43 protein-coding genes and 1 riboswitch (1 of these 44 only partly in view) are annotated in these 46055 nt (G+C 68.1%); of the genes, 13 read left to right on the top strand and 30 right to left on the bottom strand.

What is annotated here, in order from left to right; translation table 11 throughout:
* Nucleotides 1-308, top strand: the 3' portion of a protein-coding gene (locus tag VK682_RS07020) for a hypothetical protein (protein WP_230795383.1). It extends 112 nt beyond the left edge of the window; 308 of the gene's 420 nt are visible here — the last part of the coding sequence; its start codon lies beyond the left edge, outside the window; the stop codon is at nucleotides 306-308.
* A 47-nt stretch (nucleotides 309-355) separates the two neighbouring features.
* Here VK682_RS07020 and VK682_RS07025 read toward each other — a convergent pair whose 3' ends face one another.
* The gene (locus VK682_RS07025; protein WP_230795384.1) at nucleotides 356-1018 is read right to left on the bottom strand and encodes an outer membrane protein; all 663 of its coding nucleotides are present in this window, start codon (nucleotides 1016-1018) and stop codon (nucleotides 356-358) included.
* 222 nt (nucleotides 1019-1240) lie between these two features.
* Here VK682_RS07025 and petA point away from each other — a divergent pair, with 222 nt between their 5' ends.
* Genes petA through VK682_RS07040 form a run of 3 tightly spaced genes read left to right on the top strand, consistent with a single transcriptional unit; the run spans nucleotide 1241 to nucleotide 3976 of the window.
* Nucleotides 1241-1816, top strand: a complete 576-nt coding sequence (petA, locus tag VK682_RS07030) for a ubiquinol-cytochrome c reductase iron-sulfur subunit (RefSeq protein ID WP_089846097.1) — start codon at nucleotides 1241-1243, stop codon at nucleotides 1814-1816.
* A gap of 12 nt (nucleotides 1817-1828) precedes the next feature.
* Nucleotides 1829-3169: a cytochrome b gene (petB, locus tag VK682_RS07035; protein ID WP_089845735.1), complete on the top strand. Its 1341-nt coding sequence runs from the start codon at nucleotides 1829-1831 to the stop codon at nucleotides 3167-3169.
* An 18-nt stretch (nucleotides 3170-3187) separates the two neighbouring features.
* Nucleotides 3188-3976 carry a cytochrome c1 gene (locus VK682_RS07040; protein WP_230795385.1) on the top strand — a complete coding sequence of 263 codons (789 nt, stop codon included), beginning with the start codon at nucleotides 3188-3190 and terminating at the stop codon, nucleotides 3974-3976.
* A gap of 78 nt (nucleotides 3977-4054) precedes the next feature.
* Here VK682_RS07040 and VK682_RS07045 read toward each other — a convergent pair whose 3' ends face one another.
* From VK682_RS07045 to thiB, 3 genes are read right to left on the bottom strand one after another with little or no spacing between them, the layout of a single operon-like run.
* A complete protein-coding gene (locus VK682_RS07045; protein ID WP_230795386.1) occupies nucleotides 4055-4768 on the bottom strand; it encodes a thiamine ABC transporter ATP-binding protein in 714 nt (237 codons plus the stop codon).
* Nucleotides 4755-6296: an ABC transporter permease family protein gene (locus VK682_RS07050; RefSeq protein ID WP_230795387.1), complete on the bottom strand. Its 1542-nt coding sequence runs from the start codon at nucleotides 6294-6296 to the stop codon at nucleotides 4755-4757. The genes VK682_RS07045 and VK682_RS07050 overlap by 14 nt, the downstream gene beginning before the upstream one ends.
* Nucleotides 6272-7252, bottom strand: coding sequence for a thiamine ABC transporter substrate binding subunit (gene thiB / locus VK682_RS07055; RefSeq protein ID WP_230795388.1), 981 nt, complete (start codon nucleotides 7250-7252; stop codon nucleotides 6272-6274). Before thiB ends, VK682_RS07050 begins: the two co-directional genes overlap by 25 nt.
* A 37-nt stretch (nucleotides 7253-7289) precedes the next feature.
* A riboswitch (TPP riboswitch) is annotated at nucleotides 7290-7393 on the bottom strand.
* 92 nt (nucleotides 7394-7485) lie between these two features.
* Here thiB and aroC point away from each other — a divergent pair.
* Complete coding sequence (gene aroC / locus VK682_RS07060) at nucleotides 7486-8586, top strand: chorismate synthase (protein WP_230795389.1); 1101 nt, start codon at nucleotides 7486-7488, stop codon at nucleotides 8584-8586.
* A 34-nt stretch (nucleotides 8587-8620) separates the two neighbouring features.
* Here the strand turns inward: aroC and VK682_RS07065 are convergent, their stop codons facing one another.
* The 5 genes from VK682_RS07065 to VK682_RS07085 form a co-directional block, all read right to left on the bottom strand.
* Nucleotides 8621-10495: a methyl-accepting chemotaxis protein gene (locus VK682_RS07065; protein WP_324781602.1), complete on the bottom strand. Its 1875-nt coding sequence runs from the start codon at nucleotides 10493-10495 to the stop codon at nucleotides 8621-8623.
* Nucleotides 10496-10663: 168 nt separating this feature from the next.
* Nucleotides 10664-11776: a site-specific DNA-methyltransferase gene (locus VK682_RS07070; protein WP_089845750.1), complete on the bottom strand. Its 1113-nt coding sequence runs from the start codon at nucleotides 11774-11776 to the stop codon at nucleotides 10664-10666.
* Between the two features lie 92 nt (nucleotides 11777-11868).
* Nucleotides 11869-12498 (bottom strand): ribonuclease HII, encoded by a 630-nt coding sequence (locus VK682_RS07075; protein ID WP_230795391.1) that lies wholly within the window; start codon nucleotides 12496-12498, stop codon nucleotides 11869-11871.
* 113 nt (nucleotides 12499-12611) lie between these two features.
* Nucleotides 12612-14255: a chaperonin GroEL gene (groL, locus tag VK682_RS07080; RefSeq protein ID WP_230795392.1), complete on the bottom strand. Its 1644-nt coding sequence runs from the start codon at nucleotides 14253-14255 to the stop codon at nucleotides 12612-12614.
* Between the two features lie 77 nt (nucleotides 14256-14332).
* A complete protein-coding gene (locus tag VK682_RS07085) occupies nucleotides 14333-14626 on the bottom strand; it encodes a co-chaperone GroES (protein ID WP_089845754.1) in 294 nt (97 codons plus the stop codon).
* Between the two features lie 335 nt (nucleotides 14627-14961).
* Between VK682_RS07085 and VK682_RS07090 the strand changes: the two genes are divergently transcribed.
* Nucleotides 14962-15876 (top strand): DMT family transporter, encoded by a 915-nt coding sequence (locus tag VK682_RS07090; RefSeq protein ID WP_230795393.1) that lies wholly within the window; start codon nucleotides 14962-14964, stop codon nucleotides 15874-15876.
* Here VK682_RS07090 and VK682_RS07095 read toward each other — a convergent pair.
* Complete coding sequence (locus VK682_RS07095) at nucleotides 15873-16538, bottom strand: DUF2161 domain-containing phosphodiesterase (RefSeq protein ID WP_230795394.1); 666 nt, start codon at nucleotides 16536-16538, stop codon at nucleotides 15873-15875. The genes VK682_RS07090 and VK682_RS07095 overlap by 4 nt on opposite strands.
* Nucleotides 16539-16606: 68 nt before the next feature.
* Here VK682_RS07095 and VK682_RS07100 point away from each other — a divergent pair, with 68 nt between their 5' ends.
* Nucleotides 16607-17596, top strand: coding sequence for a TraB/GumN family protein (locus tag VK682_RS07100; protein WP_230795395.1), 990 nt, complete (start codon nucleotides 16607-16609; stop codon nucleotides 17594-17596).
* A gap of 8 nt (nucleotides 17597-17604) precedes the next feature.
* On the opposite strand, the gene VK682_RS07105 is transcribed toward VK682_RS07100, so the two are convergent.
* The 8 genes from VK682_RS07105 to VK682_RS07140 all read right to left on the bottom strand — a co-directional run bounded on the left by VK682_RS07105 (nucleotide 17605) and on the right by VK682_RS07140 (nucleotide 25985).
* Complete coding sequence (locus VK682_RS07105) at nucleotides 17605-19626, bottom strand: M3 family metallopeptidase (RefSeq protein WP_324781603.1); 2022 nt, start codon at nucleotides 19624-19626, stop codon at nucleotides 17605-17607.
* A gap of 125 nt (nucleotides 19627-19751) precedes the next feature.
* Nucleotides 19752-20534 carry an amino acid ABC transporter permease gene (locus tag VK682_RS07110; RefSeq protein WP_380715969.1) on the bottom strand — a complete coding sequence of 261 codons (783 nt, stop codon included), beginning with the start codon at nucleotides 20532-20534 and terminating at the stop codon, nucleotides 19752-19754.
* Nucleotides 20535-20544: 10 nt separating this feature from the next.
* Nucleotides 20545-21327: a transporter substrate-binding domain-containing protein gene (locus tag VK682_RS07115; RefSeq protein ID WP_230795396.1), complete on the bottom strand. Its 783-nt coding sequence runs from the start codon at nucleotides 21325-21327 to the stop codon at nucleotides 20545-20547.
* A 45-nt stretch (nucleotides 21328-21372) separates the two neighbouring features.
* Nucleotides 21373-22431 carry a HesA/MoeB/ThiF family protein gene (locus tag VK682_RS07120; protein ID WP_230795397.1) on the bottom strand — a complete coding sequence of 353 codons (1059 nt, stop codon included), beginning with the start codon at nucleotides 22429-22431 and terminating at the stop codon, nucleotides 21373-21375.
* Nucleotides 22431-22886 (bottom strand): dUTP diphosphatase, encoded by a 456-nt coding sequence (gene dut, locus VK682_RS07125; RefSeq protein WP_230795429.1) that lies wholly within the window; start codon nucleotides 22884-22886, stop codon nucleotides 22431-22433. The genes VK682_RS07120 and dut overlap by 1 nt, the downstream gene beginning before the upstream one ends.
* Nucleotides 22887-22900: 14 nt before the next feature.
* Nucleotides 22901-24097: a bifunctional phosphopantothenoylcysteine decarboxylase/phosphopantothenate--cysteine ligase CoaBC gene (gene coaBC / locus VK682_RS07130; protein ID WP_230795398.1), complete on the bottom strand. Its 1197-nt coding sequence runs from the start codon at nucleotides 24095-24097 to the stop codon at nucleotides 22901-22903.
* A gap of 104 nt (nucleotides 24098-24201) precedes the next feature.
* Nucleotides 24202-24945 (bottom strand): ChaN family lipoprotein, encoded by a 744-nt coding sequence (locus VK682_RS07135; protein WP_230795430.1) that lies wholly within the window; start codon nucleotides 24943-24945, stop codon nucleotides 24202-24204.
* 161 nt (nucleotides 24946-25106) lie between these two features.
* Complete coding sequence (locus tag VK682_RS07140; protein ID WP_089845772.1) at nucleotides 25107-25985, bottom strand: RNA polymerase factor sigma-32; 879 nt, start codon at nucleotides 25983-25985, stop codon at nucleotides 25107-25109.
* 321 nt (nucleotides 25986-26306) lie between these two features.
* On the opposite strand from VK682_RS07140, the gene VK682_RS07145 reads away from it, so the two are divergent.
* Entirely contained in the window at nucleotides 26307-27821 is a 1515-nt protein-coding gene (locus tag VK682_RS07145; RefSeq protein WP_230795399.1) for a YifB family Mg chelatase-like AAA ATPase, read from the top strand.
* On the opposite strand, the gene VK682_RS07150 is transcribed toward VK682_RS07145, so the two are convergent.
* The 4 genes from VK682_RS07150 to rsmI all read right to left on the bottom strand — a co-directional run bounded on the left by VK682_RS07150 (nucleotide 27791) and on the right by rsmI (nucleotide 31032).
* Entirely contained in the window at nucleotides 27791-28690 is a 900-nt protein-coding gene (locus tag VK682_RS07150; RefSeq protein ID WP_230795400.1) for an alpha/beta hydrolase fold domain-containing protein, read from the bottom strand. The genes VK682_RS07145 and VK682_RS07150 overlap by 31 nt on opposite strands.
* Nucleotides 28687-29631: a glutathione synthase gene (gene gshB, locus VK682_RS07155; RefSeq protein ID WP_089846105.1), complete on the bottom strand. Its 945-nt coding sequence runs from the start codon at nucleotides 29629-29631 to the stop codon at nucleotides 28687-28689. The genes VK682_RS07150 and gshB overlap by 4 nt, the downstream gene beginning before the upstream one ends.
* 76 nt (nucleotides 29632-29707) lie before the next feature.
* Nucleotides 29708-30157 (bottom strand): YraN family protein, encoded by a 450-nt coding sequence (locus VK682_RS07160; RefSeq protein ID WP_089845777.1) that lies wholly within the window; start codon nucleotides 30155-30157, stop codon nucleotides 29708-29710.
* Complete coding sequence (rsmI, locus tag VK682_RS07165) at nucleotides 30154-31032, bottom strand: 16S rRNA (cytidine(1402)-2'-O)-methyltransferase (protein ID WP_089845779.1); 879 nt, start codon at nucleotides 31030-31032, stop codon at nucleotides 30154-30156. Before rsmI ends, VK682_RS07160 begins: the two co-directional genes overlap by 4 nt.
* A 92-nt stretch (nucleotides 31033-31124) precedes the next feature.
* Here rsmI and VK682_RS07170 point away from each other — a divergent pair, with 92 nt between their 5' ends.
* From VK682_RS07170 to VK682_RS07180, 3 genes are all read left to right on the top strand, one after another.
* Nucleotides 31125-32321 (top strand): penicillin-binding protein activator, encoded by a 1197-nt coding sequence (locus tag VK682_RS07170; RefSeq protein WP_230795401.1) that lies wholly within the window; start codon nucleotides 31125-31127, stop codon nucleotides 32319-32321.
* Entirely contained in the window at nucleotides 32281-35085 is a 2805-nt protein-coding gene (locus tag VK682_RS07175; RefSeq protein WP_230795402.1) for a [protein-PII] uridylyltransferase, read from the top strand. Before VK682_RS07170 ends, VK682_RS07175 begins: the two co-directional genes overlap by 41 nt.
* Before the next feature lie 93 nt (nucleotides 35086-35178).
* Entirely contained in the window at nucleotides 35179-36204 is a 1026-nt protein-coding gene (locus VK682_RS07180; protein WP_230795403.1) for a hypothetical protein, read from the top strand.
* A 21-nt stretch (nucleotides 36205-36225) separates the two neighbouring features.
* On the opposite strand, the gene VK682_RS07185 is transcribed toward VK682_RS07180, so the two are convergent.
* The 8 genes from VK682_RS07185 to mutY form a co-directional block, all read right to left on the bottom strand.
* On the bottom strand, nucleotides 36226-37617 hold the full coding sequence (locus VK682_RS07185; RefSeq protein WP_230795404.1) for an SPOR domain-containing protein: 1392 nt from the start codon (nucleotides 37615-37617) through the stop codon (nucleotides 36226-36228).
* Nucleotides 37618-37685: 68 nt separating this feature from the next.
* Nucleotides 37686-38315, bottom strand: a complete 630-nt coding sequence (upp, locus tag VK682_RS07190) for a uracil phosphoribosyltransferase (RefSeq protein ID WP_089845788.1) — start codon at nucleotides 38313-38315, stop codon at nucleotides 37686-37688.
* Nucleotides 38312-39337 (bottom strand): adenosine deaminase, encoded by a 1026-nt coding sequence (locus VK682_RS07195; RefSeq protein ID WP_230795405.1) that lies wholly within the window; start codon nucleotides 39335-39337, stop codon nucleotides 38312-38314. Before VK682_RS07195 ends, upp begins: the two co-directional genes overlap by 4 nt.
* A complete protein-coding gene (locus VK682_RS07200) occupies nucleotides 39334-40539 on the bottom strand; it encodes a phosphopentomutase (protein WP_380715982.1) in 1206 nt (401 codons plus the stop codon). Before VK682_RS07200 ends, VK682_RS07195 begins: the two co-directional genes overlap by 4 nt.
* Nucleotides 40539-41828: a thymidine phosphorylase gene (locus VK682_RS07205; RefSeq protein WP_324781604.1), complete on the bottom strand. Its 1290-nt coding sequence runs from the start codon at nucleotides 41826-41828 to the stop codon at nucleotides 40539-40541. The genes VK682_RS07200 and VK682_RS07205 overlap by 1 nt, the downstream gene beginning before the upstream one ends.
* Nucleotides 41828-42220, bottom strand: coding sequence for a cytidine deaminase (locus VK682_RS07210; RefSeq protein WP_324781605.1), 393 nt, complete (start codon nucleotides 42218-42220; stop codon nucleotides 41828-41830). The genes VK682_RS07205 and VK682_RS07210 overlap by 1 nt, the downstream gene beginning before the upstream one ends.
* Before the next feature lie 150 nt (nucleotides 42221-42370).
* On the bottom strand, nucleotides 42371-43516 hold the full coding sequence (locus VK682_RS07215; protein WP_324781606.1) for an alkane 1-monooxygenase: 1146 nt from the start codon (nucleotides 43514-43516) through the stop codon (nucleotides 42371-42373).
* A gap of 142 nt (nucleotides 43517-43658) precedes the next feature.
* Complete coding sequence (gene mutY / locus VK682_RS07220) at nucleotides 43659-44714, bottom strand: A/G-specific adenine glycosylase (protein ID WP_269061936.1); 1056 nt, start codon at nucleotides 44712-44714, stop codon at nucleotides 43659-43661.
* An 86-nt stretch (nucleotides 44715-44800) separates the two neighbouring features.
* On the opposite strand from mutY, the gene VK682_RS07225 reads away from it, so the two are divergent.
* Together VK682_RS07225 and VK682_RS07230 are read left to right on the top strand one after the other, a co-directional pair.
* Nucleotides 44801-45307 (top strand): DUF721 domain-containing protein, encoded by a 507-nt coding sequence (locus VK682_RS07225; protein WP_324781607.1) that lies wholly within the window; start codon nucleotides 44801-44803, stop codon nucleotides 45305-45307.
* A gap of 32 nt (nucleotides 45308-45339) precedes the next feature.
* Nucleotides 45340-46017 (top strand): DsbA family protein, encoded by a 678-nt coding sequence (locus VK682_RS07230; RefSeq protein ID WP_230795409.1) that lies wholly within the window; start codon nucleotides 45340-45342, stop codon nucleotides 46015-46017.
* Nucleotides 46018-46055 lie beyond the last annotated feature (38 nt).

Here is a 46055-nt window from a genome sequence, read left to right on the forward strand (position 1 = left end):
GCAACCCCAACTTCTTTTCCGGCTCCGTGTCGGAGGCAACCATGACCGGCAGCTTCAACCCTGCAGGCTACAGCGCGGCACAGGTGCAGGGCCTCGTCTCGCAGGTCTGCGCCGATGGCGGTCTGGCGGGCTTTGGCACCGCACCGCGCGAGGACGGGCTGACCGGCTTCTCGGCCAGCTGCGCCACGTGGCGCGACAACGCGCGGGCTGTGGAGTTTGAGCGGACAGGTCCGCAAAGCGTGATGATCGAGATCACAGGAAGCAGCAGCGGCAACATGACCTACAGCCGGATCGAGGCGCAGGGCTGAACGGGTCCGGCGCGGGGCAAGGGCTGCGGCCCTGCCCCCTGCCCTGTTCAGAATTTCAGCGTCAGGCCGACATTCAGCGCGTTGGTCTTGATGTCGGTCTTGAGCGTGCCGCCCTCGTCCAGATCGGCCTCGTTCCACGAATAGGTGAACTGATATTCGCCAAAGACCGAGACGCGGTCGGTGATGGGGTAGCTGACGCCCGCCAGCAGGCGCGCGGCGGGGCCGGTCAGCTGATATTCGAAAGTGTCATCGGTGCCGCCGGTGGTCGCCACCTCGACATGGGGGATCGACACGCCCAGACCTGCGCCCGCGTAAGGCGTGGCGCTGCCCCAGAGACCGGGCCAGCGCTGCATCGCATTCAGCGTCAGGATGTTGATGCCGTCGGTGAATTCCAGCGTGTCAAAGCCCGCATCGTCGCGGTCATCCTCGTTGGCATAGACCTTGGCATGGGTGAATTCCAGCGCCACACCAAAGGTGTCAGTGCGCCACCACGTGCCGCGCAGACCGTAATAGGGCGGCATCTCGAAGGACTTGCCCTCCCAGCCGATCAGCTCGTCGAAGCTGGCGCCGGTGCCGGGATAGTCGCCTTCGATGCGGCTGTGCGGCGAGGTCTGCCAGCCGGTATAGACCGACAGGTCATAGTCCTGCGCCGCAGCGGGCGCCGCGATGGCCGCTGCAACCAGAGCGGTCGATAGAATCAGTGCTTTCATGCCCATGCCTCCGGGAGGGAACCGTCCCCCGCGCGGGGACATAACCACCGCCGATGCGGAGTTTCAACCGCGACACATCCGCACTCTTGCCAGTGTGGCGTTCAAGTTTGCTTTACGGCCCTGCGGCATGCCGCTAATAACGCGGTCGGAAATGCCGCGCTTGCCCGCGGCCTATCTGCGTTTGGGCCGACGCGCGGCCCCCGAGGAATGGAGAAGACCCCCGTGTCACAAGCAGAAGATCACGAAGGCACCCGGAGAGATTTCCTCTTCTACGCCACCGGCGGCGCAGGCGCCGTCGCAGCCGGAGCGGCGATCTGGCCGCTGGTCAACCAGATGAACCCCTCTGCCGATGTGCGCGCCCTCAGCACGATCCGCGTCGATGTCTCTGGCGTCGAGACCGGAACGCAGCTGACGGTCAAGTGGCTGGGCAAGCCGGTCTTCATCCGCCGCCGCACCGAAACGGAAATCGAGGACTCGCGCGCCGTGACCGTCGACCAGCTGGTCGACCCGGTGGCGCGGAACGAAAACATTGATGCCGGTGCCGGCGCGCTCGACGAGAACCGCACGCTGGATGAAGCTGGCGAGTGGCTGGTCATGATGGGCGTCTGCACCCATCTGGGCTGCGTGCCGCTTGGCAATGCCGGGGAATATACTGCGGGCGGCGTGGGCGGCTGGTTCTGCCCCTGCCACGGTTCGCATTACGACACTGCCGGCCGCATCCGCAAAGGTCCGGCACCGCAGAATCTTCACGTTCCGGTCGCCTCCTTCGTGGACGACACGACCATCCTGCTGGGTTAAGGAAACGCGCACATGTCCGGTATTCCGCACGACCACTACGAACCGAAGACAGGCGGAGAGCGCTGGGTGCACAAGCGCCTGCCGATCCTTGGTCTGCTTTACGACACCATCATGATCCCCACCCCCAAGAACCTCAACTGGATGTGGATCTGGGGCATCGTCCTGACCTTCTGCCTTGCCCTGCAGATCATCACCGGCATCGTGCTGGTGATGCATTACACGCCGCATGTGGATCTGGCCTTTGCCAGCGTCGAGCACATCATGCGCAACGTGAACGGCGGCTACATGCTGCGCTACCTGCACGCCAACGGCGCCTCGCTGTTCTTCGTGGCGGTGTATCTGCACATCTTCCGCGGGCTCTATTACGGCTCCTACAAGTCCCCGCGTGAAATCACGTGGATCATCGGCATGCTGATCTATCTGGCGATGATGGGCACCGCCTTCATGGGCTACGTGCTGCCGTGGGGCCAGATGTCCTTCTGGGGCGCCACCGTGATCACCGGCCTGTTCGGCGCCATCCCGTTCATCGGCGAGCCGATCCAGACCTGGCTTCTGGGCGGACCGGCCGTGGACAATGCCACGCTGAACCGCTTCTTCTCGCTGCATTACCTGCTGCCCTTCGTCATCGCGGCGCTGGTGGCGGTGCATATCTGGGCCTTCCACACCACCGGCAACAACAACCCCACCGGGGTTGAGGTGCGCCGCACCTCCAAGGCGGATGCCGCCAAGGACACCGTGCCGTTCTGGCCCTATTTCGTCATCAAGGACCTGTTCGCGCTGGCGGTGATCCTTGCGGTCTTCTTCGCCATCGTCGGCTTCATGCCCAACTATCTGGGCCACCCCGACAACTATCTGGAAGCGAACCCGCTTTCGACACCCGCGCATATCGTGCCGGAATGGTATTTCCTGCCCTTCTACGCGATCCTGCGCGCCTTCACCTCCGAAGTCTGGGTGGTGCAGATCGCCTCCTTTGTCACCGGCGGCATCGTCGACGCGAAGTTCTTCGGCGTGCTGGCCATGTTCGGCGCCATCATCGCCATGGCGCTGGCGCCGTGGCTCGACACCTCCTCGGTGCGCTCGGGCCGCTATCGCCCGATGTTCAAGTGGTGGTTCGGCCTGCTGGTCATCGACTTCATCGCGCTGATGTGGCTGGGCGCCATGCCCGCCGAAGAGCCCTATGCCAGCTTCTCGCTGATCGCTTCGGCGTACTGGTTCGGCTATTTCTTCGTGATCCTGCCGCTGCTTGGCGTGATCGAGAAGCCGCTGCCGCAGCCCGCGACCATCGAGGAAGACTTCGATGCCCATTATTCGAAGACCGGCGGCACCAAGACCGCCGTGTCGCCGGCCGAGTAAGTGAAAGGACAAGCCACAATGTTCCGGAAAATTGCCCTTTCCGCCGCCACGGCCCTCAGCCTTGTCACCGGCAGCGCCTTTGCTGCCGGTGAGGGCGGCCATGTGACGGACTATGCCTTCTCCTTCGAAGGGCCCTTCGGCGCCTATGATCAGGCGCAGCTGCAGCGCGGCCTGCAGGTCTTCACCGAGGTCTGCTCCGCCTGTCACGGTCTGAAATACGTGCCGCTGCGCAGCCTCTCCGAAGAGGGCGGGCCCGCCCTGCCCGAGGATCAGGTCCGCGCCTATGCGGCGCAGACCTTCACCGTCTATGACCCCGAGCTGGATGAAGACCGGCCCGCGATCCCGACCGACCACTTCCCGGAGAACAACGGCGTCGGCGCGCCCGACCTGTCGCTGATGGCCAAGGCCCGCGCGGGCTTCCACGGCCCCTATGGCACCGGCCTGTCGCAGCTGTTCAACGGCATGGGCGGGGCGGAATACATCGCCTCGCTGCTCACCCATTACACCGGTGAGGAAAAGGTCGAAGCGGGCACCACCTTCTACGAAAACACCGCCTTCCCCGGCGGCTGGATCGCCATGGCCCCGCCGCTGGTGGGCGAGGACGTGGAATATGCCGATGGCCATTCCAACGAACTGCACCACGAGGCGCAGGACGTCGCGGCCTTCCTGATGTGGACGGCGGAACCGAAGATGATGGCGCGCAAGCAGGCGGGCTTTGTCGGCGTGGTCTTCCTGACCCTGCTGGCCGTGCTGCTATATCTGACCAACAAGCGGATCTGGCGCAACGTCAAGTACAAGAACGACTGACACACCCGCCCCACCGGGCTGAAGGTCAAGGCCCCGCCGCAAGGCGGGGCCTTTTCTTTGCGCGGCGTCGGGCGTGCCTTACGCCGTGCCGGAGCCAGTCCCGAGATAGGCGCGCAGCGCGGGCGGCGGGTCGGCAAACAGCGCCTCCGTCGCCACGGGCGGATGCGCGCGCCCTTCGGCCACCAGCACCGTCGCCTGCGCAAAGCGGCGGGCATCCTCGGGATCATGGCTCACCAGCAGCACCAGCGCGCCCAGATCCTCCGCCACCTCGCGCAGCAGATCGAGCATCTGCGCCTTCAGCGCCGGACCCAGTGCGGCGAAGGGTTCGTCCAGCGCCAGAATGGGCCGGGCCTGCAGCAGCACCCGCGCCAAGGCCGCGCGGCTCTGCTGCCCGCCCGACAGCGCGCCGGGGCGCCGTGCCTCCATCCCCTCCAGCCCGACGCGGGACAGGGCGGCGAGCACCCGCTCGCGCTCCGGTCCCCGCAGCCGCCTGCCATCGGGCCGCAGCGCAAGGCCAAGGTTCCGCATCAGGTCGAGATGCGGGAACAGGTTGTTTTCCTGAAACAGCAGCGCCACCGGGCGCCGGTCGGGCGGGGCGGCGGTGATGTCCTGCCCCTGCCAGAGCACCCGTCCCGCCTGCGGCGTCCGGAACCCGGCGATCAGGTCCAGCAGCGTGGACTTGCCCGCCCCCGATGGCCCCACCACCGCCACCCGCGCGCCGGGATCCAGCGCCAGATCGGCCTGCAAGGTAAAATCGGCTTCGGTGAAGCTCAGCCCCTCAAGCGTCAGCACCCATCCGCCCTCCCCTGTCGAACAGCCAGAATGCGCCGAAACTCAGCACCAAGAGCAGCAGCGCCGCCCCCGCCGCCGCGTCCATCTGGTAGGATCCCATCAGCCGGTAGACCTGCAGCGGCAGCGTCGCGCGGTCTGGATTGGCGAAAAGCGCAATCACCCCCAGATCGCCGATGGACAGCGCGGCGGTCAGCCCGGCGGCAAAGCCCAAGGGACGGCGCAGACGCGGCAGCAGCACCAGCCGCAGCCATGCCAGCGGCGTCAGCCCCAGCGTCTGCGCCAGCCGCCCGTAATCCTGCCGGGCCGCCTGCGCCTGCGGGCGCAGGATGCGCAGCGCAAAGGGCAGCGCCATCAGCGCATTGACCAGCGTGGTGACCGGCAGCGCAAGGCTCAGCGGGTTGACCAGAGGCTGCAGGATCAGGAACAGCCCCGTGCCCAGCACCAGCGGCGAGACGGCGATGCCCGCCAGCCCCACCACCTCGCCCCAGCGGCTGGCCAGCGCCAGCGCCCAGATCAGGCACAGCAGGGTGGAGGCCAGCGCCACGCTCAGCGAATGGCCCGCCGCCTGCCAGATGCCCGCATCCAGCAGCAGCAGGCCGGGCAGCCCGCGCGCGGCCACCAGCGCCAGCGGCAGCAGCAGGAACAGCGCGGCGAGCAGGATCCACAGCGCGTCCAGCGCCCGCGACCAGCCGCCCCGCGCATCCCAGCGCGGCAGCACCCGGTCGAGCCCGGCGCCAAACCCCACCCCTGCCCCCAGCCGCAGCGCCACCAGCCCCGCCGCCAGCGCAAGCCCAAGCTGGACCACCGACAGCAGCGCGGCGCGGCCCAGATCAAAATCGAAGCGCACCGCCTGATAGATCGCCAGTTCCACCGTGGTCGCCCGCGGGCCGCCACCCAGCGTCAGCGCCACGGCAAAGCTCGACAGGCAGATTACAAAGATCACCGCAAAGGCGCCGGGCGCGATGCGCGTCAGCATCGGCGCCTCCAGCGTGCGGAACAGCGCCCAAGGGCTCAGCCCCAGCGAGGCGGCAAGGCGGAACCGCTCTGCCGGGATGGCGTGCCAGCCCTGCAGCAGCAGCCGTGTCGCCAAGGGCAGGTTGAAGAACACATGCGCCAGCACCACGCCATGCAGCCCGTAAATGCTGAGCGTGGGCAGTCCTGCGGCGCGCAGCGCGCCGTTCAGCACGCCGTTCTGGCCGAACACCGCCACCAGCCCCAGCACCGCCACCAGCGTCGGCAGGATGAACGGCGCCCCCAGCAGCGCCACCAGCAGGCCGCGCCCGGCAAACCGCCGCCGCGCCAGCGCCCGCGCCAGCGGAACCGCCAGCACGGTGCTGACGGCCGCCGACAGCAGCGCCTGCCAGAGCGTGAAGCGCAGCGCCTGCCAATCGCCGGGGCCAAGCCGCCCCCAGTCGCCCGCGCGCCACAGCACCGCCGCCACCGGCCCCAGCACCAGCCCTGCCACCGCCAGTGCCGCCACTGCGGCAGGCAGGGCGCGCAGGCTCACTGCGACAGCGCCCGCCGCCACGCCTCGATCGCCTCGTCGCGCAGCGCCGCCGCCTCGTCTTCGGAATAGAACAGCACGGTCTCGGGCAGGTCCAGCTCGCGGAAACCTTCTGGCCAGCGCGCGCGCGGCAGCGCCGCCGGGAAGGACCAGTTGCCGGTCGCGATCATCTCCTGAAACTCGGGCGTCAGCAGAAATTCCATGAACTGCTGCGCAAGCTCCGGCTGGTCGGTGGAGGCGACCTTTGCCGCCAGTTCCACCATCAGGTAGTGACCTTCGGGAAAGATCGCGGCCTTCTTGCTGCGGTCATCCTCGGCGATGATGTGATAGGCGGGGCTGGTGGTGTAGCTCAGCACCATATCCGCCTCGCCCTCGGTGAACAGGCCGTAGCTTTCGGACCAGCCCCGGGTCACGGTCAGGATTTTGGGCGCAAGCTTCGCCCATGCCGCCTCGGCCTCCTCGCCGAACACCGCCTGCACCCAGAGCACCAGCGCCAGACCAGAGATGGAGCTGCGCGGATCCTGAAGGACGATCTTCAGGTCATCCGGCGCGTCCAGCAGCGCCTGAAAGCTCTGCGGCGGTTCCGCCAGCCGGTCACTATTGTAGACAAAGGCGGTGTGGCCGTAATTATAGGGCAGGAACGTGTCGTCCTGCCAGTCGATCGGCAGGGTCAGCGGCGCCAGATCGACGCCATGCGGCGCGAACAGCCCCGATTCCCGCGCCTGTTTCGTCACGTCGGTGTTCAGGCCAAAGACGACATCGGCCTCGGTCCGCGCGCCTTCCAGCAGCAGCCGGGGCAGCAGGTCGCCGGGACGGAACTGCAGGTCGCAGTTGCAGCGCGCCTCGAACATCTCTTCGATCCGGGGGCCGGGCCCCCATTCCGAAACGATGTAATCGCCCGCATAGACGGTCAGAACAGCGTCCTGCGCCAGAGCGGAACTGGCAGCCAGACATCCCGCGGCAAAGGTGATGGCCTTCATGGCATCCTCCATACTTGCGGCGAGAGGGCAAGACGGGCCAAGGGGCCGGAACCTTCCCTCCGCCGGTGTCAACCGGATCAGGTTCAACGGGTTCGCGTCGCGCATCTCAGCCGGTTCGATCCGGCACCCCGAGGTAGCGCCAGACCTAGCCCTGCGCCCCGGCTCTGGCAAGGTGAAATCCCTTGAGCGGCAGGCGGCGCTGCCCTAGGAGGGGCCGCAAAGGAGACCCGCCCATGAGCCTCAACACCTTCGGCCATCTCTTCCGCGTCACCACCTGGGGCGAAAGCCACGGGCCGGCGCTTGGCGCCACCGTGGACGGCTGCCCGCCGGGCATCGCCGTGGACGAGGCGGCGCTGCAGCGCTGGCTGGATCTGCGCAAGCCGGGACAGAACCGCTTTACCACGCAGCGGCGCGAACCCGACGCGGTGCGCATCCTGTCGGGCGTGTTCGACGGGCGGACCACCGGCACCCCGGTGCAGCTGATGATCGAAAACACCGACCAGCGGTCCAAAGATTATTCCGAGATCGCCGAGAAATTCCGCCCCGGCCATGCCGACATCACCTATTTCCAGAAATACGGCCTGCGCGACTATCGCGGCGGTGGCCGGTCCTCGGCGCGGGAAACCGCCGCGCGGGTGGCGGCGGGCGGTCTGGCCCGGGCGGTGCTGGCGCAGCTTATGCCGGGGCTGACGATCCGGGGTGCCATGGTGCAGATGGGGCCGCGCGGCATTGACCGCGCCCGGTATGACGCCGAGGAGATCGCCCGCAACCCGTTCTGGTGCCCCGATGCGCAGGCGGCGGCAGACTGGGCCGAGTATCTGGACGGGCTGCGCAAATCCGGCGAAAGCGTCGGCGCCGTCATCGAGGTGGTGGCAGAGGGCCTGCCTGCCGGTCTGGGTGCGCCGATCTATGGCAAGCTCGACACCGAACTGGCGGCGGCGATGATGTCGATCAACGCGGTCAAGGGCGTGGAGATCGGCGACGGCATGGCCGCCGCCGCGCTGACCGGCACCGAGAATGCCGACGAGATCTTCATGGGCCCCGACGGTCCGGTCTATGGCTCCAACCATGCGGGCGGCATTCTGGGCGGCATCTCCACCGGGCAGGAGGTGGTGGTGCGCTTTGCCGTCAAGCCGACCTCGTCGATCCTGACGCCGCGGCGGACCATCACGCGCGACGGCACCGAGACGGAGATCGTGACCAAAGGCCGCCACGATCCCTGCGTGGGCATCCGCGCCGTGCCGGTGGGCGAAGCGATGATGGCCTGCGTGCTGCTGGATCATCTGCTTCTGCATCGCGGTCAGGTGGGTGATGCGGGCGGGCGGATCGGCTGACCCGCCTCCGCGCCAGCTCCTGAGCCGCAGCGGCTCAGAACTCCTGCCATGAGACGCCGCCCCCCATAGCGGCGCGGATGGGCTGCACCATGACGGGTTGCGACGGCGCTGCCGGGGCAAAGCTGCTTGGCGGGGCGGAGACCGGCACCACATCGGCGAGATCCGCCCCCTCTTCGCCCACGAAGCGGCTCAGCTGCGCGCTCAGCCGCTGCGCCTCGCTGTTAAGCTGCTGGCTGGCGGAACTGGTCTCGCCGACCATGGCGGCGTTCTGCTGGGTCACCTTGTCCAGCTCTGCCACGCCCACGTTGATTTCCTGAAGCCCGGCGGCCTGCTCCCGCGCGGCGGTGGCGATCTCGGCGACCATCTCGGACACTTCGTTCACGCTTTGCACGATATCGGCCAGCGAGGCGCCGGTCTGCTCCACCAGCTGCCCGCCATCGCGCACCTGCTGCGAACTGTTGGAGACCAGCGCCTTGATCTCGCGCGCCGATTCCGAGGCCCGCTGCGCCAGCGACCGCACTTCGGAGGCCACGACGGAAAAACCCTTGCCGCTTTCCCCGGCCCGCGCCGCCTCGACCCCGGCATTCAGCGCCAGAAGGTTGGTCTGGAAGGCGATGTCGTCGATCACGCCGATGATCTGCGTGATCTGCTCGGACGAGCCCGCGATGGAGCTCATGGCGGCCAGCGCCCGCTCCATCACCAGCCCGCCCTCTTCGGCCCTGCGGCGGCCATCGGACACCCGGCGATCCGCCTCTTCGGCGCGCTCCGCCGCCGCCTTGACGCTGGAGGACAGCTCTTCAAGTGCGGCGGCGGATTCTTCCAGCGTGGCCGCCTGCACCTCGGAGCGGCGCGACATTTCGATCGACATGGTGGACAGCTCCTGCGAGTTGCGCTGCACCATCAGCGCCGAGTCCCGCAGCGAGGCGATCAGATCGCCGATCTTGCCGGCCAGAGCGTTGTAATCGTTGCAGAGCGAGACATAGCTTTCGCCAATGTCGCGCCAGTCTTCTGCGGTCATGCGGTGACCAAGCTCGCCCTGCGCCATCGCGCCCATGGCATCCCCCAGCGCCTCGAACAGCGCGATGCGGCGCTCGTTGGTCACCCGCTCCTTCTCGGCCACGGCTTCCGAATGCTGCAGCTTGTCGCGCAGCGCCTCGAGGCTGCGGGCGATGGCCCCGGCCTCGTCGCGGCGCAGCACGCCGTCGATGCGCGCGGAATATTCGCCATCGGCAATCCGCTCCACCGCGCCCGCGACCGAAAGATAGGGCCGTGACAGCACCCGCCCAAAAAACAGCGCGCCAAGCAGCGAGGCAAGCACGGCGCTGCCATTGGTGACCACAAGGATCCAGACACCCGTCTCCGCCGCCCTGACCGAGTCCTGTTCTTCGGCGACCATCAGCACATCCAGCCGGTCGCGGATCCTGCCGATGGCCGCGGTGACATCCTCCAGCGCCGGCAGCACCACGGTGGTCATCTGCAGCTCGCGCTGTTCCACAGAAATGCCGGGGGCGCCGAGCAGATCAAGAGACGGCAGCATCAGCCTTGCCTGCTCTGCCACGGCCTCGAGCTGCGGCAGGAATTCCGGTCGGCTCGATTCAGGGCGTTCGGTATCGGTAAACACCTTCGTGCCCTCGGCCACCAGACCACCGACGCCCTGCAAAACCTCGCGCGCGTCGACCAGCCCTTCGGCATTGCCATGATCAAACTCCAGCAGATGGGTGGCAGCACTGTCCACCGTCATCTGCAACCGCAGCAGATACTGGCTTTGATGGATGACATCACGGCTGAATCCGATGCGGTTGGTCATGCCCGCCTGCACGATCCAGGACGTGACCGCCACGCCCAGAGTGAGGAGCATGAACACCGATCCAAGGATCAGCAATTGGTAGCGGATGGAAAGCCTGCTCATCATCGGTCCCTTGACAGCTCGACCGGCGCTGCTTGCGCCCTGCGCTGTCGGTATCAGGGCCGGGTAAACAAAGGCTTTGAGACTGCCGGAGCATTTGCGGCACCGCAAAGAAAATCCCCGCCCGCCGACCGGCAGACGGGGATGGCGCTGCGGCAGCCTGCGCAGCGATCAGTTCGGGCGGTCGGCCAGTTCGGCGCGGATCTGCTGGCGCAGCACGTCGATCGGCACCGTCTTGCCGTCGCGCTTGAAATGCCAGTAGGTCCAGCCGTTGCAGGAGGGAGCCCCCTCCAGATGGGCGCCGACCTGATGGATCGAACCCTTCACATCCTCGCCGATCAGCGTGCCGTCGGCGCGCACCTTGGCAAGCTTGCCCGTGGCCGAAACCAGCATTTCGCCGGGCCGCAGCATGCCGCGTTCGACCACCTGCCCGAAGGGGATGCGCGGCTCCGCCCGCTTGGAACTGGACACCTCCAGCGCGGCGCGGTCCAGCGGACGGACATCGGCGATGCGCCGCTCCGCCACCTCGATATAGGCGGGTTCGCGTTCGATGCCGATCCAGTCGCGGCCCAGCATCTTGGCCACGGCGCCGGTGGTGCCGGTGCCAAAAAACGGATCCAGCACCACATCGCCGGGATTGGTCGAGCCGACCAGCACCCGGTGCAAGAGCGACATGGGCTTCTGCGTGGGATGGGCCTTGTCGCCCTGCGCGTCCTTCAGCCGCTCGCCGCCATTGCAGATCGGCAGCACCCAGTCCGACCGCATCTGGATGCCCTCGTTCAGCGCCTTCAGCGCCTCGTAATTGAAGGTATATTTCGACCCTTCGGATTTGGACGCCCAGATCATCGTCTCATGCGCGTTGGTGAACCGCTTGCCGCGGAAATTCGGCATCGGGTTCGACTTGCGCCAGACCACGTCGTTAAGGATCCAGTAGCCTTCGTCCTGCAGCGCGGTGCCGACGCGGAAAATATTGTGATAGGATCCGATCACCCAGAGCGCGCCATTGGGTTTCAGCAGCCGCCGCGCGGCCTTCAGCCATGCGCGGGTGAAGGCGTCATAGACCGAAAAGCTGGAAAACTGGTCCCAGTGATCGTCCACCGCATCGACGCGCGAATTGTCGGGGCGGTGCAGATCTCCCTTCAACTGAAGGTTGTAAGGCGGGTCCGCGAAGATCAGATCGACCGACGCTTCCGGCAGCGCATTCATCGCCTCGATGCAGTCGCCGCGCAGGATCGTGTTGAGGGGAAGCGCCGCAGCACCCTTGATCTTGGTCATCGTCGTCATTCTCTGCCTCTGGTCCCGCGGCGCGTCGGCGCGCTCTGTGGCTGGCTGCGAAGATGAGTCAAAGGTGATTCGGGGTCAATTTGTTTTTTGAATCAAACCCTTGAGATTTCGACTTGATACAAGATGTTGTGGATAGGTCGGAAAGATCTTCTATGGTGGGGCGTTATGCCCAGATTTTGCAGGGCCTGCATGTGGATTTTGGACCCATAGCCCGCGTTGGTTTCCCAGCCATAGCCCGGATGGTGTTGCGCCAAATCCCGCATCAGCGCGTCGCGGTGGATCTTGGCCACCACCGAGGCGGCGGCGATGCTGACCGAACGGGCGTCGCCGCCGATCACCGCCGTGCCCGGACAGGGCAGCGGATCGGGCAGCCGGTTGCCATCGACCAGCAGATGACCCGGCGCCACGGGCAGCGCCGCGACCGCCCGGCGCATGGCCAGCAGACTCGCCTGCAGGATGTTCAGCCTGTCGATTTCCTCGACCGTCGCCACGCCCAGCCCGACCCCCGCCACCGCGCGGATCATCGGCTCCAGCGCCTCGCGGCGCTTCTGGCTCAGCTTCTTTGAATCGTTCAGCCCCTCGGGGATGCGGGCCATGTCCAGCACCACGGCGGCGGCCACCACGGGCCCTGCCAGCGGGCCACGGCCCACCTCGTCCACCCCGGCGACAAGGGTGCCCTGCGCCCAGTGCGGCGCCTCGAATGTCGAATCCGGTCCGGTCATGCGCCGTTTCAACCGCAGCGCGGCGGCCATGGCAAGAGCCCGGAACACAACACGGGGGGCCAGTGGCCCCCCGTGCGTCTTAGCCTTGCGGCAGACAGTCCCGAAGGGCTGTCTTACATCATGCCGCCCATGCCGCCCATGTCGGGCATGCCGCCGCCAGCGTTGCCGCCGTCTTTCTGGGGCTTGTCGGCCACCATCGCTTCGGTGGTCACCAGCAGGCCAGCGATCGAGGCTGCGTCTTCCAGCGCGGTGCGCACGACCTTTGCGGGGTCGATCACGCCGAACTTGAACATGTCGCCATATTCGTCGGTCTGGGCGTTGTAGCCGAAGCGCAGATCGGTCGACTCGCGGACCTTGCCTGCCACGACGGAACCGTCGACACCGGCGTTTTCGGCGATCTGACGAAGCGGAGCTTCCAGAGCCTTGCGCACGATGGCGATCCCGGCGTTCTGGTCGCTGTTGGCGCCAGTGAGGCCTTCAAGCGCCTTGGCACCCTGCACCAGAGCGACGCCGCCGCCGACCACGATGCCTTCCTGAACGGCAGCGCGGGTCGCGTTCAGCGCGTCGTCGACGCGGTCCTTACGCTCTTTCACTTCCACTTCGGTCATGCCGCCGACGCGGATGACAGCCACACCGCCAGCCAGCTTGGCCACGCGTTCCTGCAGCTTCTCGCGGTCGTAATCGCTGGTGGTCTCTTCGATCTGGGTGCGGATCTGGGACACACGCGCTTCGATTTCGGCCTTCTCGCCGGCACCGTCCACGATGGTGGTGTTGTCCTTGGTGATCGACACTTTCTTGGCACGGCCCAGCATGTCGATGGTGACATTCTCAAGCTTCATGCCCAGATCTTCGGAGATCACCTGACCGCCGGTCAGGATCGCGATGTCCTGCAGCATCGCCTTGCGACGGTCACCGAAGCCCGGTGCCTTCACGGCGGCGATCTTCAGGCCGCCACGCAGCTTGTTGACCACGAGGGTCGCCAGCGCTTCGCCTTCGACGTCTTCGGCAATGATCAGCAGCGGCTTCTGCGACTGGATCACCGACTCGAGCAGCGGCACCATCGGCTGCAGCGACGAGAGCTTCTTCTCGTGCAGCAGGATCATGCAGTCATCCAGCTCGGCGATCATCTTGTCGGCGTTGGTCACGAAGTACGGCGACAGGTAGCCGCGGTCGAACTGCATGCCTTCGACGACATCGGTCTCGGTCTCGAGGCCTTTGTTCTCTTCGACGGTGATGACACCCTCGTTGCCGACCTTCTGCATCGCATCGGCGATCTGACGGCCAATTTCGGCCTCGCCGTTTGCGGAGATGGTGCCGACCTGAGCAACTTCGTCCGAGTTTTCAACCTTGCGGGCTGCGGCCTTGATGTGAGCCACGACCTTGGAGGTGGCCAGATCGATGCCGCGCTTCAGGTCCATCGGGTTCATGCCGGCGGAAACCGCCTTCACGCCTTCGCGGACGATGGCCTGCGCCAGAACGGTGGCGGTGGTGGTGCCGTCGCCAGCTTCGTCATTGGTGCGGGAAGCGACTTCCTTCACCATCTGGGCGCCCATGTTCTCGAACTTGTCTTCCAGTTCGATTTCCTTGGCGACCGACACACCGTCCTTGGTGATGCGGGGCGCACCGAAGGATTTGTCGAGCACGACATTACGGCCTTTGGGGCCCAGCGTGACCTTCACCGCGTCGGCGAGGATGTTCACGCCCTTGAGCATGCGCGAGCGGGCGTCGGTGCTGAACTTCACGTCTTTAGCAGACATATGCGAGTTCTCCTGAATAAGGGTTTGATATCAGACGGACGGAGGCGCGGATCGCCCCCGGGAGCGGTCAGCCGGGATCAGGCGGCCTCGGTGATGCCGAGGATGTCCGATTCCTTCATGATGAGCAGCTCTTGCCCGTCGATCGTCACTTCGGTGCCCGACCATTTGCCGAACAGGATGCGGTCGCCAGCCTTCACGGCCATCGCGATCAGTTCGCCGCTGTCCTTGCGTGCGCCTTCGCCGCAAGCCACGACCACACCTTCGGCGGGCTTCTCTTTTGCGCTGTCGGGGATGATCAGACCGCCCTTGGTCTTGTCGTCACCTTCGACACGGCGGACCAGCACGCGGTCATGAAGCGGTTTGAATGCCATCTTCGAGGCTCTCCTAGCTCAAAGTTTGTCCCTTGGGCGCCTCGGGGAGGCGCCGTTAGCACTCATAGGGGTCGAGTGCTAACGAGGCATAGCTAGGCAGCAGAGCGAGTCGTGTCAACATGAGCTTCGCGAAATTTTTAAGACGCAGGGCCGCCGTCCTGCCCTGTCATATGGGCATCCGGACCCGCCTCTGCCATGGCCGCCCCGCACCCCCGGGCCTTGAATTTTGGCCGAAAATCCGGGTTTTTCCGCGAAAGGCGGTTTTATGCCCGTGCAAAGGGTCAGGAAACCTGATCCTTTGGACCCACCCCAGCATCGGGAATCGGAACCCCCTCATGGCCTTGCCCGTCACGCCGCTTTCGGCGCGCCCGCTTTCGTCCTCCAATACGCCCGACAATCCGCGCGGCCTGCTGTTCATGGCGCTGGGGTTCTTTGCCTTCGGCATCACCGACCTGCTGGCCAAGCTGCTGTCGCAGGAACTGCCGGCGGTGCAGGTGGTCTGGCTGCGGCAGTCGGGGCTGTTCGTCGGCGTCATGGTGCTGCTGGCGCTGCGCGGCAGCCATATCCTGCGCACGCCGCATCCGGTGCTGCAGATGCTGCGCGGCGCCATCGCGCTGGGATCCGCCTTCTGCTTCATCATGGCGCTGCGGTTCGTGCCGCTGGCCGATGCCACCGCCGTCACCTTCATGGCGCCGTTCATCGTCACCGTCATCGGCGCGCTCGTGCTGAAGGAGCCGGTGGGCCCGCGCCGCTGGGCCGCCGTGGCCGCCGGATTCATGGGCATGCTGGTGGTGATCCGGCCCGGCATGGGCGTGTTTCACCCCGCCATCGGCTTTGCGGTGCTGGCCGCCCTGCTGTTTTCCAGCCGCCAGATCCTGTCGCGGATGCTCAGCGGCCATGACAGCATCGCCACCACCGTCACCTATACCTCGATCACCTCCACCCTGCTCTGTTCGGTGCCGCTGGCCTTTGTCTGGGTCACACCCGCAAGCGGCACGCTGGTGCTGCTGGCGCTCGCCATGGCGGTCTGCGCGGCGCTGGGGGAATTCCTGCTGATCCGCGGGCTCGACATCGGGCAGGCCACGGTGCTGGCCCCCGTGCAATACAGCATGATCGTCTGGAGCACGATCTACGGCTTTCTGGTCTTTGCCGACCTGCCGGATCTGTGGACCTTCATCGGCTGCGGCATCATCATCGCCTCGGGGCTTTACACGCTCTACCGTGAACGGGTGAACCAGCGGCGCGGCTAGTCCTCCCAGCTGTCGGCCCAATGCACCAGCCCGGCCCGCCCGGCCTCGGTCAGCGCATAGACCCCCAGCGAGACGCGCGCGAACCAGCCATAATGGTTGTCGGCCATCAGCCGCGTCGCGGTCTTCACCCCTGTTGCCGCCGCCACGTCGCGCCCGCGCGCGGGCCCCTGTTCAGCCAGATGCGCGGCGCAGCGCAGCGCGTCCTGCCGATAGCCGGTGACCAGCCCGTGCCGGGTGGCGCCGCCCGCATTGGGATCGCCGCTGAGCCGGTGAAAGGCGCGCAGCAGCGCCGCCTGCCCCTTGGCGTTGCGGCGCGGCGCATAGGGGCCGGGATCGCACAGCACCTCGGCCCGGCCCTCGCGCACCACGATGAACCCCAGCCCCAGCCTGCGGCACAGCGTCAGCGTGTCGCGCAGCACCCGGCGGGCGCTGCGGCCTTCGGGGCGGGGCACGGCAATATAGACATGCTCGGTCAGCCGCAGCCGCGCCACCGCCTGATGGAACAGCGCCAGCGACAGGCGCAGCTTCAGCTCCACCACCAGCGGCGGCTCGTGCCCGCGCAGCGCCACCAGATCGGCAGCGCCCACCTCGCCCTTGACCTCATAGCCCTGCCGGGTCAGCAGCGCCTTGACCGGCGCGTAAAGATCGCTTTCCCGCTGCATGTCTGCTCCCTTGCCGCCAGATTGCGCCTGTCCTACCCTCTGCGTCACCCCCTGACAAAGGAAGCCAGATGCCGCGTCCCGCCTTCGCCCTGCTGCTTGCCCTCGCCCTGCCCTCCGCCGCTGCCGCGCAATGCCATGGCACCGACCTGCGCGCCAGCCTGACCGCCGAGGAACAGGCCGAACAGCAGGCGGCGCTGGACGGCCTGCCCTATGCCACCGGCAATCACTGGCTGGCCGAGAAGGACGGCGAAGTGATCCACCTGATCGGCACGATCCATCTGGGCGATGCGCGGCTTGATCCGGTGGTGACGCGGCTGGCCCCGGTGATCGAGGCGGCGGGGCTGCTGCTGCTGGAGGCGGATACCGCAGCCAAGGCCCGGCTGGAGCAGCGCATGGCCACCGAACCCGGCCTGCTGACCCTGACCGGCGCCACCCTGCCCGAGGTGCTGCCCGAGGCCGACTGGCAGCGTCTGGCCGAAGCCGCGCGCAGCCGCGGCATTCCCGCCGTCATGGCGGCGAAGTTCCAGCCATGGATGCTGTCGATGCTGCTGGCCACCCCGGCCTGCGCGATGGATCTGCTGCAGGCGGATGGCGGGCTTGACGCGCAGCTGCAGGATCTGGCCGATACGGCAGAGGTGCCCACCCGCGCGCTGGAACCGGTGGACACGATCTTCAACGTGTTCAACGCCGAACCGCTGGAGGTGCAGGCGCAGATGCTGGTGGCCAGCCTGCCCGATCAGGACACCGGCGCCGACCAGATCGTCACCACCATCAACGCCTATTTCGACGAGGCCAATGCCGAAGCCTGGACCCTGTCGCGCGTCATCGCCCAACGCGGCGCCACGGACAGCGCAGCCCTTGATGCCGCCTTCGACGCGATGGAGACGCAGTTGCTGACCAACCGCAACCGCGCTTGGATCCCGGTGATCCTGCAGGCCGCGGCGACAACCGAGGCACCCGTGGTCGCAGCCTTTGGCGCCGCACATCTTTTCGGCGAGGACGGCGTGGCCAATCTGCTGGCGGCAGAGGGTTACAGCCTCCGCCGCCTGCCGTTCTAGCACTCCGATCAGGCGGCGAGCCCGCGGCCCTTCAGCAGCGCCTCGACCCCCGGCATCCGGCCCCGGAACCGGGTATAAAGCGCCTCCGCCTCCTCGGATCCGCCCTTGGACAGGATGAACTCCTCCAGCCGCGCCGCCATTTCGGGATCAAAGGCGCCGCCCGCCTCCTGAAAGGCGGCAAAGGCGTCGGCATCCATCACCTCGGACCACATGTAGCTGTAATAGCCCGCCGAATAGCCGTCCCCGGCAAAGACATGGGCGAAATGCGGCGTGGCATGGCGCATGGCGATGGCCTCGGGCATGCCCAGACCGGCAAGGATCTCGGCCTGCCGCGCCATGGGATCCGCCGGGGCCGGGCCGCTGTGAAACTCCAGATCGACCAGCGCCGAGCCGATATATTCCACCGTCTGGAAGCCCATGTCGAAACTCGCCGCCGCCAGCACCTTGTCCAGCAGCGCGCGCGGCATCGGCGCCCCGGTCGCGGCATGGGTGGCATAGGTTTCCAGCACCTCCGGCACCTCCAGCCAGTGCTCGTAAAGCTGGCTCGGCAGTTCGACAAAATCCCGCGCCACCGACGTGCCGGAGATCGAGGCAAACTCCACATCCGACAACATCTGGTGCAGCGCATGGCCGAATTCGTGAAACAGCGTGCGCGCGTCGTCATAAGACAGCAGCGCGGGCTTGCCCGCCGGGGGCTTGGCGAAATTGCAGATATTGAGCACGACAGGCGCGCGGGTCTCGGGGCGCTTGGCCTGCACCTGCATGGCCGAACACCACGCGCCGGAGCGTTTGGAGGCGCGGGCGAAATAATCGCCGATGAACACCGCCACATGCCGCCCCTGCCGCGTCACCTCCCACGCGCGGCAGTCGGGATGGTAAAGCGGCACGTCCAGCGGCCGGAATTCCAGCCCGAACAGCCGTGTCGAACAGGCAAAGGCCGCCTCGATCATGCGGTCAAGCTGCAGATAGGGCTTCAGCTCCGCCTCATCCAGATCATGCAGCGCCTGCCGCCGCTTCTCCGCGTAATAGCGCCAGTCCCAGGGCCGGAACGCGTCGTTAAGACCCTCGGCGCGCAGCATCTCCTCCATCTGCGCCTGATCGCGCAGCGCCGCATCGCGCGCAGGCTCCCAGACCTGCCGCAGCAGATCGCGCACCCGGTCCGGGCTGCCCGCCATCTCCGTCTCCAGCTTGAAGGCGGCAAAATCGGCATAACCCAGCAGCGCGGCCCGCTCCTCGCGCAGGCGCAGGATCTCGGCGGCAATGGCGCGGTTGTCGGTCTCGCCGCCATTCTCGCCGCGCGCGGTCCAGGCCCGCCACGCCGCCTCGCGCAGATCGCGCCGCGACGAGAACTGCAGGAACGGCACGATCAGCGAGCGCGACAGCGTCACCACCGGCCCCGTCCGCCCCAATGCGGCCCCCGCCGCGCGGGCGGCATCCACCACAAATTCCGGCAGCCCTTCCAGATCGCCTTCCGCCAGCGGCAGAACCCAGGCCGCCTCGTCCTTCAGCAGGTTCTGGGTGAACTGCGTGCCCAGCACCGCCAGCCGCGACTTCACCTCCTTCATGCGCGCAGCCTCGGCCCCGCTCAGCGCCGCCCCCGCCCGCACGAACCCGCGATGCGTCAGCATCAGCACCCGCGCCTCCTCGGGCGACAGATCCAGCGCGTCGCGCCGCTCCCACAGATCGCGCACCCGCGCAAACAGCGCGGCATTGGCATAGATCGCCGAACTATGCGCGGCGAGCTTCGGCGAAAACTCCCGCTGCAGCGCCTGCCGCGCCTCGTTGCTGTCCGATCCCGCCACGGTGAAAAACACCGACAGCACCTGATCCAGCGCGCGCCCCGCCCCCTCCATCGCCTCGATGGTATTGGCAAAGCTCGCAGGCGCTGCGGCCCCGGCGATTGCCTCGATCTCGGCCAGATGCGCCGCCAGCGCCTCCTCCAGCGCGGGGGCAAAATCCTCGTCGGAAATGGCGTCGAAAGGCGCCAGCCCGAACGGCGTCTCCCATGTGGCCAGCAGCGGATTGGTCATGAACACTCTCCTTTTGCCGGAAAGCTAATCCCGCGCGCCGCCCCCCGCAATGCCCCGCGCCCCGTGGTTTCCATTGGCCCCAAATATCCCCGCCGGAGGCTCCAACGCCGCCACGGGCAAACGGGTCAGGGCCGCGCGCGCAGCCGCGCCTCAAGCCGGCGCAGCAGCAGCGACAGGCCGATGGTCAGCGTCAGATAGATCAGCGCCACCACGTTATAGGTCTCGAAATAGCGGAAATTCCCCGCCGCCGTGACCTTGCCCAGTTGCGTTACGTCCAGCACCCCCAGCACCGACACCAGCGAGCTGTCCTTGACCATGGCGACAAAATCATTCCCCAGCGGCGGCAGGATGGTGCGCAGCGCCTGCGGCAGCACGATCAGCCGGAACCGCTGCCAGTCCGACAGGCCAAGCGCCTGCGCCGCCTCGATCTGGCCCTCGGGCACCGAAAGCAGCCCCGCCCGGAACACCTCCGCCAGAAAGGCGGCATAGCCCAGCGTCAGCGCCAGCACCGCGCGCCACAGCAGCGGAAAATCCCGCACCCGCGCGGGATCAAGCCCCAGATGCCCCGCCACCCAGTTCCAGCCCGCCACCAGCGCGGGCGCCAGCACGAAGGCCACATACAGCAGCAGCACGAGGATCGGCAGGCCGCGCAGGATCTCGGTGTAGAACCGCGCCACCTGCCGCAGCAGCAGCGAGCGCGACAGCGACATCAGCGCCAGCGCCAGCCCCAGCACCGAGGCCGCGGCGAAGCTGACCAGCGTCACCCCCACCGTCACCTGCACCCCGCGCAGCAGCGTCGCCAGCACCTGCCGCTGCTCGGCCTCGGCCAGCACAGAGGCGAAGGCCAGCGCCCCCAGCCCGCCCGCGACCAGCAGCCACCACGGGAAATCCTGCTCCGGGGTCTTCACGCCTGCCCGCTCACTCGCCCATCTTGTAATCGAGGAACCACTGGGTGTTCAGCGCCTCCAGCGTGCCATCCGCCCGCAGCGCCGCGATGGCGGCATCGACGGGCGCCACCAGATCCGATCCCTTGGGGAAGATGAAGCCGAAATCCTCGGCGCCCAGCTTGTCGCCCACGATCTTCAGCGCCCCGTCCGTGGCCGCGACATAGCCCGCCCCCGCCGTGCCATCGGTCAGCACCAGATCCACATCGCCGGTGCGCAGCGCCTGCACGCTGGCGCCGAACGTGTCGAACAGGGCGATGCGCGGGTTGGTCTCGTCGCCGTCCAGCACCTCGTAGACGCCGACGTAAAACGGCGTGGTGCCGGGCTGCGCGCCCATCAGCAGGTCGGGATCGGCGGCGAAAGAGGCTGCATCGTCAAACCGCGCCTCGTCACCCCGCACCAGCATGACCATTTCCGACCGCATGTAGGGGGCGGAAAAATCCACCATCTCCGCCCGGTCCTCGCGGATGGTGATGCCGGTCATGCCCATGTCCATCTGGCCTTCGCTGACGGCGGGGATCATCGCGTCCCATGCGATGGTTTCATAGACCACGGTCATGTTCAGCCGCGCCGCGATCTCGGCCAGCGCGTCATATTCCCAGCCAACCGGCGTGCCGCTGGCGGGATCGACGAACTGCAGCGGCGGATAGGCGTTTTCGGTGGCCACCACCACCTCGCGCCCCTGCAGGTCGGGCAGATCCTGCGCGGCAAGCGGGGCGGCGGCAAGGCAGAACAGGGCGGCAAGTCGGGCGATCATCACTCATCTCTCCGGAATAGGGTCAGGCGGCAGTATGGCGCGCGGTCAGGGCTTGGCAAGATCGGGCGCAGCAGCACCACAGACCGGGCAATCGGCGCGGCGGTGCAGCCGGATCTTGCGGGTCTCGCCCCAAAGCGCGTCGTAAATCAGCATCTCGCCGCGCAGCGGCTGGCCCGCGCCCGCGATCAGCTTGACCGCCTCCACCGCCATCATCGCGCCCACCACGCCGGGCAAGGGCCCCAGCACCCCCGCTTCGGCACAGCTTGGCGCCAGCCCCGGTGCCGGGGCTTCGGGAAACAGGCACTGATAGCAGGGGGCGCCGCGCGCGGGATCAAACACCGACAGCTGCCCCTCCCACTGGCTGAGCGCGCCGGAGACCAGCGGCAGACGCGCGGCCACCGCAGCGCGGTTGACCAGATAGCGCGTGGTGAAATTGTCGGTCCCGTCCAGCACCAGATCATAGTCGGCGAAAAGCTCCGGCGCGATCTCCTCGGTCAGGCGGCGGTGATAGGGGCGCACGGTCACATGCGGGTTCTGCGCCAGCATCGCCGCCTGCGCGGAAAACACCTTTGGCATGCCGATGCGCGCATCGGTATGGATCACCTGCCGCTGCAGGTTGGCGTTTTCCACCACATCGCCGTCGATCACGCCAATGGTGCCCACGCCCGCCGCCGCCAGATATTGCAGCGCAGGCGCGCCAAGCCCGCCCGCCCCCACCACCAGCACCCGCGCCGCGCGCAGCTTTTTCTGCCCCGGCCCGCCCAGTTCGCGCAGCACGATATGGCGGGCGTAGCGGTCCAGTTCGCTGTCGGACATGCGGGCGGAAACGGGGGCGGGATCCACCTGCGGCTGCGCCCGGGCGCGCAGCTTGCCCAGCCCCAGCCTATAGACCAGCACCAGCACCGCAAAGCCCCCCAGCAGCAGCCACAGCGCGGCACTGCCGCCCGTCGCCGCGCGCAGGCCATGCCCCTCTGGCAGCGCCACATGGATCATCAGCACCGCGACATAAAGCAGCCCCAGCAGATAAAGCCGCGCGCTGCGCGAGGCGCCCATCAGGCGCCCCAGACCCCAGATCGCCGCCGCCAGCGCCAGAACCAGCAGCATCAGCGCCGCCCGGTGGAGCCAAAGCCCCCGACGCCGCGCAGCGTCTCGTCCAGCTCTTCGACCACCTGCAGCGCCGCCTGCACCACCGGGGCCACCACCATCTGCGCGATGCGGTCGCCATGCGCGATGGTAAAGGGTTCGGATCCGGCATTCATCACGATCACCCCCAAGGGTCCGCGATAGTCGCTGTCGATGGTGCCCGGCGTGTTGGGCAGGGTGATGCCATGTTTCAGCGCAAGGCCGGAGCGCGGGCGCAGCTGCACCTCGTAGCCTGCGGGGATCGCCAGCCGCAGCCCGGTGGGCACCAGCGCGCGGGCGCCGGGCTGCAGCGTGATCTCGCCCCGGTCGGGCAGGTTGGCGCGCAGATCGGCGCCCGCCGCCCCGCCCGTCGCATAGCCCGGCAGCCCCAGCGCGCGGTCCGCGCCCTCGTCCCACATCACCTTGATCGTGACCATATCCGTTCCTTCCGTCATGCCCTCAGCGCCTCTGCGATGCGCTGCGCCAGCCGTGCCGCCACCTCGGCCTTGGCCATGCGCGGCCAGACCTCGGCGCCCTCGTCAGAAATCAGCACCACGGCATTGTCCGGCCCGCCCATGATGCCCGTCGCCGGAGAGACATCATTGGCGAGGATCCAGTCACAGCCCTTGCGCGCGCGTTTGGCGGTGGCGTGCGCCACCACATCGTCGGTTTCCGCCGCAAATCCCACCACCAGCCGGGGCCGTGCCTCTGGCAGCTGCGCCACCTCGGCCAGAATGTCGGGGTTTTCAGTGAATTCCAGCACCGGCAGCGCGCCCTTCGTCTTCTTGATCTTCGACAGATGTTCGGAGGCGACCCGCCAGTCCGCCACAGCCGCCGCAAACACCGCCGCGTCGACCGGCAGGGCCGCCAGCACGGCGGCGCGCATCTGGCGGGCGGTCTCCACCTCGATCACCTCGACGCCCTTGGGGCGCGCGGCCTGCGCGGGACCGGTCACAAACACCACCTGCGCCCCCAGATCGCGCAGCGCCGCGGCAATCGCCGTGCCCTGCGCGCCAGAGGAGCGGTTGGCGATATAGCGCACCGGATCAATGGGTTCATGTGTGGGGCCGGAGGTGACCAGCACCCGCTTTCCGGCCAGCGGGCCAGCCACCAGCGCCGCGCGCACCGCCTGCAGGATCGCGCCGGGTTCCGCCATGCGCCCGGGGCCAAATTCGCCGCAGGCCATGTCGCCCTCGTCGGGGCCAACGACGCGCAGGCCATCGCCGCGCAGCACTGCCAGATTGCGCTGGGTGGCGGGATGCTGCCACATGCGCACATTCATGGCAGGGGCGATCATCACCGGCGTGTCGGTGGCCAGCAGCAGGGTGGAGGCAAGATCGCCCGCCAGCCCCTGCGCCATCTTCGCCATCAGATCGGCGGTGGCGGGCACCACCAGCACCAGATCGGCCACGCGGGACAGCTGGATATGCCCCATCTCGGCTTCCTTGGTCAGGTCGAACAGGTCGCGATGCACGGCTTCGCCAGCAAGGGCGGAGACGGCGAGCGGGGTGACGAACTGTTCCGCCGCAGCGGTCATCACCGGGGTCACCGCAGCGCCCTGCCCGCGCAGCAGCCGGATCAGCTCCAGCCCCTTGTAGGCGGCAATCCCGCCGCCAAGGATCAACAGGATACGTTTGCCCGACAGCATGGCGGCGCCCCCTCTGGCCTGTCGCGGACGCATCAGCCCGCCCGCAACTTCGGCCCCACAGTTAGAGACCCCGCAGGCAAAACTCAATCTCCGGAAGGTGGGGGTCAGTTGCCCTCTGGCGCCTCGAACTCGGCGCAGGGATCGCCGCGATCCACCGGCGCGCTTTCCTCCAGCGCGTCAAAGCGCCCCTCGGGGGCGCCGCGCCCGGTCTCGCCCTGCCCCAGTGCCGCCACGCTGACCTCTGGCGCAGCAAAGCGCAGCAGCGCGGGCGCGCCCCAGTCGGCGCGGGCATGGCCATTGCCGGTGATGACCACCACCGGTCCGCCATGTTCGGCCCAAGCCTCCAGCGCGACCTCGGCGAGGCGCGCGTCGCGCAGGCGCTGAATGTTGACCATCATCGGCAGCATGTCGGGCGGCAGCGCATCGCAATGCGCGGCGCGCTGCACCTCCTCGCGCGCCGCCTGCTGTTCGGGCGGCAGCGGCTGGTCGAGCCCGTAGAACCCGGCGCTCTGGCCAAACACCTCGGCGGGGGAGGCATCGCGCACCGCCCGCGCCTCTTCGCGCGGCATCTGCGCGCCAAAGATCACCGCCTCGGGGGCGGCGGTAAAGATCGGATGATACATGGAAAAATCGGGCCAGCCGCTGTCAGCCCAGCCCAGAGCCTCGGCCAGTGCTGCGGCATCGCCGCGCAGATCGGGGGTCACCCGCGCGGCCTGCTCGGCGGTCAGCATCTCGAACACCAGCGCCACGGGCTGCAGTTCGGCCACAAGCTCCGCCTGCCTTGCGTGATGGCCGGGATTGTCGTGCTGTTCGCCCAGAAAAACCACCTGCGCCTCGTCCAGCGCCATCTGCGGCGGCTCTTCAAGATCCAAAGGCTGTTCGGGGGCGGGCACCATGTCGGGCTGCAGATCGGGGGCCAGTTCGGGGATCTGGTCCGGCAAGGTCTCCTGCGCCACCGCGGCAAGCGGCAGCGCACAGGTCAGCATCACGGTCAGGGCACGAAACAGGGTCATGCGAGGAAGTCTTGCACCTCGCGCGACTGCGCCTCAAGCGATTTGCGCATCTTGGCAAAGGCCGCCGCCTCCAGCTGCCGCACCCGCTCCTTGGACAGGCCCAGTTCCTGACCCAGACTTTCCAGCGTGCGGCTGTCGTCGCGCAGCTTGCGCTCGCGCACGATGAAGCGTTCGCGGTCATTGAGCGAGGTCAGCGCCACCACCAGCCATTCGCGTAGCTGTGCGTTGTCGAGCTTGCCTTCGACCAAGGAGGCACCCTGTTCGGCGTCATCCTCCAGCGTCTCGATCCATTCGCGCCCTTCCTCGTCCGAAGACTGCGTGGCGTTTAGCGAATAGTCGGAGCCGGAAAGCCGACCCTCCATCATCTCGACATCCGACAGCGGCACGCCGATCTCGATGGCGATCTTTTCGCGCAGCTGGTGGCGGTCCAGCGACATGCCCTCGGCAGCGGCTTCCCGCTCCAGCCGGGCCTGCACGCGGCGCATGTTGAAGAACAGCGATTTCTGCGAGGAGGTGGAGCCGGTGCGCACCATGGACCAGTTGCGCATCACGTAATCCTGGATGCTGGCCTTGATCCACCAGACGGCATAGGTGGAAAACCGCACGCCGCGATCGGGGTCGAACTTGTCGGCGGCCTTCATCAGACCCAGACCGGCTTCCTGCACCAGATCGTTCATCGGCGCGCCATAACGCTTGAACTTCGCCGCCATCGAAATAGCTAGTCGCATATAGGCGGTGATGAGCCGGTGCAGCGCCGCCTCGTCCCGGCGGTCCCGCCAGGCATAGGCGAGGGTAAGTTCGGTTTCCGCGTCCAGAAGTTCGGCCTTCATGGCCCGGCGCGACAAGGTCTGGTCGTTGAAGGTATCCAATGGCATCTCGCCCCCCGTCGGTTCTCCGGACCCGGGATCAGTCCGGCGTTTGAAAACTCATCTTAGAAACGCAGGGAACGCGCGTTTGGTTTCTTTTAAATTCACAAATCAAGGGCGACGGACGATCACAAAAATATCATCAGCGGGCTTTTGCCGCGAAATTTCTCTGTTTTTGTGATACTTTATAAAGGTTTACCGCAGGCACATATTTTTCGGCAAAGCCGTCCCTCTATCCGTATTTCCTCCCCCCGCTCCGGCTCAAAGCGGTGTTAACGCTTTCCTAACACCGTGCGGCGATGCTGCAGGGGCGGCAAGCGAGGGGCACAGATGGGAGCGTTGGCCTATACGGTCGCCTTCGAGGGCGTGGAGGCGCGACCGGTCGAGGTGCAATGCGCCGTCTCGCCCGGCGTGCCGGGATTTGCCATCGTGGGCCTGCCCGACAAGGCGGTGTCGGAAGCGCGCGAACGGGTGCGCGCGGCGCTCACCTCCATGGCGATCGCGCTGCCCTCCAAACGCATCACCGTCAACCTCTCCCCCGCCGATCTGCCCAAGGAGGGATCGCATTTTGATCTGCCCATCGCCCTTGGCCTGCTGGCAGCGCTTGGCGTCATTCCAGCCGGCGAACTGGCGCAGACCATCGCCTTGGGCGAATTGACGCTGGAGGGCGGGCTGGTCGCGGTGGCGGGGGCCCTGCCCGCTGCCCTCGCCGCCGCAAGCGAGGCGCGCAGCCTGCTCTGCCCGCTCGCCTCCGGGCGCGAAGCGGCATGGGTGGACAGCTGCCGGGTGCTGGGGGCCGCCCATCTGGCCGACATCATCCGGCATTTTTCCGGCACGGCGCCAATCCCCCCCGCGCGGCCCGGCACCCCTGCGGCGCCGCGCCCGTTCCGCGACATGGCGGATGTCATCGGGCAGGAACGCGCCCGCCGCGCGCTGGAAATCGCCGCCGCCGGACGGCACCACCTGCTGTTCGTCGGCCCGCCCGGCAACGGCAAGACCACGCTGGCCTCCTGCCTGCCGGGGATCCTGCCGCCGCTCACCCCGCGCGAGGCGCTGGAAACCTCGCTGGTGCATTCGGTGGCGGGCCAGCTCAAGGAGGGCGCGCTGCTGTCAGAGCGGCCCTTTGTCGAGGAACATCACACCGTGTCCAAGGTGGCGCTGGTGGGGGGCGGGCCCCGGGCCCGGCCCGGCTCGGTCAGCCTTGCCCATAACGGCGTGCTGTTTCTGGACGAATTGCCGGAATTCCAGAGCAATGTGCTGGAGGCGCTGCGCCAGCCGCTGGAACGCGGCACCATCCCGGTATCCCGCGCCGGGGCGCATGCCACCTATCCCTGCCGCATCCTGCTGATCGCCGCCGCCAATCCCTGCCGCTGCGGCCATGCGGCGGATCCCGCCCGTGCCTGTTCGCGGGCGCCGGTCTGTTCGGAAACCTATCTGGGGCGGCTGTCCGGCCCCCTGCTCGACCGGTTCGACATGCGCATCGAGGTGCCGCCGGTGCCCTTTGACGAAATGCAGCGCGCCGCCCCGTCGGAAAGCTCGGCACGTGTCGCCGCCCGGGTTGCCGCCGCCCGCAGCCTGCAGCAGGCGCGGCTGGCGCCATGGCCCGACCTGCGCACCAATGCCGATGCCACCGGGCGCGTGCTTGGCGAGATCGCGCCGCTTGATGCCGAGGGTGCCGCCCTGCTGACCCGCGCGGCGGACCGGTTCGGCCTGACGCTGCGCGGCTATCATCGCATCCAGCGGCTGGCCCGCACCATCGCGGATCTGGACGGCGCGCCCGAGATCCGCCGCGCGCATCTGTCCGAGGCGCTGAGCTACCGGCTGGTGTCGCTGAAGGACTCCTGAACAAACCGGCCCGCCCGTTTCAGCGTCGCCCGCGCTTCGGGGATCCAGCCGTCAAAAACCGGCCAGGCATGCGGGGCGGCGGGATGCACCTCCTGCAGCACCCGCCCGCCGAAGCCGCGCAGCCGGTCCGCCATGCGGGAGGCATCATCGGCGAGAATCTCGGTTTCGCCATGGCAGAGCATCACCGGCGGTGGACCCGGAAACTCGGCATAAAGCGGCGACAGGCGCGGATCGCGCGGATCGGCATCCCCCCGGACCGTGGCGACCAGTTCGCCGATCCGCTCCACCGGCAGGAACGGGTCGCGCCTGCGGTTGCGGCGCAGGCTGTCCCCGGTCATGGCCAGATCCGTCCATGGCGAAAACGCCACCACGCAGGCGGGCGGCGTGCCTTCGGCGCAGAGCCGTGCCAGCAGCGCCAGCGCCAGCCCGCCCCCCGCGGAATCCCCCGCAAGGACGATCGCCCGCGGTCGGTAGCCAAGACGGCGCAGCTGCGCCCAGGCTGCCAGCGCCGCCTCGAATCCTGCGGGAAAAGGCGCGTGCGGCGCCAGCGGATAATCCGGCGCGCAGGCCTCGGTCGCGGCATAGCGCGACAGGCGGGCGATCAGGCCCCGGTGGCTGTCCGGGCTGCCCGCGACATAGCCGCCGCCGTGGAAATAGAGCAGCGCCCGGCCCGGCACGCAGGGCCCGGCGCTGATCCAGTGCAGCCCGCCGCCGCCCCGCACCTGCCGCAGATGCGGCGGCTGGCGCAGGAAAAGCCGCGCATTGCGGGCAAAATCGCGCTCCGCCGCCTCCGGTCCCGGCACCCGCGCCAGCCGCCGCTTGACCGCGCATCGCAGCAGCAGCGTCAGCGCGGTCAGCCGCCGGCTCATGCCCGGGCGGCGACCCGCGCTTCCACCGCCTGCCAGATCATCTCTGCCACGTTGACCCCGTCAAACCGCTCCAGCTCCTGAATGCCGGTGGGCGAGGTGACGTTGATTTCGGTCAGCCAGTCGCCGATCACGTCGATGCCGACAAAGACCTGCCCCTTTTCGCGCAGCACCGGCCCGATGGCAGCGCAGATCTCTCGGTCGCGGTCGGTCAGCGCCACCTTTTCAGGGCGTCCGCCCACATGCATGTTCGACCGCACCTCGCCTTCGGCCGGGACGCGGTTGATGGCGCCCACGGGTTCGCCATCAATCAGAATGACGCGCTTGTCGCCCTTGCTGACTGCGGGCAGGTATTTCTGCACGATCAGCGGCTCGCGCGAGAAGCCGGTGAAAAGCTCGTGCAGAGAGCTGAGATTGCGGTCATTGGCGTCCAGCCGGAACACCCCCGCGCCGCCATTGCCGTAAAGCGGCTTCAGGATGACATCGCCATGTTTCGCCTTGAACTCGCGGATGGTCTGCAGATCCCGGGCGATGGTGGTGGGCGGCGTCAGATCCGGGAAATTCAGCACCAGCAGCTTTTCCGGAGAATTGCGCACCCAGAACGGATCATTGACCACCAGCGTCGTGGCCGCCAGCCGGTCAAGCAGATGGGTCGTGGTGATGTAATGCATGTCAAAGGGCGGATCCTGACGCAGCCAGACCACGTCAAACCCTGCCAGATCCACCTTCTCGCGCGGGCCGAGCGTGGCATGCGCCCCTTGCTGGCGCTGCACGGTCAGGGACTGGCCGCGGGCGGTGATCCGCCCCTCTTCATAGGCCAGATCGTCGGGACCATAGTAGAAAAGCTCGTGCCCGCGGGCCTGCGCTTCTTCGGCAAGACGAAAGGTGCTGTCCGCGGTGATGTTCACGGACCCGATCGGGTCCATCTGGAAAGCGATTTTCATGGGCATCCCCTGACTGGTTCCGGCAGACCGGCTTGGCACCTTCATGGCCCAGCCTGCCCCGGCGTGCAATGCCCGGTCAGGGACCGAAGGCGTTCTCCACCACCCGGACCCGGCCCTGCGCATCCAGCAGCGCCACATCAAACCGCATCTCGGTCAGGGATCCCAAGGGTTCGCCGCCCGCAAATTCCTCTGCCGCGGCCATCAGCCGCCGCACCTGCCGCCAGCCCAGATGGCGGAAGGCCTCGTCGTAGCTGCGGCTTTTCTTGACTTCGACGAACACCAGCGCCAGCCCGTCGCGCAGGATCAGGTCAATTTCGCCGCACTGGCCGCGCCAGCGGGTGCCCGCCACCACATATCCGCGCCGTTCGTAATCCTGCGCGACCCGCGCTTCCGCTGCGAGCCCGGCAAGATGGTTGACCTGCCCGCGCTGGCGCCGCGCATCCCGCGCCAGCGGCGAGGGCAGCACCGGGCAGGGCAGCACCGGAGCGGCAAAATCAAACTCCATCTGGCGGGCGGCAATGCTCATGTGTCGGACTCCCCCTCGACCTCCTTCGACAGACGCAGCGCCAGCTGATAGACCTGACGCCGCGGCAGATCGTGCAGCGCCGCGACGTGATCGGCCGCATCCCGCACCGACCGCCCCCCCAGCGCCTCCTTCACCTCTGTTTCTAAGCCAGATTCGCTAATTTTTTCCGAATCCCCTTTGCCCACCAGCACCACGATTTCGCCTTTTGGCGCGGCTCCGGCATAGGCTTCGGCAAGATCCGACAGGCTGCCGCTGCGGATTTCCTCGAATTTCTTGGTCAGTTCGCGACAGACGGCGGCGGGCCGGTCGGGGCCGAGGATCTCTGCCGCATCCGCCAGCATCGCCCCGACCCGGCGCGGCGATTCGTAAAAGGCGAGCGTGGCGGTCTCGGCCCGCAGCGCCAGCAGCGCGCTGCGCCTTGCCCCGGCGGCATTGGGCAGGAAGCCCGCAAACAGGAAACGGTCGGTGGGCAGCGCGGCCAGCGTCAGCGCGGTGACCACCGCCGACACCCCCGGCGCCGCCGTCACCATATGGCCCGCCTCCCGCGCGGCACGGGCGAGGTCGAACCCCGGATCGGAGATCATCGGCGTGCCCGCCTCCGAGGCATAGGCGACCGACCGGCCCTCCGCCAGCGCCGCCAGCAGCCGCGGCCGCATCCGCCCGCCATTGTGATCGTGATAGGCCAGACAGGCCCGGTCCCCCAGCGGCACGCCATGTATTTCCAGCAGCCGCTTGAGACTGCGCGTGTCTTCCGCCGCCAGCACATCCGCCGCGCGGAGCACGTCCAGCGCCCGCAATGTGATGTCGCGCGCGTTGCCGATCGGTGTCGACACCAGATAAAGACCCGGCGCCAATCCGCCCTTTTCGGGATTCATCACTGGACCCGTCCCCCTCCTCGACTATGATTGATGGAAAATCCACGCGGGCACGTTGCCCCGTGCCCGTCACACGAGGGAGCCCACCACCCATGTTCGCCGTTTTATCCCGCGCCCGCAAGGCGCTGCGTCCGATCGCCACGCTGGCCGCTGTCGGCTTCATCGCCGCCTGCGACGTGGCACCGCTGACTGACCTGTCTTCCGGCAGTTCCACCTCGGGGGGGCCCAGCATCGAACCGGGCCAGCCGGTGCGCGTGGCGCTGCTGGTGCCCCGGTCCGATCCGGGCGCGGGCGCCATCGCCCGCGATCTGGAAAACGCCGCCCGTCTGGCCATCGCCGATCTGGACGGGGCGCAGATCGACCTTGCCGTCTATGACACCGGCGGCTCGCCCGCCCGTGCCGCCGCAGAGGCGCAGCGCGCCGTCGACGAAGGCGCGCGCATCATCCTTGGCCCGCTGCGCGGCGAGGTCGCGGTCGAAGCGTCGAAGGTGGTCTCGGACGAGGGCGTGAACGTGCTCTCCTTCTCCAACAACCCCTCCATTGCCGGGGGCAACCTGTTCATCCTCGGCCCGACCTTCGTGAACACCGCCGACCGGCTGATGGCCTATGGCAAGCGGCAGGGCATCGACAGCGTGGCGATCCTGCATTCGCAGGACGTGCCGGGTGAATTCGGCAAAACCGCGATCCAGCAGGCGGCCTCGGCCAATGGCGTGTCGGTGGCCACGGTGCAGGGCTATCCGCTGAGCATGGAGGGCGTGACCGAAACCGCGCGCGCCATGGGCGGCGTGATCGAACAGAGCGGCGCGGAGTCGGTGTTCATCTCCACCGATGCCACCAATGCGGCCATGCCGATCCTGCTGCAGATGATGCCGGAAGCGGGCGTGGCCCCGGCGCAGGTGCAGTATGTCGGCCTGACCCGCTGGGATGTGGCGCCGCAGCTCTTCTCCTTCCCCGGCGCGCAGGGCGCGTGGTTCGCGATGCCCGACCAGTCGACGCAGCGCAATTTCAACAGCCGCTACCGTGCCGCCTATGGCGCCGATCCGCACCCGCTGGCCGGGCTTGCCTTTGACGGCATCGCGGCGATTGGCGCGCTGGTGGAACAGGGGCGGCGTGATGCGCTGACCGGTCGCGCGCTGACGCAAGGCGCTGGTTTCCAAGGCACGGGCGGTGTATTCCGGCTGAAAACCGACGGCACCAACGAACGCGGGCTGGCCGTCGCCACCGTCCAGAACAACCAGGTGACCATTCTTGACCCTGCCCCCTCCAGCTTCTCCGGCGCCGGTTTCTGATCTCCGGCCCGAGGACATCCTGCCGGACGATCTGATCGCGCCGGCAGCCACCATCTTCGACCTTCCCGCCCTGCGCGCGCGGCTGTTTGACAGCCTGCCCGCGGAGGGCGGCGAACCCGCGATCCGCGCCGCCACCGTCCGCCTGCTGAACGAGGCGCGCCATGCCGGGCGCGAGACCATCGCGCAGGCCTTTGCCGCCCAGCCCCGCAACGCCTTTCCCGTCACCCATGCCTATACCTGGGTCACTGACGGGCTGGTGCGCCTGTGTTTCGAGGTGGCAACCGAAGTGCTGCACCCCCGCCCCAATCCCACCGCAGGCGAACGGCTCGCCGTTCTGGCGGTAGGCGGCTATGGCCGGGGCGAGATGGCGCCGCATTCCGACGTGGATCTGCTGTTCCTGACCCCGCACAAGATCACCGCATGGGCCGAAAGCGTCATTGAATCGATGCTCTACATGCTGTGGGATCTGAAGCTGAAGGTCGGGCATGCCTCGCGCACCGTGAAGGACTGCCTGCGGCTCGGGGCCGAGGATTTCACCATCCGCACCGCCATGCTGGAACACCGCTACCTGATCGGCCACCGCCCGCTGGCCGAGGATCTGGACAAGCGGCTGTGGAATGACCTGTTCAAGGGCAGCGAACGTGCCTTTGTCGCCGCCAAGCTGGAAGAGCGCGGCGAACGCCACCGCAAGCAGGGGCTGCGCTATGTGGTGGAGCCCAACGTCAAAGAGGGCAAGGGCGGGCTGCGCGACCTGCAGTCGCTGTTCTGGATCACCAAATACATCCACCGCACCGACGACACCGAGGCGATGGTCCGGCTTGGCGTGTTCCGCCCCGAGGAATACCGCACCTTCCACAAGGCCGAGGAATTTCTCTGGGCGACCCGCTGTCACATGCATCTGGCCACGGGCCGGGCGGTGGAGCAGCTGACCTTCGACATGCAGGTCGAGGTGGCGGACCGCATGGGCTATGTCGACAAGGGCGGGCGCCGCGCAGTGGAGTGGTTCATGCAGGATTACTTCCGCCACGCCACGGCGGTGGGCGATCTGACCCGCATCTTCCTGACCTCGCTGGAGGCGGAGCACCAGAAGGACGCGCCGCTGATCCTGCGCATGTTCAAGCGCGGTCCGCAGGTCAAGGACGGTTACGAGGTGGTGCACAACCGGCTGGCCATCATCGACCCCAAGGCCTTCCTGACCGACAAGATGAACCTGCTGCGCATCTTCGAGGAGGCGCTGCGCACCGGCCTGCTGATCCATCCCGACGCGATGCGTCTGGTCAAGGCCAACCTGACGCTGATCGATGACGACATGCGCACCGACCGCGAGGCGCAGCGCATCTTCATGGATCTGATGCTGAAACACGGCAATCCGGAACGCGCGCTGCGCCGGATGAACGAACTGGGCGTGCTGGCGGCCTTCATCCCCGAATTCGAACCCATCGTGGCAATGATGCAGTTCAACATGTATCACGCCTTTACGGTGGACGAGCATACCATCCAGTGCATCCGCCACCTGTCAGAGATCGAACATGGCGACCTGACCGAAGAACTGCCCGTTGCCTCGCATATCCTGCGCGAGGGCGTGAACCGCAAGGTGATCTATGTCGCCCTGCTGCTGCATGACATCGGCAAGGGCCGTGACGAGGATCACGCCGTGCTGGGCGCGCAGATCGCCCGCCGCGTGGCGCCGCGTCTGGGGCTTGGCAAGCAGGAAAGCGCCACGGTGGAATGGCTGGTGCGCTATCACCTGCTGATGTCGGACATGGCGCAGAAACGCGACATCGCCGACCCGCGCACCGTGCGCGATTTCGCCAAGGCGGTGCAGACCCGCGAACGGCTGGATCTGCTGACCGTGCTCACCGTCTGCGACATCCGGGGCGTCGGCCCCGGGGTCTGGAACAACTGGAAGGCGGCGCTGATCCGCGCGCTTTACCGTCAGACCCGCCGCGCGCTGGAAGACGGGATGGAAGCGCTCAACCGCGAGAACCGCGGCACCGAGGCCAAGCGCGCCCTGCGCGAGGCGCTGGCGGACTGGGACAGCAAGGATCTGCGCACCGAAACCCAGCGCCATTACGATCCCTACTGGCAGGGGCTGCATATCACGGCACATCAGGTCTTTGCCCGGCTGCTGCGTGACATCCAGCAGGACGAAATCAAGATCGACATCCACCCCGACGAGGATCGCGACGCCACCCGCGTCTGTTTCGCGCTGCAGGACCATCCCGGCATCTTCTCGCGGCTGGCGGGGGCGCTGGCGCTGTCGGGGGCGAATGTGGTCGACGCGCGCACCTTCACCTCCAAGGACGGCTATGCCACCGCCGCCTTCTGGATTCAGGATGCTGATGGCTCGCCCTATGAATCCGCCCGCATCCCGAGGCTGCGCGACACCATCCGCAAGACCCTGCTGGGCGAGGTGAAGCCGCGCGAGGCGATCCAGTCCCGCGACAAGCTGAAAAAGCGCGAACGCGCCTTCAAGGTGCCCACCTCGATCACCTTCGACAACGAGGGGTCGGACATCTACACCATCATCGAGGTCGACACCCGCGACCGCCCCGGCCTGCTTTATGACCTGACCCGCACGCTGGCCGAGGCGCATGTCTACATCGCCTCCGCCGTCATCGCGACCTATGGCGAACAGGTGGTCGACAGCTTCTACGTCAAGGACATGTTCGGCCTGAAATATTTCAGCCCCTCGAAACAGCGGACGCTGGAGCGCAAACTGCGCGACGCCATCGCCGCAGGCGCAGAGCGGGCACGGGCCTGACGTGGCGCGGATCCGCTGCGGCGCGGGCGGGCGATTGCCCCCGCTTGCGCCGCCATGCTAAGCAGGCCCTGACATGAGGCAGAGCAGCCCAGCATGACCGCACTCAAGGAGTTTCAACGCCTCGAAGCGACTGCGCTGTGGCGGCCAGAGCCGCAGGCGCAGCGCCGTGAGGTGATCGTGTCGCTGGGCGATGCCACCATCACCATTTCGGAGTTTTCCGGACGGCCTCTGGCGCATTGGTCGATTGCCGCGATCATCCGCGCCAATCGGGGCCGCCTGCCCGCGATCTATCACCCGGATGGCGATCCCGGCGAAACGCTGGAACTGCCCGAAGACGAAACCACCATGGTCGACGCGATCGAACGGCTGCTGCGCGCCATCGAACGCCGGCGCCCGCAGCCGGGCACGCTGCGACAGCGGGTGATTGCCGGGGTGGCGGGGGTGCTGGCGCTTGGCGCGCTGGTCTGGCTGCCCTCCGCGCTGCTGGACCATGCCGAACGGGTGGTGCCGCGCGTGAAACGGGCCGAGATCGGCGAAGATCTTCTGGGGCGGATCACCCGTGTCGCCGGACAGCCCTGCACCGCGCCAGAGGGGCGGCTGCCGCTGCGGCATCTGGCGCAGCGGGTTCTGGGCGAGGCGCGCAGCGATGCGCTGGTGGTGCTGCCCGAGGGCGTACGCGACACCGCGCATCTGCCCGGCGGCATGATCCTCGTCAACGCCGCGCTGCTGGAGGATTACGAGGATCCGGATGTGGCGGCGGGCTATATTCTGGCCGAGGCGCTGCGCGCGCGCCATTCCGATCCCTTGGGCGATCTGCTGCGCCATGCCGGGCTGTGGTCCAGCCTGAAGCTGCTGACCACCGGCAGGCTGCCCGATGGCGCGCTGCAGAGCTATGCCGAAACGCTGCTGACCACGCCCGCCGATCCGGTGCCGACCGAGGCGCTGCTGGATGCCTTTGCCGCAGCGGAACTGCGGTCCAGCCCCTATGCCTATGCCCGCGATGCCACCGGCGAATCCACCGTCGCGCTGATCGAGGCTGACCCGCGCGCCCGCGAAGGCAGCCGTCAGGTGCTCAGCGATGCCGACTGGCTGCGGCTGCAGGCGATCTGCGACGGCTGAGTGCCGCCGCGCGCGCCTGCCTCAGCGCAGATAGGCCTGAACGTAGCCGGTGGCCTGCACCGCCGACAGCGCGCCACGCAGCGCGGTGCTGCTGTGATAGGGGCCGACCCGGACCCGGCGCATTTCCTGCCCGGCATGGCTCATCTGCGACAGGCGCACGGGCAGACCTGCGCCCTGCAGCCGCCGCGCCGCCTCTGCCGCCCCGCCCGCGCTGGTGAAGGCGCCGATCTCGACATAACGCGCGTCACCGCCCTGCGGCTCTGACCGGGTGGACACGGTGGCGCTGCGCAGGGGCGGATCCGACCGGGTGGACATGGCGGGGGTGCGATAGCGCGCCTCCTCGACCACCGGTTTCCAGCGGCCCGGCACGCCCGGGAACAGCAGGATCGGATCGCGCACCGAATGCTTGCGGGCGGTCGCCGCCGAGTCCCGTGGCACGGTGTTGGTCCAGACCTGCTGCGTGTCGTAATAGCCGTCCACCGTCTGCCACGCGCGATAGGGGTTGAGCCGGTCATCCTCCCATGCGGGACGATAGCCTGCCGGGGTGACGGTCTGCACCGCCGGTCCTTCGCGATAGACATGCGCGGGCACCAGCCGGTCGCGGCGTCCCACGCTCAGATTGCTGTCCTCCCAGCTGCCCTTCCGGCCAGCCGTGCCGTTGCGATAGACGGTCTTGCCCGGTCCCGGTGCCTCGCCCCGGCGCACCTCGGTCACGAAGGGGCTGGTCTGCGGGCCGCAGCGCACCGCCATGCCGTTGCGCTGCATCTCGCCGGTAAAGCCCGGCGGGCAGGTGCTGCCGGTGATCACGCGCTTGGGCTGCGGCGCGGGCGCCGCAGCAGGTGCGGGCACGCGGCGCACCAGTTCCGGCGGCGGGGCAGAGGGCGGTTTCGACGCGGGCGCCTTGACCACCGGCGCCGGTTTGGAGGCGACGGTGCGCATCGGCTGGCCCACCGGAGCGGGACGCGGCTTGCGCACGGTCGCTGCGGGTTTCGGCGCGGGCCGGGGCGCCGGAGCCGCCTGCGGCTGCGCACGGGGTTCCGGGGCCGTGGCCACGCGCGGCGCCGGGGCCGGCGTGGGTTCGGGCGCAGCGGCGGGGGCCGGAGCGGGCGCAGGCGCAGGCGCCGGTGCGGGCTCTGCCGCCGCCCGGCGGCTGGCGCCGCCAAGGCTTGGCGCATAACCGCAGACCTGATCGCCAGCCCGCGTCATCTGCGGCACCCAGATCACCGCGCCGTCAAACCCGGCGCGGATGAAGACGCAGCCGCGGCTGTCCACGTAACGGCCGCCCTGAAAGCTGCCCGGCGGCATTTCGGCGGGGCTGGCGATGGTTTCGATCCCCTGCGCCAGCGCGGGCATCGCAGCCCCCCCGGCACCCAGAACCAGCATGGCACAGGCCGTCAGCGTCTTGAAACTCATGTCCGCTCCCACAACATACCGGGCAAAGCATGCCCGATCCCCCGTGACCTGTAAAGCCGCGCGCCCGCCTATTTCGTGCCGAACATGCGGTCGCCCGCATCCCCTAGTCCCGGAAGGATATAGCCTTTTTCGTTCAGCCGCTCGTCCAGCGCCGCCGTGATCACCGGCACGTCGGGATGCGCCTGCCGCATCCGCTCCACCCCTTCGGGGGCGGCCAGCAGGCACAGGAACCGCAGGTCGGTGGCCCCCGCCTGTTTCAGCAGATCAATCGCCGCCACCGAGGAATTGCCGGTGGCCAGCATCGGATCCACCGCGATCACCGTCCGGTCCTCGAGGTTCTTCGGCACCTTGAAGTAATATTGCACCGGCTCCAGCGTGTCCTCGTCGCGGTAAAGCCCGACAAAGCCCACCCGCGCGGCGGGGATCAGTTCCAGAATGCCGTCGAGCAGCCCGTTGCCCGCGCGCAGGATCGACACCAGCACCAGCTTCTTGCCCTCGATGGTGGGGGCGTCCATCTCGACCAGCGGGGTCTCGATGCGCTTGCTGGTCACTGGCAGGTCGCGGGTGATCTCATAGGCCAGCAGCAGGCTGATTTCCCGCAGAAGCTGGCGGAAGCTGGCGGTGGAGGTGTCCTTTTCCCGCATCAGGGTCAGCTTGTGCTGCACCAGCGGGTGATCGACGATCGTGAGGTGTTTCATGTGGCGGGCTCCAGTCGTTTCAGCAGGGCCGCACGGGTATCCGCAGAACAGAACGCCGCCTCGGCCGTGGTCTTGGCAAGGTCTCTGAACTCCTCTTCCTCCCAGCCGAAGACAAGCGCAAGGTTCTGGTATTCCTGCACCATGGTGGTGTGGAAAAACGGCGGGTCATCGGTCGAAACGGTGACTTTCACGCCACGCGCGCGCAGATCGTTGATCGGATGGCGGCGCAGGTCGGGATAGACCCCCAGCGCCACGTTCGACCCCGGACAGACCTCCAGCACCACGCCCGTCTCGGCCAGCATCTCGCACAGCGCCGGATCCTCGGCGGCGCGCACGCCATGCCCCACCCGTTCGACCCGCAGATCGGTCACCGCATCGCGCACCTCGCGCGGGCCGCGCCATTCGCCCGCATGGGTGGTCAGCCGCAGCCCCGCCTCGCGCGCCATGTCGAAGGCATAGGCAAAATCACGCTGCGCTCCGCGGTTTTCATCCCCGCCCATGCCAAAGCCGCAGAGCCAGTCATCCGCCGTCTCGGCGGCACAGCGCGCCGCCGCCTTGGCCTTGTCGGGGCCGAAATGCCGCACGCAGGTGACGATGCCGCGCAGGGTGACCCCCATGTCGCGCTCGGCCTCCGCCGCCGCTTCGCGCATCGCGTGCAGATATTCGCGCCACGCCCCCAGATCGCCGCCACCGCAGAAATCCGGGCTCAGGAACGCCTCGGCATAGATCACGCCAGAGGCGGCGCATTGCTCCAGCACGGCGGTGGTCAGCCGGGCATAATCGCGCGGGCTGGTCAGCACCGAGGTCGCCGCCTCGTAGACCTTCAGGAATTCGGCAAAATCGCCATAGGCATAGCTGCCATCCTCGCGGAACACGCGGTCGAGCCGGATGGATTTCTCCTGCGCGAGGCCGCGGATGAATCCCGGCGGGGCAGCACCTTCGATATGCAGATGCAGCTCCAGCTTGGGCAGCGCCCGGATGCGGTGCAGCGACTCCTCGTCATGATCGCGGGGATCTCTCACAGGAAACTCCTTCCCGGGCCCTGCGGGGCCACCTTCAGATGCGTGGCGACAGACGCCGCCACATCGGCAAAAGCCACCTGCCCAAGCGCGCCGGAGCCCGCCCCCGCCACCAGCACCGGCACCCGTTCGCGGGTGTGGTCGGTGCCGGACCATGTGGGATCGTTGCCGTGATCGGCGGTCAGCACCAGCAGGTCGCCGGGCCGAAGCTTCGGCAGCAGCCGCCCCAGTTCCGCATCCATCCATTCCAGCGCACGGGCATAGCCCGACACGTCGCGGCGATGCCCCCAGAGGCTGTCGAATTCCACAAAATTGGCGAAGGTCAGCGAGCCCTCTTCGGCCTCCGCCACCAGATCGTGCAGATGGCGCATCAGCGTGGCATCGTCCCCCTTGCGCAGCGTGTCGATGCCCTGCATCGAAAAGATGTCGCCGATCTTGCCCACCGCATGCACCCGCCGCCCCGCCGCCTGCACCCAGTTGGTCAGCACCGGCGCGGGCGGGGTGATGGCGTAATCGTGACGGTTGGCGGTGCGGCGGAAGGCTCCCGGCTCGCCCAGAAAAGGCCGCGCGATGACCCGGCCCACCCGCATGTCATGCAGCAGCGGCGCCACCGCCTCGCAGAGCGCCAGCAGACGGTCGAGCCCGAACCGCTCTTCATGGGCGGCGATCTGGAACACGCTGTCGGCGGAGGTGTAGCAGATTGGCCAGCCGCTGCGCAGATGCTCGGCGCCGAACCGGTCCAGCATCACCGTGCCCGAGCCGTGACAGTTGCCCAGCGTGCCGTCCGTTCCCGCCGCCTGACGCACCCGCGCCAGCAATTCGGGCGGAAAGGCGGGCTGCGCATCGGGGAAATAATGCCAGTCCCATGGCACCGGCAGCCCCGCCAGTTCCCAATGCCCCGACGGCGTGTCCTTGCCGCGGGAGGTTTCGGTGGCCGCCCCCCAGCGCCCCTCCGGCACGGCGCCCAGACCGGGCGCGGCCAGTCCGCTGGCAAGCTGCAGCGCGCGGCCCAGCCCCAGCCCGTCCAGCACCGGCAGGCGCAGCGGCCCGCTGCGCCCGGTCTCCGCCCGGCCTTCGGCACAGGCCTGCGCGATATGGCCCAGCGTGTTGGCGCCGGTATCCGGGCGCGCCTCGTTGAAATAGGCCTGGGCATCGGGCGCCCCGCCGATCCCCAGCGAATCCAGCACCACCAGAAATGCCCGCATCAGCCGATCCTTTCCAAAACCAGCGGCAGCGGATCCGGCGCAGGCCCCAGCGTCACCGCCGCCTGCACCTCCCGCACCGCCCGCTCCGCCGCCTCGGGCGTGGCGGCATGCACCACCGCCAGCGGCGCGCCGCGGTCCAGCTTCTGCCCCAGCCGCACCATCCCGGCAAGCCCCACCGCCGGGTCGATGCGGTCCTCCGTCTGCAGCCGCCCGCCGCCCAGCCGCACCACCGCCAGCCCCAGCGCCTCGCCATTGATGGCCGCCACATGCCCGGCCTCGGGCGCAGGCACCTCGCGCCGCACCGGCGCCTGCGGCAGATGCCGCGCAGCCTGTTCCAGCAGATCGGCAGGCCCGCCCAGCCCCGCCACCATACGCCCCATACGCTCGGCGGCGGCACCGCTCTCCAGCGCCGCGCGCAGCCGTGCCGCCCCGTCCGCGATCCCGGCCCGGGCCAGCAGCGCCGCGCCCAGCGCCAGCGACAGATCGCAGAGCGGCCCCCGCGCCGCCCCGGTCAGCACCGCCAGCGCCTCCGCCACCTCCAGCGCATTGCCAAGGCTGGGGGCCAGCGGCTGGTCCATGCCGGTGACCAGCGCCACGGTGGGACAGCCCGCCGCCTCCGCCGTCTCAACCAAAGCGCGGGCCAGAGCACCCGCCTCCCCTTGCGTCTTCATGAAGGCGCCGCTGCCGCATTTCACATCCAGCACCAGCCCTTGCAGCCCCGCCGCCAGCTTCTTCGACAGGATCGAGGCACAGATCAGATCCACGCTCTCCACCGTGCCGCTGACATCGCGCAGCGCGTAAAGCCGCCGGTCGGCGGGGGCGATCTCGTCAGAGGCCGAGACGATGGCGCAGCCCGCCTCCGCCACCACCCGCCGCAGCCGCGCCGCATCGGGCGCCTCGTCATAGCCGGGGATCGCCGCCAGCTTGTCCAGCGTGCCGCCGGTATGGCCCAGCCCCCGGCCCGAGATCATCGGCACATAAACCCCGCAGGCGGCCAGCAGCGGCGCCAGCACAAGGCTCACGCAGTCGCCCACCCCGCCAGTGGAATGCTTGTCCAGCACCGGCCCCGGCAGATCCCAGCGCAGCACCGTGCCGCTGTCGCGCATGCCCTGGGTCAGCGCGGCGCGGCCCGCAGGCCCAAGCCCGCGCAGACAGACCGCCATGGCAAAGGCCCCCGCCTGCGCGTCGCTCACCTCGCCGGTGGCGAGCCCGCGCGCAAAGGCGCGCAGATCCTCTGCCGCAGGCACCTCGCCCCGCCGCAGCGCCGTCAGGACCGCGCGCGGCTCCATCAGGCGCGGTCCATATGCTCCGGCCCGAAGGCGCCCGGCAGCAGCCCCGCCACCGTCATCTCCTGCTCCAGCCCGTCCAGCGTCGCCAGCACCACCCGCACCTCGCCCCGGGCGAATTCCGCCAGCTTCTGGCGGCAGCCGCCGCAGGGCGCCACCGGCAGCGGGCTGTCGGCAATCACATAGGCCTCGGCAATCTCGGTCTCGCCCGCCGCCACCATGGCGGCGATGGCCCCCGCCTCGGCGCAGGTGCCCTCGGGATAGGCGACGTTCTCGACATTGCAGCCGACATAGACCGCCCCCGAGGCAGCGCGCAGCGCCGCCCCCACCTTGAACCGCGAATAGGGCACATAGGCGTTTTCGCGCACCGCGCGCGCAGCATCAGCAAGCGACATGGGATCCCCTTCGTCTCTCCGGAACCACCCATGTTGCGAAGCCACGGGCACAAAGGCAAGCCTCCGCCCTTCTTCTTGGCTCAAATATCCCACGGGGGTGCGGGGGTGTGAAACCCCCGCGTCGCTGCCGCGCAGCCCGCACGACGCCGCTCAGGACGCCCCGCGCGGCAGCGGCAGAGCGCCCCGGTTATACACCGACCAGTCCTCGATCTCGGGATACCAGCGCCGCCGCCATGCCCGCACCCTCGGGTTCATGATCCGCCGCCACAGCGGCGGGATCATCGCGGCCATGGTCATCACCGGATAGCCATAGGGCAGCTGCGGCGCCTCGGTCTCGGCATAGCTCTGCAGCAGGGGAAAGCGCCGGTCGGGCTTGTAATGATGGTCCGAATGGCGCTGCAGGTTGATGAGCAGCCAGTTGGTGGCCCGGTGCGAGGCGTTCCACGAATGATGCGGCTTCACATGCTCGTAGCGCCCCTCGCCCAGATGCTTGCGGGTCAGCGCGTAATGCTCGACGTAATTGGTCAGCTCCAGCTGCCAGACCGCCACCCCCGCCTGCACCAGAAACAGCGCCAGACCACCCCAGCCACCCAAGACAAGCGCCAGCGCCAGCAGCCCCGCCTGCAGGCCAAGATACAGCCAGAACGGGTTGCGCCGGTGCCACCATGGCAGGCCGCGCCGCGCCAGCAGCGCGGCCTCGGCGCGAAAGGCCGAGCGCGGGCAGTCGCGCAGCACCCGCGCATAGTAGCGGTGAAACCCCTCGTTATAGCGCGCGCTGACCGGATCGCGCGGCGTGCCGACCCAGAGGTGATGCACCAGCAGATGTTCCGACCGGAAATGCGAATAAAGCACCATGGCCAGCAGCAGATCGCCCAGCCGCCGCTCCAGCCGGTTGCGCTGGTGCAGAAGCTCGTGGGAATAGACGATGCCCACCGTGCCGGTCATCACCCCCGTGCCGAAGAACAGCCCGAACTTCTCCCACCCGCCCAGATGCGCGCTGGCCTGCACATACCAGATCAGCCCGAACAGCGTCATGGCCTGCACCGGCGCCCAGAGCATGACGCCCAGGCGATACCAGCGCAGCGCGGCCTCGGGGGTCTGCGGATCGGCATTCTGCTCGTTAAGACCCAGCGCCGCATCCAGCGCCGAAAACAGATACCACGTCACCAGCGGCGCCAGCAGCACCCACAGCCCGCCCTGCACCGCCCCCAGCCACAGCAGCGGCGGCAGCGCATAGACCAGCCAGAACGGCAGCGCGGCGCCAAGGCGCGAGATCGAAGCGGTGGTCGTGACCATGAGCCCATATCCTTGACGATCCGGCATCGGGGCGGCTCGGGCTGCCGTAACGGGGCGCGGGCCCGCGGCCGGCAAGCTGCGACATCACCCTAGCAGGCAATGGCGCGATTTCACTGCGGCATCTCGCGCCGGTCAAGCCCGCTCAGCGCCCCACCAGCGCAAAGGCCTTGCGCATGACCGTGGGCAGCGCCTCCGGATCGAAGGTGTCGGGCTCCACGAACATGCCGCGCGCAGGCGCGCGGTCCATGGGCACGAGGGCCGTGCGCACCACCAGCCGCAGATGGAAATGGGTGAAGGTGTGCCGCGCCTCTTCGGACACGGTCTTCCATTCGGCGCGGATGGGCGGCGCCTCCTCGGGCGGGGTCTCGGACCAGTCGCTGCCCGGCCAGCCCAGCATCCCGCCCAGAAGCCCGCTGTCGGGGCGCTGTTCCAGCAGCCATGCGCCATCGACCCGCCGCGCCAGATAGGCGATGCCCAGCCGGGTGGGCTTGCGCTTCTTCGGGGTCTTCTTCGGCAGTTCCAGCTGGGTGCCCGCCGCCCAGGCCGCGCAGGGGCCGCGCCACGGGCAAAGCCCGCAGAGCGGATTGCGCGGCGTGCAGACCGTGGCGCCCAGATCCATCACCGCCTGCGCGTAATCGCCGGGCCGGGTCTGCGGCGTCAGCGCGGCGGCATGGGCGGTCAGCACCGGCTTGGCCTGCGGCAGCGGCATGTGTTCGTCATGAAGCCGCGCCATGACCCGTTCCACATTGCCGTCCACCACCACTTCGGGCCGGTCAAAGGCGATGGCCGCCACCGCCGCCGCCGTATAGGGCCCGATCCCCGGCAGGGCGCGCAGCCCCTCCAGCGTGTCGGGAAACACCCCGCCGTGATCGCTGGCGACGGCGCGGGCGCATTTCAGCAGGTTGCGGGCGCGGGCGTAATAGCCAAGCCCCGCCCATGCCGCCATCACCTCGGCATCCGGGGCGGCGGCCAGAGCGGTGACCGTGGGCCAGCGCGCGGTAAAGGCCAGAAAATACTCCTTCACCGCCGCGACGGTGGTCTGCTGCAGCATCACCTCGGACAGCCAGATGCGATAGGGATCCGGCACGACACCCGCCGCACGGTCGGCGGGGGACACCCGCCACGGCAGAACACGGGCATGGCGGTCATACCAGTGCAGCAGGTCGCGGGGCCTTGCCGGGTCACACACGTCTGACATTCCCTTGATCGTTTGCCACATTCCTGATTCCGGACTGGCGCCGGAAGGCGCGGTCACTAGAATAGCGTCAGGCAGAGGGATTCAAGATGGCACGGCACAAGGGCACCACCTATGGCTTCGCGCGCACCTCGGGGCTGCTGAACTCGCAGATCCGCCGGGCCAGCGAATCCCGGGGCTTTGCGCAGTCCCGGCTGCTGACGCATTGGGAGGAGATCGCGGGCGCCGACATCGCCGCCATCGCCCGCCCGGTAGAGATCAGTTATGGCCGGGGCGGCTTTGGCGCCACGCTGACCCTGCTGACCACCGGCGCGCAGGCACCGCTGCTGGAAATGCAGAAGGAACTGCTGCGCGAAAAGGTCAATGCCGTCTACGGCTACAACGCCATCGCCCGCATCCGCATCACCCAGACCGCCGCCACCGGCTTTGCCGAAGGCCGGGTGGCCTTTGGCCACGCGCCCCGCAAACCCGCCGACACCCAAGCACCGGAAATCACCGCAGAGGCGGAGGGCGTGGCGGGGGGCATCGCCGATGACGGATTGCGGCAGGCGCTGGCGCGTCTTGCCGGCCATGTGATCGCCAAATCCCGCGGCTGAGCCGCGGCAGTTTTTACTCAAGAGGATCTCAGATGACCCGAATTCTTCCCGTTGCAGCCCTTGCGACCGCCTTCGCCCTCGGCGGCGGCTGGCTTCTGACCGGGCCCGGCCTTTCGGCCACGGGCGCCTTGCCCGGCGCTGCCGCAGCGCAGGACAGCACCGCCGAGGCCGAGGCGCCGCAGGTGATCGAGATGGTGAAGGGCGATGTCGACGCGCCGGTGGAGATGATCGAATACGCCTCCTACACCTGCCCGCACTGCGCCAGCTTCGCCAGCAACGTGCTGCCGCAGATCGAGGAGAACTACATCGAGACCGGCAAGGTCAAGCTGGTCTACCGCGAGGTCTATTTCGACAAATACGGCATGTGGGCCTCGCTGGTGGCGCGCTGCGGCGGGCCCGAGAAATTCTTCGGCATCACCGACATGATCTACAAGACCCAGAACGACTGGGTGCGGCAGAATTCGGATCAGGCCATTGCAGACAGCCTGCGCAAGATCGGCCTGATGGCCGGTGTGGGCCGCGACCAGCTGGATGCCTGCCTGAATGACGGCGAACAGCTGCGCACGCTGGTGGAATGGTATCAGGCCAACGCGACGCGCGACAACATCACCTCCACGCCGTCCTTCCTCATCGACGGCAAGCCCTATTCCAACATGTCCTACGAGGATTTCGCCGAGGTGCTGGACGAGCACGTCGCAGCAGCCGAATAAGACGGATCGCGCCGCGCCCGGATCGTGCCGGGCGCGGC

The sequence above is a fragment of the Salipiger marinus genome, assembly GCF_035481585.1.
Classification (GTDB): Bacteria; Pseudomonadota; Alphaproteobacteria; order Rhodobacterales; family Rhodobacteraceae; genus Salipiger; species Salipiger marinus.

Coding starts and splice junctions, on each gene's coding strand:
- VK682_RS07025 (WP_230795384.1), bottom strand. CDS start 1,018: ATGAAAGCACTGATTCTATCGACCGCTCTGGTTGCAGCGGCCATCGCG.
- petB (WP_089845735.1), top strand. CDS start 1,829: ATGTCCGGTATTCCGCACGACCACTACGAACCGAAGACAGGCGGAGAG.
- VK682_RS07040 (WP_230795385.1), top strand. CDS start 3,188: ATGTTCCGGAAAATTGCCCTTTCCGCCGCCACGGCCCTCAGCCTTGTC.
- thiB (WP_230795388.1), bottom strand. CDS start 7,252: ATGAAGGCCATCACCTTTGCCGCGGGATGTCTGGCTGCCAGTTCCGCT.
- aroC (WP_230795389.1), top strand. CDS start 7,486: ATGAGCCTCAACACCTTCGGCCATCTCTTCCGCGTCACCACCTGGGGC.
- VK682_RS07065 (WP_324781602.1), bottom strand. CDS start 10,495: ATGAGCAGGCTTTCCATCCGCTACCAATTGCTGATCCTTGGATCGGTG.
- VK682_RS07070 (WP_089845750.1), bottom strand. CDS start 11,776: ATGACGACGATGACCAAGATCAAGGGTGCTGCGGCGCTTCCCCTCAAC.
- VK682_RS07075 (WP_230795391.1), bottom strand. CDS start 12,498: ATGACCGGACCGGATTCGACATTCGAGGCGCCGCACTGGGCGCAGGGC.
- groL (WP_230795392.1), bottom strand. CDS start 14,255: ATGTCTGCTAAAGACGTGAAGTTCAGCACCGACGCCCGCTCGCGCATG.
- VK682_RS07085 (WP_089845754.1), bottom strand. CDS start 14,626: ATGGCATTCAAACCGCTTCATGACCGCGTGCTGGTCCGCCGTGTCGAA.
- VK682_RS07090 (WP_230795393.1), top strand. CDS start 14,962: ATGGCCTTGCCCGTCACGCCGCTTTCGGCGCGCCCGCTTTCGTCCTCC.
- VK682_RS07095 (WP_230795394.1), bottom strand. CDS start 16,538: ATGCAGCGGGAAAGCGATCTTTACGCGCCGGTCAAGGCGCTGCTGACC.
- VK682_RS07100 (WP_230795395.1), top strand. CDS start 16,607: ATGCCGCGTCCCGCCTTCGCCCTGCTGCTTGCCCTCGCCCTGCCCTCC.
- VK682_RS07105 (WP_324781603.1), bottom strand. CDS start 19,626: ATGACCAATCCGCTGCTGGCCACATGGGAGACGCCGTTCGGGCTGGCG.
- VK682_RS07115 (WP_230795396.1), bottom strand. CDS start 21,327: ATGATCGCCCGACTTGCCGCCCTGTTCTGCCTTGCCGCCGCCCCGCTT.
- VK682_RS07120 (WP_230795397.1), bottom strand. CDS start 22,431: ATGCTGCTGGTTCTGGCGCTGGCGGCGGCGATCTGGGGTCTGGGGCGC.
- dut (WP_230795429.1), bottom strand. CDS start 22,886: ATGGTCACGATCAAGGTGATGTGGGACGAGGGCGCGGACCGCGCGCTG.
- coaBC (WP_230795398.1), bottom strand. CDS start 24,097: ATGCTGTCGGGCAAACGTATCCTGTTGATCCTTGGCGGCGGGATTGCC.
- VK682_RS07135 (WP_230795430.1), bottom strand. CDS start 24,945: ATGGCGCTGGACGAGGCGCAGGTGGTTTTTCTGGGCGAACAGCACGAC.
- VK682_RS07140 (WP_089845772.1), bottom strand. CDS start 25,985: ATGCCATTGGATACCTTCAACGACCAGACCTTGTCGCGCCGGGCCATG.
- VK682_RS07145 (WP_230795399.1), top strand. CDS start 26,307: ATGGGAGCGTTGGCCTATACGGTCGCCTTCGAGGGCGTGGAGGCGCGA.
- VK682_RS07150 (WP_230795400.1), bottom strand. CDS start 28,690: ATGAGCCGGCGGCTGACCGCGCTGACGCTGCTGCTGCGATGCGCGGTC.
- gshB (WP_089846105.1), bottom strand. CDS start 29,631: ATGAAAATCGCTTTCCAGATGGACCCGATCGGGTCCGTGAACATCACC.
- VK682_RS07160 (WP_089845777.1), bottom strand. CDS start 30,157: ATGAGCATTGCCGCCCGCCAGATGGAGTTTGATTTTGCCGCTCCGGTG.
- rsmI (WP_089845779.1), bottom strand. CDS start 31,032: ATGAATCCCGAAAAGGGCGGATTGGCGCCGGGTCTTTATCTGGTGTCG.
- VK682_RS07170 (WP_230795401.1), top strand. CDS start 31,125: ATGTTCGCCGTTTTATCCCGCGCCCGCAAGGCGCTGCGTCCGATCGCC.
- VK682_RS07180 (WP_230795403.1), top strand. CDS start 35,179: ATGACCGCACTCAAGGAGTTTCAACGCCTCGAAGCGACTGCGCTGTGG.
- VK682_RS07185 (WP_230795404.1), bottom strand. CDS start 37,617: ATGAGTTTCAAGACGCTGACGGCCTGTGCCATGCTGGTTCTGGGTGCC.
- upp (WP_089845788.1), bottom strand. CDS start 38,315: ATGAAACACCTCACGATCGTCGATCACCCGCTGGTGCAGCACAAGCTG.
- VK682_RS07200 (WP_380715982.1), bottom strand. CDS start 40,539: ATGCGGGCATTTCTGGTGGTGCTGGATTCGCTGGGGATCGGCGGGGCG.
- VK682_RS07205 (WP_324781604.1), bottom strand. CDS start 41,828: ATGGAGCCGCGCGCGGTCCTGACGGCGCTGCGGCGGGGCGAGGTGCCT.
- VK682_RS07210 (WP_324781605.1), bottom strand. CDS start 42,220: ATGTCGCTTGCTGATGCTGCGCGCGCGGTGCGCGAAAACGCCTATGTG.
- VK682_RS07215 (WP_324781606.1), bottom strand. CDS start 43,516: ATGGTCACGACCACCGCTTCGATCTCGCGCCTTGGCGCCGCGCTGCCG.
- mutY (WP_269061936.1), bottom strand. CDS start 44,714: ATGTCAGACGTGTGTGACCCGGCAAGGCCCCGCGACCTGCTGCACTGG.
- VK682_RS07225 (WP_324781607.1), top strand. CDS start 44,801: ATGGCACGGCACAAGGGCACCACCTATGGCTTCGCGCGCACCTCGGGG.
- VK682_RS07230 (WP_230795409.1), top strand. CDS start 45,340: ATGACCCGAATTCTTCCCGTTGCAGCCCTTGCGACCGCCTTCGCCCTC.